At 71.2% G+C, this 56,919-nt stretch carries 52 protein-coding genes and 2 pseudogenes (2 of these 54 cut by a window edge); 34 read left to right on the forward strand and 20 right to left on the reverse strand.

Annotated features, from left to right (window positions below; genetic code table 11):
* Together AB0J74_RS16600 and AB0J74_RS16605 are read right to left on the reverse strand one after the other, a co-directional pair.
* Positions 1-837, reverse strand: partial view of an amino acid transporter gene (locus tag AB0J74_RS16600; RefSeq protein WP_363448614.1) — the start only. 1,137 nt of this gene lie to the left of the window's left edge; 837 of the gene's 1,974 nt are visible here — the first part of the coding sequence; the start codon lies at positions 835-837; the stop codon falls past the left edge of the window.
* A 162-nt stretch (positions 838-999) separates the two neighbouring features.
* A complete protein-coding gene (locus AB0J74_RS16605; protein ID WP_363448615.1) occupies positions 1,000-1,542 on the reverse strand; it encodes a DinB family protein in 543 nt (180 codons plus the stop codon).
* 42 nt (positions 1,543-1,584) lie between these two features.
* Here AB0J74_RS16605 and AB0J74_RS16610 point away from each other — a divergent pair, with 42 nt between their 5' ends.
* Both AB0J74_RS16610 and AB0J74_RS16615 read left to right on the forward strand, forming a co-directional pair.
* Positions 1,585-2,595, forward strand: a complete 1,011-nt coding sequence (locus AB0J74_RS16610; protein ID WP_363448616.1) for a WYL domain-containing protein — start codon at positions 1,585-1,587, stop codon at positions 2,593-2,595.
* A complete protein-coding gene (locus tag AB0J74_RS16615; protein WP_363448617.1) occupies positions 2,595-3,458 on the forward strand; it encodes a YhjD/YihY/BrkB family envelope integrity protein in 864 nt (287 codons plus the stop codon). Before AB0J74_RS16610 ends, AB0J74_RS16615 begins: the two co-directional genes overlap by 1 nt.
* An 18-nt stretch (positions 3,459-3,476) precedes the next feature.
* On the opposite strand, the gene AB0J74_RS16620 is transcribed toward AB0J74_RS16615, so the two are convergent.
* A complete protein-coding gene (locus AB0J74_RS16620) occupies positions 3,477-5,870 on the reverse strand; it encodes a glycoside hydrolase family 44 protein (RefSeq protein ID WP_363448618.1) in 2,394 nt (797 codons plus the stop codon).
* A 167-nt stretch (positions 5,871-6,037) separates the two neighbouring features.
* Here AB0J74_RS16620 and AB0J74_RS16625 point away from each other — a divergent pair, with 167 nt between their 5' ends.
* Genes AB0J74_RS16625 through AB0J74_RS16635 form a run of 3 tightly spaced genes read left to right on the forward strand, consistent with a single transcriptional unit; the run spans position 6,038 to position 7,735 of the window.
* On the forward strand, positions 6,038-6,973 hold the full coding sequence (locus AB0J74_RS16625) for an AraC family transcriptional regulator (RefSeq protein ID WP_363448619.1): 936 nt from the start codon (positions 6,038-6,040) through the stop codon (positions 6,971-6,973).
* A gap of 7 nt (positions 6,974-6,980) precedes the next feature.
* Complete coding sequence (locus AB0J74_RS16630; protein ID WP_363448620.1) at positions 6,981-7,436, forward strand: Rrf2 family transcriptional regulator; 456 nt, start codon at positions 6,981-6,983, stop codon at positions 7,434-7,436.
* Positions 7,436-7,735, forward strand: a complete 300-nt coding sequence (locus AB0J74_RS16635) for a thiamine-binding protein (protein ID WP_363448621.1) — start codon at positions 7,436-7,438, stop codon at positions 7,733-7,735. Before AB0J74_RS16630 ends, AB0J74_RS16635 begins: the two co-directional genes overlap by 1 nt.
* Here AB0J74_RS16635 and AB0J74_RS16640 read toward each other — a convergent pair.
* Together AB0J74_RS16640 and AB0J74_RS16645 are read right to left on the reverse strand one after the other, a co-directional pair.
* Positions 7,732-8,391, reverse strand: a complete 660-nt coding sequence (locus AB0J74_RS16640; protein WP_363448622.1) for a methyltransferase domain-containing protein — start codon at positions 8,389-8,391, stop codon at positions 7,732-7,734. The two genes, AB0J74_RS16635 and AB0J74_RS16640, sit on opposite strands and share 4 nt — an antisense overlap.
* Positions 8,388-8,672, reverse strand: a complete 285-nt coding sequence (locus tag AB0J74_RS16645) for a hypothetical protein (RefSeq protein ID WP_363448623.1) — start codon at positions 8,670-8,672, stop codon at positions 8,388-8,390. The genes AB0J74_RS16640 and AB0J74_RS16645 overlap by 4 nt, the downstream gene beginning before the upstream one ends.
* A gap of 58 nt (positions 8,673-8,730) precedes the next feature.
* Here AB0J74_RS16645 and AB0J74_RS16650 point away from each other — a divergent pair, with 58 nt between their 5' ends.
* A complete protein-coding gene (locus tag AB0J74_RS16650) occupies positions 8,731-9,366 on the forward strand; it encodes a helix-turn-helix domain-containing protein (protein WP_363448624.1) in 636 nt (211 codons plus the stop codon).
* Positions 9,367-9,387: 21 nt separating this feature from the next.
* Positions 9,388-9,999 (forward strand): nitroreductase family protein, encoded by a 612-nt coding sequence (locus AB0J74_RS16655; RefSeq protein ID WP_363448625.1) that lies wholly within the window; start codon positions 9,388-9,390, stop codon positions 9,997-9,999.
* Here AB0J74_RS16655 and AB0J74_RS16660 read toward each other — a convergent pair.
* On the reverse strand, positions 9,988-11,550 hold the full coding sequence (locus AB0J74_RS16660) for a family 10 glycosylhydrolase (RefSeq protein ID WP_363448626.1): 1,563 nt from the start codon (positions 11,548-11,550) through the stop codon (positions 9,988-9,990). The genes AB0J74_RS16655 and AB0J74_RS16660 overlap by 12 nt on opposite strands.
* A 109-nt stretch (positions 11,551-11,659) precedes the next feature.
* Here AB0J74_RS16660 and AB0J74_RS16665 point away from each other — a divergent pair, with 109 nt between their 5' ends.
* From AB0J74_RS16665 to AB0J74_RS16675, 3 genes are read left to right on the forward strand one after another with little or no spacing between them, the layout of a single operon-like run.
* Positions 11,660-12,178, forward strand: a complete 519-nt coding sequence (locus AB0J74_RS16665) for a GNAT family protein (RefSeq protein WP_363448627.1) — start codon at positions 11,660-11,662, stop codon at positions 12,176-12,178.
* On the forward strand, positions 12,175-12,555 hold the full coding sequence (locus AB0J74_RS16670; protein WP_363448628.1) for a RidA family protein: 381 nt from the start codon (positions 12,175-12,177) through the stop codon (positions 12,553-12,555). The genes AB0J74_RS16665 and AB0J74_RS16670 overlap by 4 nt, the downstream gene beginning before the upstream one ends.
* 7 nt (positions 12,556-12,562) lie before the next feature.
* Positions 12,563-13,669, forward strand: a complete 1,107-nt coding sequence (locus AB0J74_RS16675) for a damage-control phosphatase ARMT1 family protein (RefSeq protein WP_363448629.1) — start codon at positions 12,563-12,565, stop codon at positions 13,667-13,669.
* On the opposite strand, the gene AB0J74_RS16680 is transcribed toward AB0J74_RS16675, so the two are convergent.
* Positions 13,635-14,543 (reverse strand): transglutaminase-like domain-containing protein, encoded by a 909-nt coding sequence (locus tag AB0J74_RS16680; protein ID WP_363448630.1) that lies wholly within the window; start codon positions 14,541-14,543, stop codon positions 13,635-13,637. The genes AB0J74_RS16675 and AB0J74_RS16680 overlap by 35 nt on opposite strands.
* A complete protein-coding gene (locus AB0J74_RS16685; protein WP_363448631.1) occupies positions 14,540-15,385 on the reverse strand; it encodes a MerR family transcriptional regulator in 846 nt (281 codons plus the stop codon). The genes AB0J74_RS16680 and AB0J74_RS16685 overlap by 4 nt, the downstream gene beginning before the upstream one ends.
* Before the next feature lie 94 nt (positions 15,386-15,479).
* On the opposite strand from AB0J74_RS16685, the gene AB0J74_RS16690 reads away from it, so the two are divergent.
* Positions 15,480-16,610 carry an LCP family protein gene (locus AB0J74_RS16690; protein WP_363448632.1) on the forward strand — a complete coding sequence of 377 codons (1,131 nt, stop codon included), beginning with the start codon at positions 15,480-15,482 and terminating at the stop codon, positions 16,608-16,610.
* Between the two features lie 9 nt (positions 16,611-16,619).
* Positions 16,620-17,267, forward strand: a complete 648-nt coding sequence (locus AB0J74_RS16695) for a class I SAM-dependent methyltransferase (protein ID WP_363448633.1) — start codon at positions 16,620-16,622, stop codon at positions 17,265-17,267.
* Here the strand turns inward: AB0J74_RS16695 and AB0J74_RS16700 are convergent.
* Positions 17,244-18,401 carry a cytochrome P450 gene (locus AB0J74_RS16700; protein ID WP_363448634.1) on the reverse strand — a complete coding sequence of 386 codons (1,158 nt, stop codon included), beginning with the start codon at positions 18,399-18,401 and terminating at the stop codon, positions 17,244-17,246. The two genes, AB0J74_RS16695 and AB0J74_RS16700, sit on opposite strands and share 24 nt — an antisense overlap.
* A gap of 117 nt (positions 18,402-18,518) precedes the next feature.
* Between AB0J74_RS16700 and AB0J74_RS16705 the strand changes: the two genes are divergently transcribed.
* Entirely contained in the window at positions 18,519-19,568 is a 1,050-nt protein-coding gene (locus AB0J74_RS16705) for a helix-turn-helix domain-containing protein (protein WP_363448635.1), read from the forward strand.
* Here the strand turns inward: AB0J74_RS16705 and AB0J74_RS16710 are convergent.
* Complete coding sequence (locus tag AB0J74_RS16710; RefSeq protein ID WP_363448636.1) at positions 19,558-20,556, reverse strand: zinc-binding alcohol dehydrogenase family protein; 999 nt, start codon at positions 20,554-20,556, stop codon at positions 19,558-19,560. The genes AB0J74_RS16705 and AB0J74_RS16710 overlap by 11 nt on opposite strands.
* Positions 20,557-20,692: 136 nt before the next feature.
* On the opposite strand from AB0J74_RS16710, the gene AB0J74_RS16715 reads away from it, so the two are divergent.
* Positions 20,693-20,959, forward strand: a complete 267-nt coding sequence (locus tag AB0J74_RS16715; protein ID WP_363448637.1) for a hypothetical protein — start codon at positions 20,693-20,695, stop codon at positions 20,957-20,959.
* A gap of 604 nt (positions 20,960-21,563) precedes the next feature.
* On the opposite strand, the gene AB0J74_RS16720 is transcribed toward AB0J74_RS16715, so the two are convergent.
* Positions 21,564-21,965: a nuclear transport factor 2 family protein gene (locus AB0J74_RS16720; RefSeq protein ID WP_363448638.1), complete on the reverse strand. Its 402-nt coding sequence runs from the start codon at positions 21,963-21,965 to the stop codon at positions 21,564-21,566.
* A gap of 201 nt (positions 21,966-22,166) precedes the next feature.
* Positions 22,167-23,984 (reverse strand): annotated as a pseudogene (recQ, locus tag AB0J74_RS16725) (DNA helicase RecQ); the annotation flags it as partial.
* A gap of 138 nt (positions 23,985-24,122) precedes the next feature.
* On the opposite strand from recQ, the gene AB0J74_RS16730 reads away from it, so the two are divergent.
* The 4 genes from AB0J74_RS16730 to AB0J74_RS16745 all read left to right on the forward strand — a co-directional run bounded on the left by AB0J74_RS16730 (position 24,123) and on the right by AB0J74_RS16745 (position 28,511).
* Positions 24,123-24,578, forward strand: coding sequence for a MarR family transcriptional regulator (locus AB0J74_RS16730; RefSeq protein WP_363448639.1), 456 nt, complete (start codon positions 24,123-24,125; stop codon positions 24,576-24,578).
* Between the two features lie 110 nt (positions 24,579-24,688).
* Positions 24,689-26,494 (forward strand): ABC transporter ATP-binding protein, encoded by a 1,806-nt coding sequence (locus AB0J74_RS16735; protein ID WP_363448640.1) that lies wholly within the window; start codon positions 24,689-24,691, stop codon positions 26,492-26,494.
* A complete protein-coding gene (locus tag AB0J74_RS16740; RefSeq protein WP_363448641.1) occupies positions 26,439-27,290 on the forward strand; it encodes a Rieske 2Fe-2S domain-containing protein in 852 nt (283 codons plus the stop codon). The genes AB0J74_RS16735 and AB0J74_RS16740 overlap by 56 nt, the downstream gene beginning before the upstream one ends.
* 36 nt (positions 27,291-27,326) lie before the next feature.
* The gene (locus AB0J74_RS16745) at positions 27,327-28,511 is read left to right on the forward strand and encodes a metallophosphoesterase (RefSeq protein ID WP_363448642.1); all 1,185 of its coding nucleotides are present in this window, start codon (positions 27,327-27,329) and stop codon (positions 28,509-28,511) included.
* Here AB0J74_RS16745 and AB0J74_RS16750 read toward each other — a convergent pair.
* The gene (locus tag AB0J74_RS16750; RefSeq protein WP_363448643.1) at positions 28,489-28,737 is read right to left on the reverse strand and encodes a DUF1932 domain-containing protein; all 249 of its coding nucleotides are present in this window, start codon (positions 28,735-28,737) and stop codon (positions 28,489-28,491) included. The two genes, AB0J74_RS16745 and AB0J74_RS16750, sit on opposite strands and share 23 nt — an antisense overlap.
* A gap of 99 nt (positions 28,738-28,836) precedes the next feature.
* On the reverse strand, positions 28,837-29,187 hold the full coding sequence (locus AB0J74_RS16755; RefSeq protein ID WP_363448933.1) for a DoxX family protein: 351 nt from the start codon (positions 29,185-29,187) through the stop codon (positions 28,837-28,839).
* A gap of 48 nt (positions 29,188-29,235) precedes the next feature.
* Between AB0J74_RS16755 and AB0J74_RS16760 the strand changes: the two genes are divergently transcribed.
* Complete coding sequence (locus tag AB0J74_RS16760; protein WP_363448644.1) at positions 29,236-30,210, forward strand: 2-dehydropantoate 2-reductase; 975 nt, start codon at positions 29,236-29,238, stop codon at positions 30,208-30,210.
* A gap of 227 nt (positions 30,211-30,437) precedes the next feature.
* Here the strand turns inward: AB0J74_RS16760 and AB0J74_RS16765 are convergent, their stop codons facing one another.
* Positions 30,438-30,986: a dihydrofolate reductase family protein gene (locus AB0J74_RS16765; protein WP_363448645.1), complete on the reverse strand. Its 549-nt coding sequence runs from the start codon at positions 30,984-30,986 to the stop codon at positions 30,438-30,440.
* A 45-nt stretch (positions 30,987-31,031) separates the two neighbouring features.
* Positions 31,032-31,559 (reverse strand): GNAT family protein, encoded by a 528-nt coding sequence (locus tag AB0J74_RS16770; protein ID WP_363448646.1) that lies wholly within the window; start codon positions 31,557-31,559, stop codon positions 31,032-31,034.
* Between the two features lie 46 nt (positions 31,560-31,605).
* Here AB0J74_RS16770 and AB0J74_RS16775 point away from each other — a divergent pair, with 46 nt between their 5' ends.
* Positions 31,606-32,355, forward strand: a complete 750-nt coding sequence (locus tag AB0J74_RS16775; protein WP_363448647.1) for a 2-phosphosulfolactate phosphatase — start codon at positions 31,606-31,608, stop codon at positions 32,353-32,355.
* Here AB0J74_RS16775 and def read toward each other — a convergent pair.
* Entirely contained in the window at positions 32,321-32,854 is a 534-nt protein-coding gene (gene def / locus AB0J74_RS16780) for a peptide deformylase (protein ID WP_363448648.1), read from the reverse strand. The two genes, AB0J74_RS16775 and def, sit on opposite strands and share 35 nt — an antisense overlap.
* 54 nt (positions 32,855-32,908) lie before the next feature.
* Here def and AB0J74_RS16785 point away from each other — a divergent pair, with 54 nt between their 5' ends.
* The 3 genes from AB0J74_RS16785 (at position 32,909) to AB0J74_RS16795 (ending at position 34,886) form a co-directional block, all read left to right on the forward strand.
* Complete coding sequence (locus tag AB0J74_RS16785; protein ID WP_363448649.1) at positions 32,909-33,409, forward strand: helix-turn-helix domain-containing protein; 501 nt, start codon at positions 32,909-32,911, stop codon at positions 33,407-33,409.
* On the forward strand, positions 33,406-33,933 hold the full coding sequence (locus AB0J74_RS16790) for a GNAT family N-acetyltransferase (protein WP_363448650.1): 528 nt from the start codon (positions 33,406-33,408) through the stop codon (positions 33,931-33,933). The genes AB0J74_RS16785 and AB0J74_RS16790 overlap by 4 nt, the downstream gene beginning before the upstream one ends.
* A gap of 140 nt (positions 33,934-34,073) precedes the next feature.
* Entirely contained in the window at positions 34,074-34,886 is an 813-nt protein-coding gene (locus tag AB0J74_RS16795; RefSeq protein WP_363448651.1) for an SMP-30/gluconolactonase/LRE family protein, read from the forward strand.
* On the opposite strand, the gene AB0J74_RS16800 is transcribed toward AB0J74_RS16795, so the two are convergent.
* Positions 34,875-36,212: a PLP-dependent aminotransferase family protein gene (locus AB0J74_RS16800; RefSeq protein ID WP_363448652.1), complete on the reverse strand. Its 1,338-nt coding sequence runs from the start codon at positions 36,210-36,212 to the stop codon at positions 34,875-34,877. The genes AB0J74_RS16795 and AB0J74_RS16800 overlap by 12 nt on opposite strands.
* A gap of 92 nt (positions 36,213-36,304) precedes the next feature.
* On the opposite strand from AB0J74_RS16800, the gene AB0J74_RS16805 reads away from it, so the two are divergent.
* From AB0J74_RS16805 to AB0J74_RS16820, 4 genes are all read left to right on the forward strand, one after another.
* Positions 36,305-36,754 (forward strand): carboxymuconolactone decarboxylase family protein, encoded by a 450-nt coding sequence (locus AB0J74_RS16805; RefSeq protein ID WP_363448653.1) that lies wholly within the window; start codon positions 36,305-36,307, stop codon positions 36,752-36,754.
* Positions 36,739-37,527, forward strand: coding sequence for an isocitrate lyase/phosphoenolpyruvate mutase family protein (locus AB0J74_RS16810; RefSeq protein ID WP_363448654.1), 789 nt, complete (start codon positions 36,739-36,741; stop codon positions 37,525-37,527). The genes AB0J74_RS16805 and AB0J74_RS16810 overlap by 16 nt, the downstream gene beginning before the upstream one ends.
* A gap of 16 nt (positions 37,528-37,543) precedes the next feature.
* Entirely contained in the window at positions 37,544-38,056 is a 513-nt protein-coding gene (locus AB0J74_RS16815) for a DinB family protein (protein WP_363448655.1), read from the forward strand.
* 67 nt (positions 38,057-38,123) lie between these two features.
* A complete protein-coding gene (locus AB0J74_RS16820; RefSeq protein WP_363448656.1) occupies positions 38,124-39,314 on the forward strand; it encodes an endonuclease/exonuclease/phosphatase family protein in 1,191 nt (396 codons plus the stop codon).
* Between the two features lie 46 nt (positions 39,315-39,360).
* Here AB0J74_RS16820 and AB0J74_RS16825 read toward each other — a convergent pair whose 3' ends face one another.
* On the reverse strand, positions 39,361-40,275 hold the full coding sequence (locus AB0J74_RS16825; protein WP_363448657.1) for a sulfite exporter TauE/SafE family protein: 915 nt from the start codon (positions 40,273-40,275) through the stop codon (positions 39,361-39,363).
* A 106-nt stretch (positions 40,276-40,381) separates the two neighbouring features.
* Here AB0J74_RS16825 and AB0J74_RS16830 point away from each other — a divergent pair, with 106 nt between their 5' ends.
* Positions 40,382-42,256, forward strand: coding sequence for a propionyl-CoA synthetase (locus AB0J74_RS16830; protein WP_363448658.1), 1,875 nt, complete (start codon positions 40,382-40,384; stop codon positions 42,254-42,256).
* Here AB0J74_RS16830 and AB0J74_RS16835 read toward each other — a convergent pair.
* Positions 42,253-43,566 (reverse strand): NAD(P)/FAD-dependent oxidoreductase, encoded by a 1,314-nt coding sequence (locus tag AB0J74_RS16835; protein ID WP_363448659.1) that lies wholly within the window; start codon positions 43,564-43,566, stop codon positions 42,253-42,255. The genes AB0J74_RS16830 and AB0J74_RS16835 overlap by 4 nt on opposite strands.
* A 324-nt stretch (positions 43,567-43,890) precedes the next feature.
* Between AB0J74_RS16835 and AB0J74_RS16840 the strand changes: the two genes are divergently transcribed.
* The 6 genes and pseudogenes from AB0J74_RS16840 to AB0J74_RS16865 form a co-directional block, all read left to right on the forward strand.
* Positions 43,891-47,013 carry a glycoside hydrolase family 95-like protein gene (locus AB0J74_RS16840; RefSeq protein WP_363448660.1) on the forward strand — a complete coding sequence of 1,041 codons (3,123 nt, stop codon included), beginning with the start codon at positions 43,891-43,893 and terminating at the stop codon, positions 47,011-47,013.
* A gap of 139 nt (positions 47,014-47,152) precedes the next feature.
* Positions 47,153-47,869 (forward strand): annotated as a pseudogene (locus AB0J74_RS16845) (ThuA domain-containing protein); the annotation flags it as partial.
* Between the two features lie 529 nt (positions 47,870-48,398).
* Positions 48,399-51,269: a ricin-type beta-trefoil lectin domain protein gene (locus AB0J74_RS16850; protein WP_363448661.1), complete on the forward strand. Its 2,871-nt coding sequence runs from the start codon at positions 48,399-48,401 to the stop codon at positions 51,267-51,269.
* A gap of 82 nt (positions 51,270-51,351) precedes the next feature.
* Positions 51,352-53,631 (forward strand): ThuA domain-containing protein, encoded by a 2,280-nt coding sequence (locus AB0J74_RS16855; protein WP_363448662.1) that lies wholly within the window; start codon positions 51,352-51,354, stop codon positions 53,629-53,631.
* A 23-nt stretch (positions 53,632-53,654) separates the two neighbouring features.
* Entirely contained in the window at positions 53,655-56,486 is a 2,832-nt protein-coding gene (locus AB0J74_RS16860) for a PQQ-dependent sugar dehydrogenase (protein ID WP_363448663.1), read from the forward strand.
* A 132-nt stretch (positions 56,487-56,618) separates the two neighbouring features.
* On the forward strand, positions 56,619-56,919 hold the 5' end (the start) of the coding sequence (locus AB0J74_RS16865; protein WP_363448664.1) for an L-fuconate dehydratase. The gene runs 1,007 nt beyond the window's last position; 301 of the gene's 1,308 nt are visible here — the first part of the coding sequence; the start codon lies at positions 56,619-56,621; the stop codon falls past the right edge of the window.

A 56,919-nucleotide genomic window follows, 5' to 3' on the forward strand; every position in this document is an offset into this window, starting at 1 on the left:
CATCGTGTCGGGACCCGCGGCGGCGACCAGTGGCATCATGCTGACCCCCGTCTCGAACCCGGACAGGCCGAGCACGAGGAGCGGGAACGCGATGACCGCCGGCCCGACGATGTCGCCGAAACCGGTGCCGCCCGCGGTGAGCGCGTCGGTCCACGACGACAGCGCGCCGGCGGTGGTGAACACGTCGACCAGCCCGACCACCACGATGACGGCGTTGAGGGCCAGGAACACACCGACGAGCGGGATGGCGACGCCGACGGCCTCGCTGAAACCGAGCAGGAACACCCCACCGAGAATCAGCAGGAGTACGACGGTGATGAGCACCTCGTGGCCCGCGAACGCGCCCGGCGTGTAGGGGTTCTCGACCAGGTGCACCGAAGCGTCGGCGGCGGACAGGGTGATCGTGATGATCCAGGACGTCGCGACGAAGCCGAGCAGCCCGAGCACGAACAGCTTGCCCCACCAGAATGGCAGCAGGTTCTCCAGCATCGCCACCGAGCCCTGGCCGTGTGGGCTCTCCTTGGCGACCTTGCGATACATGGGCAGCATGCCGAGCAACGTCAGCGCGACGATGAGCAGGGTCGCCAGCGGGGACAGCGCCCCGGCCGCGAGCGCGGCGATGGCCGGCAGGTAGGCCAGCGTCGAGAAGTAGTCGACGCCGGTCAGGCACATCACCTTCCACCACGCGTGCGGGGTGGTGTGTGCCTCCTCGGCCTCCGGGCCGACCGGCTGCACGCGGTGCCGGAGCAACCAGCCGGCCAGACCCCGCGACGGCACGGCCGTCCGGCCGGGCCGGTCCACCTGCGCCGGGATCGCCAACTCGGGCAGGACGCTCATCACACCTCCAGATGCGCTCGTCGGGCGCGGTGCCCGGCCGACAGCATGCCGGGTTTTCCTGATGCCTCTTATACAGGCCCACCGAGGTAACCGTAGGTGATGAATTCGATCCGTTCGGTTACTCCTCGATGTGCGTCCAACCACATCGGACAGTCACGTCGGTCAAGACCCGTCCATCGGGTCCTCGCCGACCAGGCCGTCGACCGACTCGCGGATCAGGTCGGCGTGGCCGACGTGCCGGGCGTACTCCTCGATCATGTCGATCAGGTGGCGGCGCAGGCTGGCCCGGCGGCCGTCGGGCCAGGCGGCGACGCCGAGATAGTCCAGGCCCCCGGCGGCCAGGGCCTCCGCCACCAGGGCTCTCGACCGTGCCACCGACGCCTCCCAGAGCGCCATCAGGTCCGCGGGTGGGTCGGAGGTCGCGGAGTGCCACTCCCAGTCCGGGTCGCCGTCCCAGTCGACGGTGTCGAACGGTGCTGCCATGTCGCGCCCGAAGAGCTTCACCGCGAACGTGTGCTCCTCGACCACGGCCAGGTGTTTGAGCAGGCCGCCCAGGGTGACGGTGGACGGGCCCAGGGTGGCCCGCAGCCCGGCGGCGTCGAGGCCGCCGCATTTCCAGGCGATGTAGCGGCGCTGCCGTTCGAGGGCGCCGAGCAGGGTGTCGAGGTCGTTGCCCGCCGCCGGCGGTTCCGTGAGATCGAACATGTGGGGGAGGCTAGCGGCGATCCCGGACGGGATACTTCCGGGATGCGAGACGACCTCAGCCCGACCGCGCGGGCCCTGTTGACGCTGGAGGCGATCCAGAACAATCCGGGCATCACCGCGCAGCGGCTCGGTGACCGGCTGGGTGTCAGCGAGCGGGCCGCCCGGCGCTATGTCGGGATCCTCCGCGAAGCGGACGTGCCGATCGAGTCGACGACCGGCCCGCACGGCGGCTACCAGGTCGGCCGCGGCCTGCGCCTGCCGCCGCTGATGCTGACCGCCGCCGAGGCGATGGGGTTGGCCATGGCCGTCGTCGAGGGCCATCCGGGCGCCGCCGACCCGGCCGACCTGGTGGGCGCCGCGCTGGCGAAGATCCTCCGGGTGCTGCCGCGCCGGGTGGCCGAGCCCGTCCGCGAGACGGCGAGCGAACGGTCGGGCCGGGCCTCGCCGGTGCGCCAGGAACTCGTCGCCGACCTGCTCGCCGCGTGTTCCGGCGCTCGCCGCGTCAGGATCGGCTACCGGGCCCGCGAGACCGAGCGGGAGATGGAGGTCGACCCCTGGTCGGTGGTCCTGCGGCACAGCCGCTGGTATCTGCTGGCCTGGTCGCACACCCGCGACGCGTTCCGGGTGTTCCGGGTCGACCGGATCACCGCGGTCGCACCGACCGCACACACCTTCACGCCGCCGGCCGACCTCGACGCGCTGCGTACCCTCGAAGATCATCTGTCCCGGACCTGGACCCACCCGGTCGAGGTCGTGATCGACGCGCCGCCGGCCGAGGTGTCCCGCTGGATCCCGCGCAGCCTCGGCACGCTGCTGGAAGACGGCCCGGACCGCAGCCGGTTGCGGGCCACGACCGACAATCCACACTGGTACGCCCGCCAGCTCGCCGCCCTGCCGATGACCTTCGACGTCGTGGCCGGGCCACAGCTCCGCGCCGCCGTCGCGGCACTGGGCGAGCGCCTCGCCAAAGCGGCCCTTGATGTCGATCAAGCCGCCACGCCCGTCCGGCGTGGCGAGGGCGGCAGCGGGGTAGTGGTCCCCGCGTGTCGGTGATGGAGTTGCGGAAGCGCGCGGTGGCGGGGTGGACGGGCGCCCGCCGCCGCCACGGCTGGCTGGATCACCTGGCCCGGGCGGTGCTGCGCTACGACCAGGCCGACGGTGGCCGGCTCGCCGCCGCCGTCACCTACTACGCGTTCTTCGCCACGTTCGCCATGGCGCTGTTCGGCTTCGCGGTCTTCGCGTTCGTCCTCGACGACCCCGTGGTGCTCCAACCGGTGCAGGCCTATCTCGAGGCGAACCTGCCGCGCATCGACGTGCAGTCGGTCCGCGACGCCCGCGGCACCGTCGGGGTGATCGCGTTCATCGGCCTGCCGATCTCCGGCTGGTTCTGGGTCGACGCGCTGCGCTCGTCGATCAGGGCCGTCTGGCGGCTGCCGGAATATCCGGGCGCGTTCGTCGTCCGCGTTTTGATCGACCTGGCGGTGCTGCTCGGGCTGGGCGTGCTCCTCGTCGTGTCGCTGACGGCCGTGTTCGTCACCGCCACCGGAGTGGGCTGGCTGTTCACCGCCGCGGGCGCCCGGTGGCTGGTCGGTCCGCTCGGTTTCGTGCTGGGCGTCGGCGTCAACACCCTGCTGGCGATGGCCGTGCTCACCGCACTGCCCCGGCTGCGCATGCCGCTGCGCCGCGTCCTCGGACCGGCGTTGTTCGTCGCCGGTGGGCTGGAGCTGCTCAAGACCCTCGGCCGGCTCTACGTGCACGGCACCGAGACCAACCCCACCTATCTGGTCGTCGCCGGCGCCGTCGGGCTGCTGGTCTTCCTCAACGCCGTCAACCAGCTCATCCTCTTCGCCGCGACGCTCGCGGCGACCAGCACCGCCGGCCAGGTCACCGACCTCGCGGCCCCGCGCGGTCGGTGACCCGGCGACGGCTGACCGCTACGGCTCGGTGCCGCTGACCCGGACGCCGTCGACGTAGACGGTGATGCGGGCGTTGGTCGCGTAGCCCGGCGCGTTCGGGCGGAAGCTGTGGTCGTTGCTCTCGTCGAACGCCGACCAGTCGGGCTTGGCCATCCGCAGTTGGATCTGACCCGTCGAGGAACTGGGCGCCAGCGAACCAGAACCGAAACCCACCTCCAGGTACGCGTCCGCGCCCGGCCGGGCCGCCGGCAGGGTGACCACCCGGCGGGTGACCGTCCCGCAGCCGACGGCCGCCCAGTCGCACCAGACGTTGACCGTCGGCGCGCCGCCGTCACGGGTGAACCAGTAGCGCGCCGCCACCCGGCTCAGCGGCACAGCCGTCGTCCCGCTGTTGTCGAGCTGGATGCCGGGCTTGATCTGGTTGTCGCCGGGCGCCCAGTCCAGGTTGAGATAGCGCGCCGTCAGTGACGGTGCGCCGGGGCGGGGAGCGGTCAGCACGGTCAGGCCCGGCGAGGCGACGGATTCGTTGCCGGCCGCGTCGCGGGCGCGGACCGTGAAACGGTATTCCGACGAGGGTTGCAGGCCGGTCACCGTGACGCCGGGAGTTGCCGACGTGGCCGCCTTGTAGACGTAGTCGGTGTGCTGGGCCCAGACGTCGTAACCGACCACGCCGGTGTTGTCGGTGGACGGTGGCCAGGCCAGCGTCACCGAGTCCGGGCCGATCGCCGACGCCACCGGGGTGCCGGGTGCGCTCGGCGCCGCGCCGTCGACGACCGGGCGGCCGAGCACGAACAGGGTGATGCTGTCGGCCGGGAACGTCGCGTCGAACCCGCCGCCGGTGACCGGTTGGTCGGCCGCCCGCACGATCGCGCCTGGGTTGGCCGCGCCGTAGCGGTAGACCTGGGCGCTGGAGGCCGGGTGACCGGCGATCGACACCGGCGCCGTCCGCTCAGCGCCGCTCTTGTTCACCACGACCATGGTCAGCGCGCCGTCACTGGACCGTGTCGCCGCGTACACCGAGAGCAGTCCCTGGTCCTCGCTGGTGGCCCGGACGCCGACGTCACCGAACCGACCGCCGGCGCCGTCGTAGTTGCGGTAGATCCGGAACGCGAACGCGCCCGGGTCGGTGGCCGCCGGCGGCGACCACAGGGTGGCCAGGTCGAGCCGTTCGCGGCCGAAGATGCCGAGGATGTCGGCCTGGGCCAGCGCGCCGTTGACGCTGTCGAGCGCGCCCCAGTTGTATTCGGTGATCGCCGTCTTCGTGCCGGGATAGGTGGCCGCCACCAGGTCGCGCATCCGCGGCACCAGCCGCACCTGGGTGTTGATCCAGCTTTCGTCCACATAGGTGGGATCCCAGAGCGCTCGGGTCGAGCGCAGCCGCAGGGCGTTGGTGGCCGGGTCGGTGCCGTTGCCGAACGCGACGCCGTTGGCCTGCGGGTAGAAGTGCATGTCGAAGTAGTCGAGCACCCGGGTGCCGTGCGCCTGCTCGTACGCCTTCATCTGTTGCAGGTACCAGGTGGTGAACGGCAACCCGCCGCGGGCCGCGCGGTCCGGCGGGTCGGCCCAGCAACCGGTGCGGCCGCAGGTCTCCTGGTCCAGCCCGGAATAGTCCCAACTGGTCCAGCCCCAGCCGACCGGGCCGAGGGTCGCGGCGCTCGGGTCGGCGCTCTTCACCGCGGCGCCGATCTCGTAGGCCCGGTCGCGCAACTCGAGGGACCCGGCGCCGAGCGGGTGCACGTCGCGGTGGGTGCTGTGCCAGATGTCGGGTTCGTTGTCGAGGTTGTAGAACTGGACCCCACCCTCGGCGGCGGTGCCGTACTTGCCGGTCAGGTGGTCGACCCAGCCCTCGACGTAGTCGGCGCCGACCGGTGCGCTGGTGTCCCGCGGGTCGTTGCCGGTGATCGGCGTGCCGTCGGGCCGGATGCCGTTGCCGCAGTCCGGCCGCCACTCGTCGGTGCGCTGCTGCGGCCCGTATTTGGCGACGGAGAAGCCGCACGAGGCGTCGCGGGCCTTCGGCGCCCAGCCGATCAGCGGCACGGTCAGGATCGTGTCGGTGCCGGTGGCGCGGTCCTGCTCGACGAACTCGTCGGTCGACGAACCGTCCGGCAGCGCGGCCGGGTCGGCGTTCTCCTCGGCGATGTTCTCGAAGAACCAGTCGCTGGCCCGGTTGGTCGTGTCGTTGCGGTAGTCGTATCGGGTGGTGGCGTTCCCGCCCCAGCGGCGCACCGGCAGGTCGAGTTCGTCGGCGAGCGCGGCGTCGGCGAAGTTCATGCCGTAGACGTAGGGGCTGATCGGGTGCCGGTCCTGGGTCGTGTCGACGGTCAACGCCGGGCCGTCGGCGGCGAACGCGACCGGCGCGGCGGCGGGGGAGGCGGCCAGCAGGGCGGCGGCCAGGAAGGTGATCGGGCGCATGCGGGAATCCAAGAGGTGTCGGGCGCGCCCGTCGCCGGGCGGCAGCGTGAGATGCCCAGCCCGGACGACCCGAGATTAACCGACGTCCATCGATATCGCTACCGCTAAAGCGGGATCCACCCCGCTCGTGGGATGCGCGCGGGCGCGTCCCCGGCTACCGTCGGGCGATGGCCCTAATCGGTCAACCGGCCGGCGACAACTCCGGGCCGGCGCCCGCACCGGGTTGGGCGGGGGTCGGCACGGTCACTCTGCGCGAACTGTCCGGCCAGCCCAACCTGACGGCGGCCCGGCGCAGTGACCACCACGTCCTCGTGCTGGTCACGGTCGGCCATGGGCAGCACGAGATCGACTTCCGGCCCTACCCGTGCCGGCCCGGCACGCTGCTCTGGGTGCGCCCGGGCCAGGTGATCCGGTTCGGTGGCGGGGCCGGCCTCGACGCGATCGTGGTCTGCTGGGAGCCGGCGGCCGTCGCCGAGGTCGCCGACGACCCCGGCCTGCTCGACGGCGCGCTCGGCCCGGCCTTCTGGCAACTGGCCGGCGAAGACGAAGACGCGGTCATCAACGAGGTGAGCCAACTCGTCGTCGACTGCCAGCGGCACCGCTCCGGCACCCTCGCCGCCGGCCTGCTGCGCCACCAACTGGCGGTGCTGCTGCTGCGCATCGCGCTGCTGCCCGGGCGGGGGCCGGCGGAGCGCAACGACGCCTACGTGCGCTTCCGCCTGGAGGTCGACAAGGACTTCACCCGCACGAGACGGGTCGAGGAGTACGCGGAGCGGATGGGCTACTCGGTCCGCACGGTCACCCGGGCCTGTCTGGCCGCCACCGGCCGCAGCGCCAAGCAGGTCATCGACGACCGGGTCACGCTCGAGGCGATGCGGTTGCTGGCAGTGACCGACGACCCGATCGCCGACATCGGGCGGCGGCTGGGTTTCCCGGAGCCGACCAACTTCGGCCGTTTCTTCCACCGCGAGGCCGGCATCAGCCCGGGCGCGTTCCGCATCGCACAGCGCGGTGTTCCGAGGGGCCTGCTGCCGGCACAGCGGCGGGCTCCCGTGGCCGATCTCCATGGGCGCCCGGCACCGCGGGCCGGTGGCGAGGCATGATGGTCCCGTGCAGATATCGGCGCGCGGCGACTACGCGGTGCGGGCGGCGCTGAGCCTCGCCGCGGTGCATCCGTCGGTGATGTCGGCCCAGGCGCTGGCGGCCGACCAGGACATGCCCCGCAAGTTTCTCGAAGCGGTGCTGGCCGACCTGCGGCGGGCCGGCATCGTCCGGGCGCAACGCGGTGCCGAGGGCGGTTATGTGCTGACCCAGCCGCCGAAGGAGGTCACCATCGGCGCGATCCTCAGGGCGGTCGACGGGCCGCTCGCCGGGGTCCGTGGCATGCGGCCGGAGGAGACCGAATACGCCGGCTCCGCCGAGAACCTGCCCCGGGTCTGGGTCGCCGTGCGGGCCGCCGTCCGTGAGGTGGTCGACGAGACCACGCTGGCCGACGTGCTCAGCGGCAAGTTGCCCGCACACATCAAGAAGCTGACCACGCTTCCCGACGCCTGGCAGCCGCGCTGATGTCGGTGCTGGTGGCGTTCAGCGTGACCCCGCTGGGCGTCGGCGAAGGGGTCGCGGACCTGGTCGCGGAGGCCGTCCGGGTGGTTCGCGCCTCGGGCCTGCCGCACCGCACCGACGCCATGTTCACCACGGTCGAGGGCCAGACCTGGGACGAGGCGATGGCGGTCGTCCGGGACGCTGTCGCCGCCGTCCAGGCCCGCGCACCCCGCACCTCCACGGTCATCAAGGTCGACTGGCGGGAGGGCGTGACCGGCGCCCTGGACAGCAAGGTCGCCGCCATCGACCGCCTGCTCGGCTAGCCGACCGCTCCCACGTAGCGCACCCCGGTGAGCGCGACCCCGGCGGCCCGCTCGGCGGACTCGTCGATGGCGAGGTCGGCGAAGAAATAGGGTGCGGCCGCCAGCGAACGGGTCTGGAATCGCCGGCCCAGCGCCGCGACGATGGCGTCGGCGCGGTGCAGCCGCTCGGCTTCCGCCCACCCGTCGAAGTAGGCCGGCCAGGGTAGGCCCGACTGGTGCCAGCGCTGCGTGTGGTGGTGCAGCCAACCGTCTTCCTCGCCGGTCGGCAGCCGGTCGAAGCACCACGTGGCGGTGCGCTCGTCGAAGCGTTCGCGAGCCCACTCCACCATCACCAGCACCCCGCCCGGACGCAGGGCGGCAGCCATCCGGTCGACCATCAGGTCGAGGTCGTCGACGTGGTGCAGGGCGGTGCAGGTGACCAGCGCGTCCACCGGTTCGGGCGGCGCGTAGTGCTCGAACCGCAGTCGCCGGAACCGCTCGCCCGCGGGCCCCTCCGGGTCGACGCCGACCGCGTCGTATCCGGCGGAGTCGAGGAACGGCACGAAGCCGCCGGCCGGCCCGCAGCCGATCTCGATCACCCGGGCCGGCGCGGGTGGCAGCGCGGCGCTGACGAAGCGCCAGCCCGCGTCGAGCCACCGCCGGTCGGCCTCGGTCATCGCGCGTCGACGAGTTCGACCGTCGCCGTGCCGGTGACCGTGACCAGCGCGAACGCCTCGGCGGCGAGCGGCAGCCGGGCAGCGGCCGCCGCGTCGGCATCCGCGTCCGAGTCCCAGGTCCAGGCGTCCGTCCACGAGCCGTCGGCGGTGCGGGTCAGGGTGGTCGCGGTCGGGCCCGGGAACGCGGCCCGCACGGTGGCGATCAGTTCGGCGCGCTTGGCCAGCATGCCGTCGGTGTCCGGGGTGTTGGCGGTGAACCGGGTGATCCGTACGATCGACATTTCGATCTCCTCGCTAGAGTCGCTCACTAGTGACTGACTCTAGAGTTACACTAGGTCCGTGACGACAGTCAAGGGCAAGGCGCCGAACCGGCGCGCCGAGAAGGCCCGGGAGACCCGCACCCGGATGCTCGACGCGGCCCGGGAGCTGTTCGTCGCGCAGGGCTACGGCGCGACGACGCTCGCCGACGTGGCGAAGGCCGCCGGCGTCGCCGTGCAGACCATCTACTTCACCTTCAACAACAAGCGGTCGTTGCTCAAGGAACTTGTCGACGTCACCATTGCCGGCGACGACGAGCCCGTGGCGACGATGGACCGGCAATGGTTCCGCGACGCGGTCGCCGCACCGACCGCCGTCGAGCACCTGCGCGGCCAGGTCGCGGGCTCGCGGGCGGTGCTCGACCGGATCGCTCCGATCATGAGCATGGTCGGCGTCGCCGCCGCGTCGGATCCGGAGGTCGCGGCGATCTGGCCACGCGACGTCGACCCGCGCTTCACCGTGCTGTCGACCTCGGCCCTGTCCCTGGTGGACAAGCCCGGCGCCCGCTCCGGCGTCAGCGCGGCCGAGGCCGCCGACCGGCTCTACGGCATCCTCTCGCCGGAGCTCTATCTCGTCTTCGTGCGGGATCGCGGCTGGTCACCGGAGCGCTACGAGCAGTGGGCCTTCGAGACACTTCGGCAGCAGCTCTGCGCCTGACACCGGCGGTACGGTGATGCGATGGAGTTTCAGGATGTCGTCCGCAAGCGCCGGATGGTGCGCGCCTACGATCCCGACCGCCCGGTGCCGCCCGACGTCGTCGAGCGCATCGTCCGCAACGGCCTGCGCGCACCGTCGGCGGGCTTCTCGCAGGGCTGGGGCTTTCTGGTCCTGGACGCGCCCGACGACCACGACCGGTTCCGGGCGGCCATGCGGCGGTCCGCCGAGCCGGAGAAATGGTTCGCCGCCAGCTACGCGGCGCCGCTGTTGATCGTCCCGTGTTCGCACAAGGACGCTTACCTCGACCGCTACGCCCAGGCCGACAAGGGCCACGACGACCGCTCCGACGCCTGGTGGCCGGCGCCCTACTGGGACATCGACACCGGCATGGCCTCGCTGATGATGCTGCTGACCGCCGTCGACGCCGGGCTCGGCGCGTGCTTCTTCGGCCTGCCGATCGACGCGATCGAGCCGTTCAAGAAAGAGTTCGGGGTGCCCGCCGGCTTCGCACCGATCGGTGCGATCTCGGTCGGCTACAGCGACGAGCCGCCCCGCGACCTGCGTCACCGCCGTCGCCCGACCGGCGACGTGGTCTTCCGCGGCAACTGGGGCCAACCCGCGTCAGGCGACTAGCACCGGCTCGCTCTCGTTGTTGTTGCGGTCGAGCGCGGTCACGCAGTAGCTGCCGAGCGGCCCGATCCAGCTGGGCAGGTCGGTCGCGCGGACCGTGGCCACGAGGTCGGCCTTGCCGGTCTCGGGTTCGGCGCGGTAGATCGCGTACCCCGTCACGCCCTCGGCCGGCCGCCAGGTCAGCACCGTGCGGTCGCCGTCGCGCCGGGCCCCGGTCGGGCTCGGCGCCGGCGGCCGGGCGTCGACCAGCCGGCTGACCACCGGCACCAGGGCCGGCTGGGCATAGTGCGCGTCGCGATAGCGGGACACCGCACCGAGCCGGTCGGCCTTCACCTGCTTGGCGCTGAAGTGGATGCTGCCCGCGACGCCGTAGCGGTCGTTGAGGGCGAGCTGCCGGTCGAGTTCGGCCGGCTTGCTCCACGGGCCTTCCTCGCCGATGCGGTAGTCGGCCTGTCCGATGTAGAGCTGGGTCCCGGTGCCCTTGACCGTCTCCGCCCACCACGGCAGCAGCTTGGCGTAGTCGGCCTTGTCGAACCCGATGTTCCAGTAGAGCTGCGGCACGATGTAGTCGAGCCATCGCTCCTTGACCCACTTGCGGGTGTCGGCGTAGATGGCGTCGTAGCTCTCCAGGCCGTGGGTCGGCGAGCCGGCCGGGTCGGTAGCCTGGTTGCGCCAGATCCCGAACGGGCTCAGGCCGAAGCGTACCCACGGTTTGAGCTGGCGGATCCGGGCACTGATCTCCTGGATGAAGGTGTCCACATTGGCCCGCCGCCAGTCGGCCCGCGGCCGGCCCTCGCCGTAGCGCGCGTAGCTGCGGTCGTCGTTGAACTCGTGCCCCTCCGGATAGGGGTAGAAGAAGTCGTCGAAGTGGACGCCGTCGATGTCGTAGCTGTTGACCGCTTCGAGGATGGTGTCTTCCACGTAGCGGCGGGCGGCGGGGACGCCCGGGTCGAAGTAGAAGCGGCTGTTCTTCTCACCCTCGGGAAACGCCACCGCCCAGTCCGGGTGCTTGCGCAGCGGGTGGTCGGGCGCCAGCTTCGCGAAGTCGGCGCCGGCACCGCCGGAGGTCGCCGGCTGGCTGCCCCGGTAGGGGTTGAACCAGGCGTGGAACTCGAGGTTGCGGGCGTGGGTCTCGGCGATCATCCAGGCCATCGGGTCCCAGCCCGGGTCTTTGCCGCGCACCCCGGTGAGCCACTCCGACCAGGGCGCGTAGGCCGACGGCCAGAACGCGTCGCCGCTGGGCCGGACGTGGACGAACACCGCGTTGTGGTTCATCTTCTGGGCCAGGTCGAGCCACCCGAGGTATTCGGCCTTGACGGTGGCCTCCGGCAGCCCGGGCTTGCTCGGCCAGTCGATGTTGCTGACCGTGGTGAGCCACATCCCGCGCAGTTCGCGCTTGGCGACCAGCGACTGTGGGTCACAGCTGACCGTGGCGGCACCGGCCGCGCCCGGGTCGGGATCCGATTGGGAGGCGCGCCCGAGCAGCGTGGCGCCGGCCGGCACCGTCACGGCGAGCGCGACGACCACCAGCCCGATGAGCAACCGACGCTGCACGGCACAGACGGTAGGGCTCGACCATGCGGAGGGTCAACCGAGCAAAGGCGTCCATAAGGTTCCGACGGCCACCGGCCACCGTACGGGTCAGGGCTGGTTGAATCGGCTCATGATTCACATCCGACCGACCGAGCTCGGCGACGCGCCGGTGCTCGCCGCCGCCTACACCGCCAACTGGCCGTTCCTGGCGCCCTGGGATCCGGTGCGCGACGAGGTCTTCTTCACCCCGGCCGGGCAGCGGGCGCGCATCGAGGGCATGCTCGCCGACCGGGGCGCGTACCCCTGCGTCATCGAACTCGACGGCGAGGTGGTCGGCACCGTCACGCTCACCCAGATGGAGTACGGCCCGGCCCAGTCGGCCAACCTGGGCTACTGGGTCGCGCAGGCGGTCAACGGCCGCGGCATCGCGTCACGCGCCGTCGAGCTGATCGTCGAACGCGCGTTCGGCGAGCTGGGCCTGCACCGGCTCCAGGCCGGCACGCTGGAGCACAATTTCGGCTCCCAGAAGGTGCTCGCCAACAACGGGTTCGAGCGGATCGGCATCGCCCGGGACTTCCTGCGCATCCAGGGCCGGTGGCAGGACCACATCCTCTTCCAGCGGGTCAACGAGGGCTGGGAACCGGCGTGACCGGGCGGCAGACGATCACCAGCGGTTCGACCTTCGAAGAGCGCATCGGGTACGCCCGCGCGGTGGTCGACGGCGACCACGTCTACGTCTCCGGCACCACCGGGTACGACTACGCGACGATGACGATCGCCGACGGCGTCGTCGAGCAGTGCGCGCAGGTCATCCGCAACATCGAGGCGGCGCTGGCCGAGGCCGGCTGCACGCTCGCCGACGTGGTCCGGGTCCGCTACCTGCTGCCCGAACGCGCCGACTTCGAGCCCTGCTGGCCGACCCTGCGGGCGGCGTTCGGCGGGGTCCGGCCGGCCGCCACGATGATGGTCTGCGGCCTGGCCGACCCGGCGATGCGGATCGAGATCGAGGTCGACGCCAGGCGATGATGGTGGGGTGCGCACACCCCCAGAGCTGCTCGTCGGAACGCCGGGACGGTATGCCCGGGAGGTCTTCCACCAGCGCCATCCGACCCTGATCGACCGGGTGGCCGCCGCGCACCCCTACTCCGCGGCGCAGCGGGCGGCCCTGGGCGCACTGCTCGACGAGTCGCTGACCGGGGAGATCCGGCCGCTGCCCGACGACGCGCCCGACCTGCCCGACTGGGCCGCCTGGGACCGCGGCCACGTCGGTCGCCCCTGGGCCGACGCGCCGTTCCTCTGGGCGGAAAGCTACTTCTACCGCCGGATCCTGGACGCCGTCGACTACTTCCGCCCGGGTCCGTGGCTCGGCGTCGACCCGTTCCGCCCGATGAAGGACGCCGAGTTCGCCGACCCCGGGCTGGACGGCGACTTCGCCTGGGTCGCGGCGCTGGGCCGGGAGCCCGACGCGGCCGGGCTCGCCACCGTGGTGAAAGCCGCCGTGTTCGGCAACCGGGCCGACATCAGCTTCCGGTTGCAGGAGCCGGACGGGGGCGACGCCAATGCCGAGTTGCTGGTCGACGACACGGCGCGGCTGCTGACCGAGTTGGCCGGCGGGCCCGGCGCGGTCTGCCTGATCGCCGACAACGGCGGCCGCGAGGTGATGGCCGACCTGGTGCTGGCCAACTGGCTGCTCGACACCGGCCTGGCCGACCGGATCACCCTGCACGTCAAACCCGTGCCCTACTACGTGTCCGACGCGACGGCATCCGATGTGGACGCCGCTGCCGCGCGGCTGGGCCGGCCGCTGGACTCGCGCGTGGCCGTGCGTACACACGCATTCTGGTGTGCACCGCTCGACTTCGGCGCCATGCCCGCGGACCTGCGCGCCGACCTGGCCGGGCACCGGGTGGTCGTCGCCAAGGGTGACCTCAACTACCGCCGGTTGGTCGGCGACCGCGACTGGGACCCGACGACGCCGATCCGCGCCGCGGCCACCGACCTGGGCGTGCCGGTCGTCGCGCTACGGACCTGCAAGTCGGAGGTGGTGGTCGGGCTCGACCCGGCTACCGTCGCCGGCCTCGACGCCGCGGAGCCGCGCTGGCGGGTCAGTGGCCGGCACGGGATGGTGCAGGCGCGCTGACCCGGGTGGCCAGGTCGACCAGGAGCACCTCGCCGGTCGGCGACAGGCAGGTGACCCGGCCGCGGGGGTTGAGCCGGTCGTCGGCCGCGTAGCGCCGGGCCAGCTCGTCCGACGCACCGTCGTCGCCGTCGTCGGCGGCCAGCAGCAGGGCGGCGATCTCGTCGGCGAGTGCCGCGCCGGCCTCGTCGAAGGTCTCGGTCATGTCGCCCCAGACGTCCCAGAGCAGCACCTCGTCACCCTGGAGGGCGGCGAGTTCGGCGATCACGTAGCTGCGGATGAACGAGGCGCCGCGGATCGGCATCGACGGGTCGACGCCGTAGGTCTCGGGGTCGATCTCGCCCCGCCGGTAGGCGGTCCACACCGCCGCGGCGGTCGCGAACGGGGTGCCGGCGCCGTCGGGCCGGGGCATGTCGTCGGGGTCGAACGGCCAGTCGCCGGGGCCGATCTGCGGGTCGGCGAGCACCCAGCGGCTGCCGTTCCAGTAGTCGGCGACGACGTGGTCGTGGTGCCAGCCGGGCACGAAGAAATAGTCGGCGAAGCCGATCCGGACCCGGGCCGGCACGCCCTGGTGGCGCAGTGCCGAGACGGCGAGCAGCGAGAAGTCGCGGCAGCAACCGCCGACCCGCTCGGCGGCGGCACGGGGCGCTTCCAGCGGTGCGTCGTGTCGCTCCTGGTCGGTCGCCAGCAGCCGGTCGATCCAGCGGTGGTTGATGTCGTCGGCGTGCTCGGGCGGCAGCGTGACGTTGGGGTCGCGGTAGTGCGTGACCACGTTGCGCACCACGGCCATCAGCTCGCGCGGGTCGGTGGGCAGCTTGTCGAACAGGGTCGCGTAGCCGCCGGGGTCACTGAACGCGGTCTGCCGCGTGTGGTTCATCGGTCCTCACTCTCCATTGTGGTCTCGACTGGGATCGCCACGTGCATGAACGGGTCGGTGTCGGTGATGTCGCGCCACTCGGCGAAATAGATCTCCCGGGGCGCGCCGGTCGTCACCAGCCCGGTGTCGCGCAGATGGTCCTCGACGTCGTCGTACGCCAGCATGATCTTGGGGTAGAAGCAGTCGCCGCGGGTCACCGTGGCCGCCGCGAGGGTCTGCGCCGGCTCGATCCGGATGAGGATGTCGTCGGTCGGCTCGACGCTGCCGGTGAACGGCAGGCCGATCTCGACCGTGGCCTCGCTGTCGGGCGTGACGTGGCCGTGGAACAGGATCCACCGCTCGCCGACCGGTTCGGCGCCGGCTGCCCGCAGGTAGGTGTCGATCTCCGCAGCGCGGGCCAGCGTCGTCGGCACCAGCGACTGCTGGTCACACTCGCTGGTGATCGCGGCGACCTTCAGCCTGGGGCGGTCGATCAACCTGATCGGGTACGGCGTCCGCGGCGGACCCGACCGGGTGAGCTGGGCCCGCAGGTAATCGGCGCTCGCCCGGTGCGACCGCACCTGCGCCTCCCGGGCCTGCCACCAACGGTCGAGCCGGATCGCCGCCTCGGTGTCGGAGCCGGCGAGCACCTCGGCCACCACGGCGAGCGGCATGTCGATCTGGCGCAGCAGGCTGATCCGGCGGGCCCGCTCCACCTGTTCCACGCTGTAGCGGCGGTAGCCGGTGGCGGGGTCGACGCTGGCCGGTCGGAGGAGGCCGGAGACCTCGTACAGGCGAAGCGCTTTTGCCGACAAACCGGTCCGCCGGCCGAACTCGCCGATGGTCAGGTCGCGCACGTCCATGACCGCCAGTCTTCACCTTGCCCAAGGGTCAAGGTAAAGAGCGCAACGAAGTGGGTATCCGGATGCGTCTCTTTAATGAGGCGGGGAGGCCGCGATGCCGGAGGAGATCGAGAAGCCCGAACCGAAACGCAAGCCGTCGACCGTCCCGCGCTGGGCGCGGGTCTGCGTGATCGCCGGCGCCATCCTGATGGTCGTCAGCGGCGGCCTGATCGTCACCTCGCAGGCGCTGCTGGCCCGCTACGAGGGCGCGGTCACCACCGAGGACCTGTTCGGCGAGGGCACCGAGGTCGAGGCCAAGAGCGACATCAAGGGCCCACTCAACATCCTGCTGGTCGGCATCGACCCGCGGGAGGAGACGCAGCAGCCGCTGGCCGACTCGATCATGATCATGCACATCCCGGCCGGGCTCGACCGGGGCTATCTGTTCTCGCTGCCGCGCGACCTGCTGGTCGACATCCCGCCGTTCCCGAAGACCGGCTTCGACGGTCGCCGCGACAAGCTCAACGCGGCCATGGCCTTCGGCAGCAAGGTGCCCTCCGGCAAGGTGCCCGACCGGGCGAAGGGCTTCGAGTTGCTGTCCAACACGGTCAGCGGTTACACCGGCATCAAGCGGTTCGACGCCGGCGCGATCGTCAACTTCAACGGCTTCAAGAAGATCGTCGACGCGATGGGCGGCGTCACGATGACGGTCGACCAGGATGTCGTCTATTCCGAGCACCTCAAGCCCGACGGCACCCATCGCCCCAACGACGGCTCCGGCGACGAACACCCCTACTACGGGCCGCAGGCCAAATACACCAAGGGCACCCATAAGTTCAAAGGCTGGCAGGCGCTCGATTACGTACGGCAGCGCTACAGCGTCAAGGGTGGCGACTACGGCCGGCAGCGGCACCAGCAGCAGTTCGTCAAGGCGATGGCACAGCAGGCGCTGAGCAAGGACGTGATCACCGACCTGCCCAAGCTCGACCGGGTGATCCGGGCGGCGGGGGAGTCGCTGGTGTTCAACGGGCGCGGGCACAGCGTGACCGAGTTCGCCTTCGCGCTCAAGGGCATGCGGCAAGACTCGATCACGATGGTCAAGCTGACCGGGCGCACGATCTACAAGTCCGGCGGTGGTTACGCCGGCGAGGAGCTGAACGCCGACGCGAAGCAGTTCTTCGCGGCGGTGCGGGGCGACACCGTCGACGCGTTCATGGCTGGCCATCCGGAATTCGTCAACAAGTAGCATCCGGGAATGACGGAAAGCCGGATCCGTGCCACGTACGACGCGGTGGCCGCCGCCTACGACGCGGCGTTGCGCGACGAACTGACCGGCAAGCCGGTCGACCGCGCGCTGCTCGACGTGCTCCTCGAGCTGAGCCCCGGGATCGTGGCCGACGTCGGCTGCGGCCCGGGGCACGTCACCCGCTACCTGGCCGCCCGGCACCGTGCGGTGGTCGGCGTCGACCTGTCGCCGGCGATGGTGGAGATCGCCCGCGGCGCGGCGCCGGGGCTCAGCTTCGAGGTCGGCTCGATGCTCGACCTGCCGGTCGCCGACGACGCCTGGTCCGGCATCGTGGCGTTCTACTCGATCATCCACTTGACGCCGGCGGAGCGGGCCTCGGCCTTTCGCTCGTTCGCCCGGGTGTTGGCGCCGGGCGGGTGGGTGCTGGTCTCCTTCCACGTCTCGGCCGACGGCAAGCCGGCCGGCTCCGTGCAGCACCTCGACTCGTGGTTCGGGGCCGCCGTGGATCTTGACTCGTTCTACCTCGATCCTGCCGACGTGGTCGCCGACCTGGTGGCGGCCGGTTTCGTCGTGTCGGCCACGACGGAGCGCTCGCCACTGCCCGATGTGGAGTATCCGAGCCGGCGGTGCTATCTACTCGCCCAGCTGCACGCGTAGTCCGTTCAGGCGCCAGGTGGCCGGGTCGGGGATGCGGCCGGCTTCTGACGTGACGGCCAGCCGCGGGTAGCGGTGGAACAGAGTGGTCAGCGCCACCTCGGTCTGGAGCCGGGCCAGCGGTGCGCCCAGGCACAAGTGCGGTCCGTGTGCGAAGCCGAGGTGGTTGTTGGGCGCGCGGTGCACGTCGAAGCGCTCCGGGTCGGCGAAGGCGCGCGGGTCCCGGTTGGCCGCGGCGAGCAGTGCGGTCACCGGCTCGCCCTTCTTGACCGGCTCGCCGCACAGCTCGACGTCTTCCTGGGCCCGGCGGGGGATGGCCAGCAGCTGCGGGCCGCACCAGCGGATCAGCTCGTCGACCGCACCCGGCGCTCGGCCGCCGGTCATGGCCGTTCGCTGGTCAGGGTGGTCGAGCAGCACCGGCACGGCGTTGGCGATCAGGTTGGTCGGCGTCTGGCCGGCGAGCACCAGGTGCCAGACGAAGGTGACCAGTTCCGTGTCGGTGAGCTGATGGCCGGTTCCCTGTAGGCGGCTGATCAGGTCGTCGGCCGGCTGCTTGCGGTCGACGGCGTTCCGCGCCGCCTCGATGATGGCGGGGATCGCTTCGGTGAAGGCCTTGCCGTGTCCCGCGGCGATCGCCTGCCCGTGCGTGCGCCACTGTGGACGGTCGTGGTCGGGCACACCGACCAGCTCGCAGATCACCTCCATCGGCAGCGGGGTCGCGAAGTCGCGCAGGAGGTCGACGGTGCCGTCCGGGTCGGCGGCCCGGGCGAGGTCGTCGAGCAGGGTATCGACGATGCGCTGCACGGTGGGGCGGAACTCGGCGGCGCGGCGCGCGGAGAACTCGGGCGTCACCAGCCGCCGGAGGCGGGCATGCTCGTCGCCCTCGAGGTGCTGCATCGTGCGCAGGTGGGGGCGGCAGTGCGCGGGCACGTCGAGGCGCTGGAAGCTGTCGTCGCCGAGCGCGAACCGCGGATCGGCCAGCATGGCCCGGGCCTCGGCGTGCCGGGTCACCGCCCACATCCGGGGCAGGCCCGATGCCACCAGCGCGGCGATCGGGGCCTGGTCGCGGGCCCGTCCGTACCCCTTGACGGGGTCGCGCGTCAGTTCCGGATCGGCGAGTTGGATCGTGGCGGTCATCGGATCCTCGGATGTTAGGGTCAGATGTTCTCATCATCTGAATGGTGGCGATATCTTGACACGGACATCCGCGGCGGCGCCAGCCCTGGTGCCGCCCGAGCGTGCGACGGGAGTGGGATGGCGAGGCTCAGCCGGGCCGAGGCGCAGGAGCACAACCGTTCGAAGGTGCTGGCCGCGGCGCGCGCCGAGTTCATCGAACGCGGCTTCCGGGCGGCCAAGATCGACGCGATCGCCGAGCGGGCCGAACTCACCCGGGGCGCGGTCTACTCCAACTTCCCCGGCAAGCGCGCCCTCTACTTCGCTGTGCTGGCGGAGGCAGCGGTGACGGAGCCGGATTCCGCACCGTCCGCGACAACGCCCGGCGAGGCGCTGGCGGCGTTCGCCCGCACCTGGGTCGCCCGGCTGCCCTTGTCCACCGACGACGAGCGTTCGCCCGCGCGGCTGGGCGCCGACGTGCTGCCGGAGATCATGGCCGACGAGCAGATCCGGTTGCCGTACGCCCAACTTCTGAAGCTCAACGCCCTGCTGCTCGGCCTGGCCCTGGAGAACCTGGCGTTCGCCGACCTGCGCACCCGCACCGGCCGCCGGGTCCGGGTGGCCGAGACGGCACTGACCACATTGCACGGTGCCAGCCAACTCGCGGCGGCTGCGCCGGGCTTCCTGGAGCCGTTCGACGTGGTCCGGGCCTGCGCCCGGCTGGCCGACCTCGACCTCGACGACGCCTGGCTGCCGCCGCACCTTCCCTACGCCGTCAAGGCCCGCCCCGTCGACGAGCGCTGGTCACCCCCGGCGGGCGCGCCGACCGGCGGCGTGGTGGCGATCCTCGGCCTGCACCGGTTGGCGTCGGTCGAGGAGGCGGTCCGCGCGGCACCGGCGGGCGTCCCGGTCACGGTCGCGCTGGTGACCAGCTCGCCGGACGAACTCGCTCCATTGGCCCGGCTGGCCCTGGCCGAGGTCGCGGGTTGCCTGCGGGAGGCGTTCCCACCGGCGGCGCTGCCGCGCCTGCGGGTGCTGCACGACGACGCGGGTGCGCTGGCCGCGGCGGCGGGCCTGCCCGCGGTGAGCGACACGACCCAGGCGGCGGTCCTGGTCCGCGACGGCCGCGTGGTCGCCCGCGCCGAGGGCTACGGCGCCTGCCACGCGGCGGCCGAGGCGGCTACCGGGTGACCACCACCTTGCCGATCGTGGCGGAACTCTCCACCCGGGCGTGCGCGTCCCGCAGCGTCTCGGCGTTGAGCGGCCCGAGGCGGGTGGTCGCCGTGCTGCGAACCTTGCCGGCGTTGACCAGCTTCGCCGTCTTCTCCAGCAGCTCGTGCTGGTAGGGATCCTCGGGCAGCAGGATCGGCCGGGTGAACATCAGCTCCCAGTGCCAGGCGACGCTCTTCGGCTTGAGCGGGAGCAGGTCGAGCCCGGTGGGCTCGTCGATCGCCGCGATGTGCCCGAACGGCCGGATCACCGCCGCGTAGTTGTCGATGTTGCCACGGGAGAACGGGCTCACGATGTAGTCGACGCCGTCGGGCGCCACGGCGTGCACCGAGTCCACAAGGTCGTGCCGGTCGACGATGTGGTGCGCACCCATCTCGGTGGCCCACTTCTGTGACTCGCCCCGCCCGGCGGTGCCGAGCACGGTGAGGCGGGTGCGGGCCCGGGCGAGCTGCAGCACCATCGATCCGACGCCACCGGCCGCCCCGATCACCAACAACGTGCCGGCGTCACCCGGTTGGAGTCCAAAGTGGTCGAACAGGATCTCCCACGCAGTGATGGTGGTCAACGGCAGCGCGGCCGCGTCGCCGAAGTCGATACTGGCCGGCTTGTGCCCGACAATGTTCTCGTTGACCACCTGATACCCGGCCGCGCTGCCCGGCCGGTCGATCCGCCCCGCGTAGTAGACCTCGTCACCGACCACGAACCGGCTCACGTTGGGTCCGTTGGCGACGACCACCCCGGCGGCGTCGTTGCCGAGAATCCGAAAGCCGTGCGGGTCGGCCTGCCTGCGGGTCTTGACGTCGGCCGGGTTGACCGAGATCGCCTCCACCCGCACGAGCAGTTCGTGCGCCGCCGGCGTGGGCACCGGTACCTCGGCGTCGACCAGGCTCTCCGGATCGTCGACGGGCAACGGCTTGCGGTAACCGACCGCGTGCATGAGATCACCCATCAATTCACCGTAGCTCTGCTTCCGTGCCGTCCTGCGCTCCACTGCGTAGGCCGAATGCCGCTCGGCGGACGACGCCGCGCGGGCGCGGCCGCGGGACCGTCGGAACGTACCGGTTCCCTAAGAGGAGGAGCTCACGATGTTGGCACAGGTCACGACCTACGCCGCCGACCCCGCATGGCACAACGGACCCTGGAACCACGGTGGCCCCGGCTGGTGGATCGTCTTCCCGATCCTGTTCTGGGTGCTGGTCCTCTCGACGATCGGCTACGTCATCTGGCGCCGCTCGCCGATGCAGAGCGCCCGCCACGCCGGCGAACAAACCCTGGCCGAACGCTACGCCCGAGGCGAGATCGACGAGACGGAACTCCGCGAACGCAGCGCGGCCCTCCGCAACAAACACTGACCCCGCCGCGTTTTCGTGAGGCCTGAGGCACGTCGCCACCGCGAGCACCGCGCGGCGCTGAGCACTACGTAGCTGGCGGCCGCGCGGGCTTGCGGCGTGAGGAGCCGCACGGCCCTCAGCAACAAACACTTACCCGCCGCGTCTCCGTGCGGCCTGAGGCACGTCGCCACCGCGAGCGCCGCGCGGCCCTGAGCACTACGTAGCTGGCGGCTGTGCGGGGCATGCGGCGTGGGGAGCCGCGCGGCCCTGGGCCCAATTTCCAGGCGGCCTTGCGGTCTGAAAGCGGCGCGCCGCCCGGCTCCCCGTATTGCTTGCAAGCCGGGCGGCGGACGGGCCCGCTGCTGTGTTGCAGGGCCGCCGAGGAGACAGGCGGCTCCCGGACGTTGGGTGTCGTTTGAGCCGTACATGTTCTGGCATGTAGCCACATGCAAGAACATGTACGCGCCGAGAGCACCCACGGGTCGGAGTCGCCCCGGGTGGCGGTGGCGGCGGCGGACCTGGCCATGGCGGCGGACCTGGCAGCGGCGGCGGACCTGGCAGCGCAGCGCTTTATCGCTCGGGCACGGCCGTGGTCAGCGTTAACCCGGGCCGAGCAGCCGATGGTTCAGGCGAGCGCCTGCTGGATGGCCAAGGTGTTCTGGTATTCGCGCCAGCGAGCGATCTTGCCGTTGCGGGCCGTGAGGACCGCGATGAAGGCCGCCGTCGCCTGCCGGGCGGTGGTGGTCGACGTTCCGGTGAGTTCGTATTCGACGATGATCGTGTCGGGGTCGGTGGTGTCGTGGATGGCCGTCGTGTGGCAGGCGTCGAAGCGGACGGGGAAGGCCGCGCGCTGGGGGTTGGCGAAGTCGAGGAACTGCTGGCGGCCCTCGATCCGGTGTGGACCGCCCGCCGCGAAGGGTGTCTCGATGACCACGTCTTCGGCCAGTAGGTCGCCGGTCAGCGGTGCGACGCCGCCGAACCAGTGCTGGCGCATCTGCTCGAACAGGTCGCGTGGGGTGGTGGGCACGGTCCGACCTCCACAAGGTGAGTGACGACTCAGGAAACCGACGATAGTGAGTCGAGACTCATTTTGTCTACGGCGAGCTGCCTACTCGAACTCGGCGGGCTCGGTCAGGTCGTCGCCGCCCCACAGGTCGTCGTCGGCCGCCGCAGAAGCGACGGGGGCACGGGCAGCGGCGGGGGCGGGGACGGCGGCGGGCAGGGACTCGGCCAGGACGTCGAGCACCTGCTGGCCGTATTTGGCGAGTTTGTTCTCGCCCACGCCGCTGACCTTGCCCAGCTCGGCCAAGGTGCGCGGGCCGTCGTTGGCGAACTGGCGCAGCGTGGCGTCGTGGAAGATGACGTACGCCGGGACGCCCTGCTCCTTGGCCGTCGCGGCGCGCCACGCACGGAGGCGCTCGAAGGTGCCGACCGCGTCGCCGGACAGCGTCGCCGCGGCGGCCGCGGCCTTCGGGGTTGCCGCGCGCGCTGACTGCCGAGGGGTCTTGGGTGGATCGCGGCGCAGCATGACCTGGCGTTCCTTGCTGAGCACGGACCGGCTCGCGTCTGTCAGCAGCAGCGTGCCGTAGTCGCCCTCGACCGCGAGCAGGCCCTGGGCCAGCAGTTGGCGGACCGCACCGCGCCACTCGGCCTCGGACAACTCGGTGCCGATGCCGAAGACGCTGAGTTGGTCGTGGCGGAAGCGGGTGACCTTGTCGGTCTGGCGGCCGAGCAGGATGTCGATCACCTGGCCGGCGCCGAAGCGTTGGTTGCGTTCGCGGTCGAGGCGGAGCACCGCGGACAGCAACTTCTGCGCGGCGATCGTGCCGTCGAAAGACGACGGTGGGGTCAGACAGGTGTCGCAGTTGCCGCACTGGGACTCGCCGGGCTCGCCGAAATAGGCCAGCATCTGCGCCCGCCGGCACGAGACCGTCTCGCACAGGGCGAGCATCGCGTCGAGATGGGCGGCCAGCGCGCGGCGGCGGGTGCGGTCGGCGTCGGACGTTTCGATCATCTTGCGTTGCTGGACCACGTCTTGCAGGCCGTAGGCCAGCCACGCCGTCGACGGCAACCCGTCGCGGCCGGCGCGGCCCGTCTCCTGGTAGTAACCCTCCACCGACTTGGGCAGGTCGAGGTGGGCGACGAAGCGCACGTCGGGCTTGTCGATGCCCATGCCGAACGCGATCGTCGCGACCATCACCAGGCCGTCTTCGCGCAGGAAGCGCGACTGGTTGCCCGCGCGGGTCACCGCGTCGAGGCCCGCGTGGTAGGGCAGGGCCTGGATGCCGTTGGCGACGAGCAATTCCGCCGTGCGCTCGACCGACGCGCGGGACAGGCAGTAGACGATGCCGGCGTCGCCCTTGTGCTCGGTGCGCAGGAAATCGAGCAACTGGGTGGTCGGGCTCTTCTTCGGCACGATGCGGTATTGGATGTTGGGCCGGTCGAAGCTGGCCACGAACCGCTGTGCGTCGGTCAGGTTGAGCCGGGTGGCGATCTCGTCGCGGGTCGCCGTGGTCGCCGTCGCGGTGAGCGCGATCCGGGGGACGTCGGGCCAGCGTTCATGTAGGACCGACAGGCCCAGGTAGTCAGGGCGGAAGTCGTGGCCCCACTGGGCCACGCAGTGTGCCTCGTCGATCGCGAACAGGGCTATCCGCCCGCGCTCGAGCAGGCGCATCGTGTTGGGCGAGCCGAGCGCCTCGGGCGCCAGGTAGAGCAGGTCGAGGTCGCCGCCGACGAACGCGGCCTCCATCTCGCGCCGCTCGCTCCACTCCTGGGTCGAGTTGATGAACCCGGCCCGCACGCCGAGCGCCCGCAGCGCGTCGACCTGGTCCTGCATCAGCGCGATCAGCGGCGAGATCACCACCCCGACACCGGGACGGACGATCGCCGGAATCTGGTAGCACAGCGACTTGCCGCCGCCGGTCGGCATCAGGACCAGCGCATCGCCCCCGCTCACGAGCCGGTCGATGATCTCGGCCTGCTGGTTGCGGAACGTGTCGTAGCCGAAGAGCCGCCGGAGCACCTCAACCGGCGCGGCCCCCACCATCTCCGCTGACGTCGCCACCCGGCGATTCTATGGGGCCGGCGGCCCGGCGCATTTCTGCCTGTGGATAAATCAATCGATACGCATGAGCGTACAAAATCGGGGCCTTGACCGCTCGTCCAGGAGGGATATCGTAAGCAGGTGCGTACGGACTTTGAGGTGGACATCGCGCGCCGGATCAACGCCGGCGTCGCGGCCTACACCGAACGGGTCCGGTCCAAGCGCGCCGGCCTGCTGACCTTGACCCAGACGGCGGTGCTCGGTCAGCTCTACCGGCACGGCGCGATGACGCCCGGTGAGATCGCCGAGCGCCTGCGCGCCAAGCCGCAAACGCTCACCCGGGTGCTCGCCGCACTGCAGGAACGCGGCCGGATCGCCCGCACGCCCGACCCGAGCGACGGCCGCCAGTCACTCATCACCATCACCGTCGGTGGCCGCGCCGCCCTGGGCGAGGAGATGCGCCCGCGCCACCTCTTCGCCGCCGAGCTCATCGCGAGCGAGCTCACCGATGCCGAACGTGACCTGCTGACGATCGCCGCCGGCCTGCTGGAGCGGCTGGCCGCCGCCGGTGACCCACCGGTCCGAGCCGAGCCATGACCCAGACACGAACACCACCAGCAGGGGATACGCGCGGCCGTGCGCGACCCGCTCGAAGGAGCGCACAGGGCCGGGCCGAAGAGCCCGACGTCCGCCCTCCCTTGCGGAGGGTGACCGCACTTTTCCGCGCCCACCGCTGGTGGGTCGTCGCCCTGGTCGTCTCCGCGTGCCTGGTCGGCGCGGTCAACGTCGTCTCACCGTTCCTGCTCCGCGCGATCATCGACCGCGGCCTGCCGGAGAAGAACGCGACGCTGATCTCCTACCTCGCCGCCGGCATGATCGTCGCGGCTCTGGTCGGTGCCGGGCTCGGCGTGCTGACCACCTGGCTGGCCAACCTGATCGGCCAGCGGGTCATGCACGAGTTGCGGGTCCGGGTCTTCACGCATCTGCAGCGGATGTCGCTGCTCTACTACGTGCGCACCCGCCCGGGCGAGCTCCAGTCGCGGATCGCCAACGACGTCGGCGGCGTGGAGAACGTGGTCGCCAACACCGCGGCCACCGCCGTGCAGAACGCGACGAGCGCGGCCGCCGTCGCCGTCGCAGCCCTGATCATGAGTTGGAAGCTGGCGCTGATCTGCCTGCTGGTCGTCCCGCTGTTTCTGCTGGCCGCGATCCGGCTCGGTGGCCAGCGGCGCCGGATCGCCCGCCGCCGGCAGGGTCAGCTGGCCAACCTGACCTCGATCGTCGAAGAAGGACTCTCGGTGGCCGGCATGATGCTCGCCACCACGATGGGGCGGCGGGCCGCGCTGGCCGAGCGGTTCACCGCCGAGTCCAAAGCGGTGGCCGACAGCGAGATGCGCGCGGCGATGAGCGGCAAATGGCTGCTGTCGACCCGGCGGGCCAGCCTGACCATGGTGCCGGCTGTCGTCTACTGGGTGGCCGGGCTCGCCTTCGCACACGGCGCGGTGATCATCTCGATCGGCACCGCGGTCGCGTTCACCAGCATGCTCAACCGCCTGGTCGGCCCGGCCAGCGCGCTGCAGGGTCTTGGCCTGCAGGTGTCGACCTCGATGGCGTTGTTCGGCCGGATCTTCGAGGTGCTCGACGAACCCGTCGACATCACCGAGAAGCCCGACGCCCGCGCGCTGCCGACGGTGGCCGGCGAGGTGCGGTTCGAGGGCGTCGCGTTCCGTTACGCCGACGACCAGGCGTGGACGCTCGACGGCATCGACCTGCACGTGCCGGCCGGCACCACGACCGCGCTGGTCGGTGAGACCGGCTCCGGCAAGACGACGCTCGGTTACCTGGCTGCCCGGCTCGTCGACCCCGGCCGCGGCGCGATCCGGATCGACGGCGTCGACCTGCGCGACCTGCGCCTCGACGCGATCGCCGGCGCGGTCGGGCTGGTCTCCCAGGACACCTACCTGTTCCACGACACGGTGCGGGCCAACCTGCTGTTCGCCGCGCCCGACGCGAGCCAGGAGCAGATCGAGGCGGCCTGCCGGGCAGCCAGGATCCACGATCTGGTCGAGTCGCTGCCCGAGGGATACGACACCGTGGTCGGTGCCCGCGGCCACCGCTTCTCCGGTGGCGAGCGGCAACGTCTGGCGATCGCCCGGATGCTGCTGCGTGACCCGCCGGTGCTGGTGCTCGACGAGGCGACCAGCGCGCTCGACAACGAGACCGAGCGGGCGGTGCAAGCGGCCCTCGACGAGCTGTCCAAAGGCCGCACGACGATCGCGATCGCACACCGGCTGTCCACCGTCCGGCACGCCGACCAGATCGTGGTGCTCGACCGCGGCCGGATCGTCGAGCGCGGCCGGCACGATGAGTTGATCAAGCTGGGCGGCCGCTACGCCCGCTTGGCAGCGGCGCCCGGGCCGGGCGTTTGGGCCGCCGGGGCCGGGGAATCCCCAGTTGATGAGGCAGTTGCTGACCAGACTCGAACAGGCGTCCGGTCTCGACCGGATCAGTGATCCACTTCAGCGTGGCCTGCAGGCGGTGCTCAAACCCCGCTTCCTGCGCGACGCCCTGCACGGCGTGCAACTCGGCCACCCGCTCCACCCAGCGCTGGCGATGTTCACCGTCGGTTCGTACACCAGTGCCAGCATCCTTGATCTGATTCGCGGCCAGGAAGTGGCCGCGACCACTATGGTCGGCCTGGGTGTCGCCAGCTCGCCGCTGACCGCCCTGGCCGGCGCCAACGACTGGGCCGAACTCGACAAGGAGCAGCGCCGGGTCGGCCTGGTGCACCTGGCGTCCAACGCGGTCGCGGCCGGGCTCTACGCCGCATCGCTCGTCTCCCGGCTCAACGGCAACCACCAACGCGGGCGGTGGCTCGGGTTCGCCGGGTTCGGGGCGGTCAACCTGGGTGCCTTCCTCGGCGGCCACCTCGCCTACGCCCAGGGCGCACAGGTCAACACGGCCGCGGCCGAACTGCACCGGATCAGCGACGGCTGGCACCCGGTCGCCGACCTCAGCGCGCTGCCGCACGGAATGCCGGTCGCCCGCAGCATCGGCGAGGTGCCGGTGCTGGTCTACCGCGACGGCGACCGGGTCTCGGTGCTGCTGGAGCGCTGCGGCCACGAGACCGGTCCGCTCGGCGAGGGCCGGGTGGTCGACATCGACGGCGACGCGTGCGTCGAATGTCCCTGGCACGGCAGCACGTTCCGGCTCAACGACGGCCTGGTCATGCACGGTCCGGCCGGCAGCGATCAGCCGGTGCTGCGTACCCGCGTGGTCAACGACGTGGTCGAGGCCAACCTGCCGTAACCGCGGTCGGCTCGCCGGCCATGGAATGCTGGACCGGTGACCGCCGCCTCGGAGACCGTGCCCGAACCGCCCCGCCAGCCTCGCCGGCGGTGGCGGTTCGTGCTGACCATCGTCACCATGCTGGTCCTGCTCTTCGGGGTGCCCTGGTGGTTGCTCGTCTTCTCCGGGCAGGACTGGCCGACCTGGGTGCAAGCGCTGGCGAGCGGCATCTTCGCGGTCGTGCTGTTGTCCTTCCCGCGGCTGATGATGCTCGGCCACGGCCGCCGGCACCAGGACTGGGCGGCCCGCATCGCCGACACCACGCTCGGCGTCATCTGGGTGCTGTTCACCTGCTCGATCCTCGGCAACCTGGTGCGGCTCGGCCTCTTCCTCGGCGGGGTCGACGATCCCGCCCGCTCCCGGATTATGGACGCGGCGGTCGTCGGTGTCGCCCTGGTCGCGCTGCTGTGGGGCAACCACGAGGCGATGAAGGTTTCCCGGGTACGCCGCGTCGACGTCACCATTCCCCGCCTGGGCGCGGGCCTCGACGGCCTGCGGGTGGTGCTGCTGACCGACACGCACTACGGGCCGATCGACCGGGCCCGCTGGTCGGCCGGCGTCGTCGACGTGGTCAACGGGCTCGACGCCGACCTGGTCTGCCACACCGGCGACATCGCCGACGGCACGGTCGCCGAGCGGCTCGCCCAGGCCGCGCCGTTGGGTCAGGTCAAGGCCAAACTCGGGCGGGCGTACGTGACGGGGAACCACGAATACTTCAGCGAGGCGCAGGGGTGGCTTGACCACATGCGCGAACTCGGTTGGGACGACCTGCACAACCGACACATCGTGATCAGCCGGGACGGCGCGAGCCTGGTGGTGGCCGGTGTCGACGACCGCACCGCCGCGTCGTCCGGCACCCCCGGCCACCACACCGACCACGCCGCAGCGCTGGCCGGCGCCGACCCTGACCTGCCCGTGCTGCTGCTGGCGCACCAGCCCCGCCAGATCGACGGCGCCGTGGCACACGGCATCGACCTGCAGATCTCGGGCCACACCCACGGCGGCCAGATGTGGCCGTTCCACTACCTGGTGCTCACCGACCAGCCCGTGCTGCAGGGCTTGAGCCGCCATGGTGCGCGGACCCAGCTCTACACCAGCCGGGGCACGGGCTTCTGGGGCCCACCCTTCCGCATCTTCGCGCCGAGCGAGATCACGCTGCTCACGTTGCGCTCAGGTCGTTGAACCGGTCGCGGCTCGCCCGCGCGATCCGGGCCGGCACGCCGAGGTCGTCGAGCAACGCGGCCGCCGCGGCCATCTCGTCGGCCCGGCGCTTGGCGTGCGTCACGCCCGGCGGTGCGGAGACCCGCGGGTCGAACCCGCTGACGGTCGCACCGGCGCCGACCAGGTCGACCGCGAATCGACCGCCGGCCTCGCCCAGCCCGAGAACCGCGACAGCGCGCTGTGCCATGGCGCGACGGTAGGGCCGCGCCCCGCCAACCGAACAAGATGGACGCGCCAGCCCGGGCGCCCGCGAGGCGCCGATCTCGCCGCGGCCGCGCATAGGTCATTACAGGTAGCAGATGCTGACCAGGCCGGATGCGATGCCCAGCGAGAGCGCGTTGCGGAAGTTGCCACCGAGGTCGCGGGCGCGGATGTGCATGGTGACCGCGATCGCGAAGTAGGCCGCCAGCGCCGCGCAGGTCAGCACGCCCAGGTAGGGGACGACCAATCCGGCCAGGAGGCCGGTCGCCGCGGCCAGCTTGATCGGCGTCAGGAGGCGGCGGACCGGCGGCGGGGCGTGCACGTCGTCGAGGCAGCGCTGGACCGCGGCGATCGGGCGCCAGCAGATGGCCGCGTCGACGCCTTGGACGGCGGCCAGCACCACGACCGGCCAGACGGGGTCGGCGAGGATGGGCATGGTCACAGGACGAGATCGCCCGGTGGAATGTGACATAGATTCGTCAGGGTGCGATGGGTGATCGTGGGTGGGGGCGCCGTCGGTGGCGTGGTCGGTGGACGGCTGGCCGCGAGCGGCCACGATGTGGTGCTGGTCGCGCGCGGCGCGCATCTCGACGCCATCCGCGCCGGCGGGCTGCGGCTGCACTCGCCGGAGGGGCGGCAGACGCTGCGCCTGCCGGCGGTGGGTGCGGTGACCGAGCACGAGTGGCGTCCCGGCGACATCGCCGTGCTCGCGGTCAAGGGCATGGACACCCCGGACGTGCTGCGGCCGCTGGCTGCGGTCGCTCCACCTCAGACTCCCGTCGTCTGCCTGCAGAACGGCGTGGCCAACGAGCGCGCGGCGTTGCGGTCGTTCGCCAACGTCTACGGCGTACACGTGATGCTCCCGGCCAGTCATCTCGCGCCCGGTGTGGTCGTCGCGCACAGCGCGCCCACGCCCGGCGGCCTCGACCTCGGGCGCTATCCGGGTGGCCTCGACGACACCGCCGAGCGACTGGCGGCGGGCCTGCGTGCCGCCGGCTTCGCCTCGGACGCGCGCGGCGACATCATGCGGTGGAAGCACGCCAAGCTGCTGTTGAACCTCGGCAACGCGATCCAGGCCCTGTGCGGCCCCGGCGCCGACGGCATCGACAAGATCGACGAGTTGCTGCGGGAAGAGGGCACCGCCGTGCTGCGGGCCGCCGGCATCGACGTGGCCACGCCGGAGGAGGACGCGGCCCGCCGCAAGGGGTTGCTGCACATCCAGCCCGTCGAAGGCACGCCGCGCGGTGGTGGCTCCAGCTGGCAGAGCCTGGAGCGCGGCACCGGCACGGTCGAGGCCGACTATCTCAACGGCGAGATCGTGTTGCAGGCCCGCCTGCACGGCATGGAAGCTCCGGTCAACGAGCTGGCCCGGCAGCTGGTCAACCGTGCCGCTCGTGCGGGTGCGCGCCCCGGTTCCCTTACACCTGACGAGTTCATGGCCATGTTGTCGCGCTTCTGAGTCGGCTTCCCTTCAGCCAGCCCCAGGCCCTCGTCACCACGACCGCCGACAGCCTCGCGGTCGCCGAGACCTCCGGCGGCACGCCCGGTCGCGCCAGCGCCAGCGCCAGCGCCAGCAAGGCGGCGGCGATGGACTCGCTGGATCTGTCGGCGGCGAACGGCTGGACGTTTTGGCATCTGACCCGCACCGGCCAGCGGATGGACGCCGTGCGGGCCCGCTTCCTGGGGTCATGACACGCGGTAGGTGAGGTATGCGAACGGACCCGCCTGCTCGGCCGCGGTCAGCGTCAGGCGCGAGGAGGTCAGCCGGCGGGGGAGCAGCGGTGCGCCGGCGCCCAGCGTGGCCGGTGCGATGCCGATGATGATCTCGTCGAGGAGGCCCGCGTCGGCGAATGCGCCGACCAACTCGCCGCCGCCGACCAGCCAGAGGTTGCGGCCGCCGGCGGCCGCCGTCATCGCCGCGTGCACCGGGCGCACGTCGCCCGAGACGAACGTCAGGTCGGCGCCGGGGATCACGGGCAGGTCGCGGTGGGTGAAGACCCAGGACGGGCGGTCGCCATACCACTGCTGCCATTTTTCGGGTTGGTCGAGCAGTTTCTCCTGTTGAAGCACCCACTCGTAGGTGGTGGCGCCCATCGCGAACGCGCCGACCCCGGCCAGGAACGGGCCGAAGCGGTCGTCGCGCTCGGTGACCTCGAAGAGCCAGTCGAGCGAGTTGTGCTCGTCGGCGATGAAGCCGTCGATCGACGTCGCGGTGTAGTACTGCGTCAGTGCCATGCCAGCTAGCCCATCACGGGCGTACGACAGAAATCGCGGCTGAGATCAGAGCGGCGACGGGTCGGACCGCAACCGGCTGTAGAGGTGGCCGTCGCGCCAGGCGCCGTCGCGGAACTCGCAGGAGCGGATGATGCCCTCGAGCTGGAAACCGGCCTTCACCAGCGAGCGCTGCTCGGCCAGGTTCTCCGCGTGGGTGCCGGCCTGGATCCGCTGCGCCGGCGAGTGCGCGAACAGGTAGTCACAGAGCATCGCCTGCGCCCGCCAGCCGATGCCGCGGCCCCGCGAGTCGGGCAACAGCGCGATGCCGATCTCCCAGAAGCGGCCGCGGCCCGCGTACACCCCCTCGGTGTAGCTCACGAAACCCGCCGTGCGCCCCGCCGCCTCGACGATCAGCCGCCCGTCGGCCTCACCGAGGAAGCCGTCGTCGGCGTAGCGCTTGGTCACCACCTGGGCATCCTGGAAGCCGTTCCAGTCGAGCCCGATCAGGCCCGGCTCGGTGACGAATCGGCGGAGCATGTCGAGGTCGTCGTCGCCGACCGGCCGCAGCTTGATCGGGATCTCGGTCACCACCATGCGGCCATCCTGCCGGGCCGGCCGTCGACCGTGCGACCCTGCCCCCATGGAGGCATGGCTGCAGCGGGGTTTCGGCGTGCGGTTCGACTGGGGACCCGAGGGCGCGCGGCGACTGGCACCGGATAGCGCGTACGCCGTCGTGGTCGATGTCCTGTCCTTCACCACCTCGGTGTCGGTGCTGGTGGACGGCGGCACCCGGGTGCGGCCGCGGGCCTGGCACGCCCAGCCGGTGGAAGGCGACATCCCGGTCGCGGTCGGGCGCCGGGCGACGACCGCCGAGCGGCCCTGGTCGCTGTCGCCGGCCGCCCTGCGCCGCGCGCCGCGGCTTGCGGAACTCGTGCTGCCGTCGCCGAACGGCTCGGCCATCTCGGCGGCGATCCAGCAGCACTGCGGGCTCGTCGCCGGCAGCCTCCGCAATGCCGGCGCGGTCGGTCGGTGGTTGCGCGGCGCCGGCGTGGGTACGCCAGAGCGCCCGCTGACCGTGATCGCCGCGGGGGAGCGGTGGCCGGACGGTAGCCTGCGCCCCGCCCTGGAGGACCTGCTCGGAGCCGGCGCGGTCATCGCCGCCCTCGGCGCCGCCGCGCTCTCGCCCGAAGCCGCGACCGCCGCGCGGGCCTTCCACACCTGCACCGACCTGCGAGCCACCATCATGGACAGTGCCTCGGGCCGCGAACTGGTCGAGAGCGGCTTTGGCGACGACGTCGAGATCGCGCTGGAACGCGACACGTCACACGCGGTGCCGGTGCTGCGCGATGGCGCGTTCAGCGCAGCAGACCCCGGATCGGGTGTGGGCTGAGCTTCACCCGGCCCCATTCCGCGAGCCGGATGTCGCGCAGCGCGGTGCGCCGGGTCGCCGGGTCGAGCCGGTCGAGGAACAGCACCCCGTCGAGGTGGTCGGTCTCGTGCTGGAGGCAGCGGGCCAGTTCGGCGGTGCCGACCACCTGCAGCGGGCGCCCGTGCTCGTCGACACCGCGGGCGACCGTGTGCGCCCGCCGCCGGGTGTCGTAGTAGAGGCCCGGCATCGACAGGCAACCCTCCGGCCCGAACTGCTCCTCGTCGTCGGGGAAGTCGAGGACCGGGTTGACCAGATGGCCGCGTTGGCCGTCGACGTCGAAGACGAACACCCGCAGTGGCACGCCGATCTGGGGTCCTGCGAGGCCCGAGCCGTGTTGGTCGCGCAGCGTCTCGGTGAGGTCGCGCACCAGCGTGCGCAGTTCCTTGTCGAACGTGGTCACCGGGTCGGCGGCGCTGGTCAGCACCGGGTCGCCGAAGAGCCGCACGGGCCGGATCGTCACCGCCGCCTCCAAACCTTTGCAAAACTTTGCAAAGGTGAGGGTACGATGCCTGGCGTGGTCCGGCAAGAGACGGCTATGGCGATGCGGCATCCGTTGCGGGTGGCGCTGCTCGACCTGCTCGAGGGCTTTCGCGCGGTGACCGCCAACGAGGCCGCCCGGCGGCTGGGTGAGAGTTCCGGCGCCTGCTCCTTCCACCTGCGACAGCTTCAGCGCTACGGCTTTGTCGAGCCGGTCCCCGGCACGCACGGCCGGGCCCGCCCCTGGCGACTGGTTCCCGCCGTGGCGAACCCGCCCGACTTCGGCCCGCTGGCCCGCGAGCTGGAGGACGAGGGTTATCACCGTTGGCTGTCCCGGCGCGCCAACGCACCGGAGCACTGGCGCCGCGACGAGGCGTTCAGCGAGGTGCTGCACCTGACCCCGGCCGAGTTGGCGACGGTGGCCGCCCAGATCCGCGAGGTGCTCGTCCCCTACGCGCGGCGCGAGCACCCCCGGGGCAGCGGCCCGGTCGGGGTGGTCGCCCGGGTCTTCCCCCTGCTCCCCGAGGACGACGGGTGATCGACCTGGTGCACACCTCGGCGGCCGGCCCGGCGGCGCTCGCGGCGGCGTACGGGTTGCTGGAGGAGGTCTTCGAGGGCGACTTCGGTGCCGACGACTGGGAGCACTCGCTGGGCGGCATGCACGCCTTCGCCTGGGCCGGCGACACCCTGGTCGCACACGGCAGCGTCGTGCAACGGCGGCTGGTACACAACGGACGCGCGTTGCGCTGCGGCTACGTCGAGGGCGTCGGCGTCCGCGCCGACCAACGGCGGCGCGGCCACGGCGGCGCGGTGATGGCGGCGCTGGAGTCGGTCATCCGCTCGGCCTACGACCTGGGCGCCCTCGGCACGACGGACATGGGCGAGCCGTTCTACCGTTCCCGCGGCTGGCTGCCCTGGGCCGGCCCGCTGTCCGCCCTGACACCTACCGGCGTCCGCGACACCCCTGAGGAGCAGGGCGCCGTCTACGTCTTCCCGGGCGTCCTCCCGCTCGACCGGTCGGCCCCTCTGACCTGCGACTGGCGCGACGGCGACGTCTGGTAGCCGTCCTCCAGAGAGCCGGCGCACGCGGGGCCGGTGCCGCCAGGTCGAAGGTGGCGCGGAAATTCTTACCGTGGTGATGTCGAGAATCCGGCGCCGGTCGCTACGTCCCTGGTGAGGGGTGACCAGACGAGGAGAGTGAGATGTCCGAGCTTCGTACGCTGATGTCCGGTATCGCGATGGGCGAGTCCCCCAGGTGGCGGGACGGCCGGCTGTATTTCTGTGACTGGGGCCTGGGCCGGATCGTGCGGGTCGAGGACGACGGCGCCGGCACCGTGCTGGCCGACGTCGGCGACATGCCGATCTGCATCGACTGGCTGCCCGACGGGCGGCTGCTCGCCGTGTCCGGGAAGCAGGGCCGGCTGCTGGAGGTCGGCGACCGAACGGTCGAGCAGCACGCCGTCCTGGGTGACGGCCGATGGAACGAGATCGCCGTTGACCGCCGGGGCAACGCGTTCGTCAACGACATCGGCTTCGACTTTCCCGGCGGCGACTACCGGCCCGGCCGGGTCTGCGTGCTCACCCCCGGCGCCGGCGCGCCGCGCGAGGTCGCCGACGGGCTGGCATTCCCCAACGGGATGGCGGTGCGCGGCGACACGCTGATCGTCGCCGAGTCCTACGCGGGGCGGCTGACCGCATTCGATATCGCCGCCGACGGCGGGCTGGGCGATCGGCGGGAGTTCGCGGCCGTCGAGGGGTCGGCCCCGGACGGGATCTGTGTCGACGCCGAGGGCGCGGTCTGGTTCGCCGACGTGCCCAACCGGCGCTGCGTCCGGGTCGCCGAGGGCGGCACGATCCTGGCCACGGTGGACGCCGACCGGGGCTGTTTCTCCTGCGCCCTCGGCGGTCCCGACGGCCGCACGCTGTTCATCACCGCCAACCAATGGGGTGAACAGGGCGCGGCCGATGGCGTCGTCTACGCGACCGAGGTCGCGGTGCCGGCCCTAGGACACTGACCGCAGGGTACGCGCGAACACGTCCAGCGCGGCCGGATAGCCGCTCTCGCCGGGTGTGCCGTAGCCGACGATCACCCCTTGTGGATGGTCGTCGGCCGGCGCGTGCCAGTGGCTGGCCAGGTCGCCCAGCGCGAGCCCGCGGCGGCCGGCCTCGGCCAGCACGTCGGCCTCGCGCGGGCCCCCGGGCGGCAGACTGACCAGCGCGTGCAGGCCCGCGGCGATGCCGTCAACCGGCGCGTCGCGCAGCCGGGCCAGCAGCAGGTCGCGGCGGGACCGGTAGCGGGCGCGGGCGGCCCGGACGTGCCGGTCGTACGCGTGACTGGTGATCATCTCGGCGAGGGTGAGCTGGCCGATCACCTCGGTGTGCACGTCGATGTGGCGCTTGGCCTCGACCACCGGCTCGACCAGCCGCTCCGGCAGCACCACCCAGCCCAGCCGCAGCCCGGGGCCGAGCGTCTTGGCCGCCGTGCCCACGTAGGCGACATGGTCGGGCGCCATCCCCTGCACCGCCCCGACGGGCTGCCGGTCGTAGCGGAACTCGCCGTCGTAGTCGTCTTCGACCACGAGCGCGTCCCGGGCCCACGCCGCGACCGCCCGACGGCGCTCGGGCGCCAGCGTGACACCCGTCGGGAACTGGTGCGCCGGCGTCAACACGACCGCATCCACAGTGGACGGAAGCAGGTCCGTCCGGGCACCCTGCGCGTCGACCGCCAGCGGCACCACCCGGGCGCCCGCCCGGAGCGCCACCGAACGGTGGAACGCCAGCCCCGGATCCTCCATCGCCACCACCCGGTGCAGGCCGGCCAGCAACGCCAGCGCCTGCACGTAGCCCGACGTCACGACGATCCGGTCGGGGTGGGCCAGCACGCCGCGGGCCCGGCCGAGATACTCCGCCAGCGCGGCCCGCAACTCGGGCCGGCCGCGCGGGTCGCCGTAGTCGTAGGCCGCCGCCGGCGTGCGGGCCAACGCCCGGCGCATCGCCCGCAACCAGGCCGCCGTCGGGAACGCGTGCACGTCGGGGCTACCGGGCCGCAGGTCGAAGCGGGGCACCGGCACAGCGGAGGACGCGGCCGGGGCCGGCGCGGCCGGCGGCACCCGCGCCACGGTGGTGCCCGACCCGGTCCGCGCGGTCAGGTAGCCCTCGGCGACGAGTTGGTCGTAGGCGGCGGCCACCGTGCCGCGGGCCACACCCAGCGAGGCCGCGAGGGTCCGGGTGGCCGGCAGCCGGCTGCCGGGCGCCAACCGCCCGGATCGCACCGCCGCCCGCAACGCCCGCTCGATGCCGGCCCGCCGGCCGCCCGCCGGCAGGTCCAGGTGGAGGTCCACCCCGCCGGCTTGGTTCGACGACCAATCGGCCCAATCAACTGCCACGATATTGGACCTTAGCGCGAGGCCAATCCGCGCCTAGCGTGGTGGGCATGACGACCTCCACGGTCCGCCTCGCGGCGGACAAGCTCGCACCGCACATGAACCGCGCCATGAACGCCTTCGACGCCGCCTCCCGCCAGACCACCCTGGAGGCGCCGCTGCTCGAACTGGTCCGCGCCCGTGCCTCGCAACTGAACGGCTGCGCCTACTGCGTCGACACGCACAACGCCGACGCCCGCAAGGGCGGCGAGACCGAGCGCCGGCTCTACGCGCTACCGGTCTGGTCGCAGACCCCGTTCTTCACCGAGCGCGAGCGCGCCGCCCTGGCACTGACCGAGGCGATGACCCGGCTGACCGACGGCCCGGTGCCCGACCCGGTCTTCGCCGCGGCCCAGGAGCAGTTCGACGAGAAGGAACTCGCCGAGCTGGTCTGGTCGATCACGGTGATCAACGCGTGGAACCGGGTCGCCGTCACCACGCACGCGTGGCCCCTGTCGTGACACCGCCGATGGGTGAGTGGCGGCCCGGCCCACCGGCGCACACCGGGCAGGCGCTGCGGGCTCTGCACCGCCCCGGCAAGCCGTTGGTGCTGGCCAACGCCTGGGACGCGGCGTCCGCGCGGGCGGTGCAGGAGGCCGGCTTCGGCGCCGTCGCCACCACCAGCGCCGGTGTCGCGCTCAGCCTCGGCTACGCCGACAACGAGGCCACGCCGGTCGGCGAGATGCTCGACGCGGTCGCCCGGATCGTCCGCGCGGTCGACGTCCCGGTCACGGCCGACATCGAGCGAGGGTACGGCCTGCCGCCCGCGCAACTGGTCGAGCGACTGGCCGCCACCGGGGCTGTGGGCTGCAACCTGGAGGACTCGGATCCGCGTACCCGGGAAATGGTCGATGTGGACCGGCACGCCGACTTCCTGGCTGCGATCCGCGCGGCCGCCGGCCCCGACCTGGTCGTCAACGCCCGGGTCGACGCCTTCATCCGCGGCGTCGACGATCCGCTGGCCACCGCGGTCGACCGGAGCCGGCGGTTCCTGGCCGCCGGCGCCGACTGCGCCTACCCGATCGGTGCCAGCGCGCGCGCCGACATCGCGGCGCTGGTCGCGGTGGGCCCGGTCAACATCCTGTTCACCGACGACACGCCGGCGCTGCCCGACCTGGCAGCGCTCGGCGTGGCCCGGGTCAGCTTCGGGGAGGGCATCCACGCGGCGCTCGCGCGGACGCACGCCCGGATGCTCGCCGCGATCGCCGCGGGGACGTCGCCCTACCGGGCGTGAGCGTTACGGTTGCGGGGTGACCGACGTGCACGAGCCGCCGAAGGACCTGACGGACCCGAAGACGCTGCTGCTCGACTATCTCGACTACTACCGGGTGGTCGTCGGGCGCAAGGTGGTCGGCCTGGCGCCCGACGAGCTCGGCCGCAGCCGGCTGCCGTCGGGCTGGACCCCGCTCGAGTTGGTCAAGCACCTGGTCTACATGGAGGAGCGCTGGGTCCGCTGGGGGTTCGCGGCCGAGCCGGTCCCGCACCCGTGGGGCGACCAGGACGACGACGGGCGCTGGCTGGTCCATCCGGAGGAGACGGTCGACGCGCTGCTGGCCGCGATGGACCTGGCCGGCGCCCGCACGCGGGAGATCGCCTCGCGGTCGGCTCTCGACGACCGGGCCGCGGTAGGCGGGCGCTTCACGACGGCGGCGCAGTGTCCGACGCTGGGCTGGATCCTGTTCCACGTCCTTCAGGAGTACGCCCGGCACGCCGGCCATCTCGACATCGCGCGCGAGCTGGTCGACGGCGCTGTCGGCGAATAGGGCACCTTTCGGGTCCCGCGTCGGGCGCCCGACACCACCGCGCTCCCGGCGGTCGTAGCCTGCGGGCGTGACCCTCCGGCTGGCGAGCTTCAACGTCGAAAACCTGTTCGCGCGCGCCAAGGCGCTCGACACCGACGAGCGCGAGGTGGGCGAGCCCGCCCTGGCCGCGTTCGAGACCTTCAACCGCGTCGCGGCCCGGCCGGTCTACTCCGACCAGGACAAGGCCGACATGATCGTGGCGCTGACCACCCTGCGGGTGCTGGTCGAGACGCCGCAGGGGCTGCGGCTCAACAAGAACCAGTTCGACGACGCGTGGGCGCTGCTCCGCGAGAACCGGGGCGACTTCCTGGCCGCGCCCGACGACGCGCCGCCGCGGATCGTCGCGAAGGGCCGCGGCGACTGGCTCGGCTGGGTCGAGTTGACCATCGAGCCGGTCGACGAGACCTCGACCCGGATGACCGCCAAGGTGATCGACGAGTTGGCGCCCGACATGCTCTGCGTGGTCGAGGCGGAGAACCGCCCGGCCCTGGCCCGGTTCAACGACGAGTTGCTCGGCGGCCGGTTCGCGCACTGCATGCTGGTCGACGGCAACGATCCGCGCGGCATCGACGTGGGGCTGTTCTGCACCGACGCCGTCAAGGTGCGCTGGGTGCGCAGCAACGTCGACGTCCCGGACCCCATGCGCAAGGGCAAGCGGCTGTTCAGCCGCGACTGCCCGGTCTACCAGCTCCGGCTGCCCGGCGGCGAAGACCTGTTCCTGCTGCTCAACCACCTCAAGAGCCAGTCGTTCAGCAGCGGCGACCCCGATCCGCTGCGCACCCGGCAGGCGCAGGAGGTGCGCGCGCTCTACGACGGCCTGCGCGCCGAGGGCGCGACGCTGGTGGCGGTGCTCGGAGACCTCAACAAGGGGCCCGACGGCGACCGCCACCCGACCCTGGAGGCGTTGCTCGGCCCGGGCACGCCGCTGGTCGACGCCTACGGGCACGCCAACTTCAAACAGCTCTTCGGCGACAAGGACGTCCACCACGAGCGGCCGGGCAGCTTCCAGACCTGCTCGCTGAAGAACCGGCTGGACTACATCCTGATGTCACCGGAACTCGCCGGGACGGTGGTCGACGGCGGCGTGTTCCGCAAGGGGCTGTGGGGTGGGCCGGGCAACGTCAACCCGCCCAGGCAGTGGTCGATCTTCCCCGAGATCACCGCCGCCCGGCAGGGCGCCTCCGACCACGGCGCCGTCTGGGTCGACCTGGACCTCTGACAACGCGAGTGCCCGCGCCCGGACCGCGGCGCGGGCTTCGAAAGCGTCAGACGCGGGCGGGCTCGACCGCGGGCTCGACGGCGGCGGCCGCCGTGCGGTTGGCGGCCAGGTGCTGGCGGACCGAGTAGGCCACCGCCGCCGCCCAGGCCACGTAGATGACCGCGTAGCAGGCCCACCGGACGCCGTCGGACGCGTCGATCCAGTCGCTGCGCAGCAGGGTGCGCACGTTGGTCAGGATGATCACGCCGCCGACCGCGGAGCCGAGCACCCGCGGCGGGACGTGCCGCACCAGCCAGGCGGCGATCGGCGCGGCGATCACGCCGCCGAGCAGCAGCGCCGCGACCCAGGCGAAGTTGATTTCCTCGGAGCCGATGCCGACGAAGAAGCCGACGCTGGCGGCGATGGCGACCAGGAACTCGCTGGTGTCGATCGAGCCGATCGTCTTGCGCGGCTCGAGCCGGCCGCTGGCGAGGATCGCCGGGGTGCCGACCGGGCCCCAGCCACCGCCGCCGGTCGCGTCGACGAAGCCGGCGACCAGGCCGAGCGGGGTGAGGAAGCGCTTGCGCAGCGGCTGGCCGAGGTTGCCCGTCGGCAGGCCGGACGCGGTGAAGCGGATCAGGATGTAGAGACCGAGGGCCAGCAGGATCAGCGACATCACCGGTGCGGCGGTCTCGGTCGACAGCCGGGACAGGAACGTCGCGCCGGCGAACGCGCCCAGCGCACCCGGGATGCCGATCTTAAGGACGACCTTCCAGTCGACGTTGCCGAACCGCCAGTGCGACGCGCCGGAGACCAGCGTCGTGCCGATCTCGGCCAGGTGGACGGTGGCCGACGCCGCGGCCGGGTTGGTGCCGATCGCGAGCAGCAGCGTCGTGGAGGTGACCCCGTAGGCCATGCCCAGACTGCCGTCGACGAGCTGGGCGCCGAGACCCACCAGCGCCAGGAGGACCAGCTTGCGCACCGCGGCCACCACCCTTCCCTAGTTTGTTGGTAGAGAATACGTAAACGATCGGGATGGTGGCAAGACGCTTCCCACGAAACGGGCCCAGAGGGTTGATGATGGTTGGATGGGTGCCTACGCCGACGCATACCGGACGAGCCTCACCGACCCGAGCGCCTTCTGGGGCGCCGCCGCCCGCGAGATCGAGTGGGTCCGGCCGCCGGCCACCGTGCTCGACGACGGCGCGCCGCCGTTCTACCGCTGGTTCCCCGACGGGGTGCTCAACACCTGCTTCAACGCCGTCGACCGGCACGTCCGCGACGGGCGGGGCGAACAGGCCGCCGTCGATTACGACAGCCCGGTCACCGACACCCGGCGCACCCTGACCTACCGGGAGTTGCTGGACCAGACCGCGCGCTTCGCCGGCGTACTCCGGCATCTCGGTGTCGGCAAGGGCGACCGCGTGGTGATCTACATGCCGATGGTGCCCGAGGCGGTCGTGGCCATGCTCGCCTGCGCCCGGCTGGGCGCCGTGCACTCGGTGGTGTTCGGCGGTTTCGCGCCGCGCGAGCTGGCCGCCCGGATCGACCACGCCCGGCCCACCGTGCTGGTCACCGCCTCGTGTGGCATCGAGGCCAAGCGGATCGTCGAATACCAACCGATCGTCGAGCAGGCCCTCGCGCAGGCCACCCACCGGCCGCGCAGTGTGGTGCTGCTGCAGCGGCCGCAGGCGCCGGCCACCCCGCGGCCCGGGCGCGACCTCGACTGGCACGACGCGCTGGGCGAGGCCGAACCGGTCGACTGCGTGCCGGTCGCCGCGACCGACCCGCTCTACATCCTCTACACCTCCGGCACGACCGCCCGCCCGAAGGGCGTCGTGCGCGACAACGGCGGCCACGCGGTGGCGCTCCGGTGGAGCATGAGGCACGTCTACGACACCCACCCGGGCGAGACGATGTGGACCGCCTCAGACATCGGATGGGTCGTCGGGCACTCCTACATCGTGTACGCGCCCCTGCTCACCGGCTGCACCTCGGTGCTCTACGAGGGCAAGCCGGTCGGCACTCCCGACGCCGGCGCCTTCTGGCGGGTCGCCGCCCAACACGGGGTCAAGACGATGTTCACCGCCCCGACCGCCTTCCGGGCGATCCGCCGCGACGACCCGGCCGGCGCCCACCTCGACCGCTACGACCTGAGCGCGCTGCGCTACCTGTTCCTCGCGGGGGAGCGGCTCGACCCGGAGACCTACGCCTGGGCCCGCGACCGGCTCGGCATCCCGGTGGTCGACCACTGGTGGCAGACCGAGACCGGCTGGCCGATCGCCGCCAACCCGATGGGCCTGGAGCCGCACGGGCCGCGCCCCGGCTCGGCGACCGTGCCGATGCCCGGCTACGACGTCCAGGTGGTCGACGAGGCCGGCGAGCGGGTCAAGGAGGGCCAGATCGTCATCAAGCTGCCGCTGCCGCCGGGCACCCTGCCCACCCTCTGGGAAGACGACGAGCGTTACATCGCCTCCTACCTGAGCGCCCACCCCGGCTACTACCTGACCGGCGACGGCGGCTACCTCGACGACGACGGCTACCTGTTCGTCATGGGCCGCACCGACGACGTGATCAACGTGGCCGGCCACCGGCTCTCCACCGGCGCGATCGAGCAGGTCCTGGCCGCGCACGAGGCCGTCGCCGAGTGCGCCGTGATCGGCGTCGCCGACGAGCTCAAGGGCCAGCTGCCGCGGGCGTTCGTGGTGCTCAAGGCCGGCACCGAGATCGATCCCGGCACGCTCGACGCCGAGCTCAAGGCCCTGGTCCGCGAGCGGATCGGCGGCATCGCGGCGCTGCGGCGGGTCGACGTCGTCGCCGGCCTGCCGAAGACCCGCTCCGGCAAGATCCTTCGCCGGACCATGCGCGGCATCGCCGCCGGCGCCGACGAGCCGGTGCCCTCGACGATCGAAGACCCGGCGGTGCTCGATGCTCTGCGACCACTCCTGGCGGAACGGGGCTAAGGGCGCGCCGGCGCGGGCGGGCGGACCGGCAGCTCCGGTGCGGCGTTGTTGAGCGGCACCTCCGGCCCGCGGATCAGGCCCAGCTGCACCGCGTGCCGGGGCATGAACGCGTTCAGCAGCCAGTCGCCGACCACCCTGATCCGGTTCCTGGGCAACGACAGGAGGTGGTAGCCGCGGGTCGCGATCATGGCCGGAATGCCGGACAGGTGGATGCCGATCGGGTTGGCGGTCGCGGCCAGCCCGCCGAGGTCGACCACGAAGCCCAGGTCCCGGTGCCGGTATGGCTTGCGCCTGCCCGTCCCGTACTCCGCGGCGATGTTGCTGGCCGCCTGCTTGCCGTGCCGCACCGCGTGCTGGGCGGTCATCGGCGTCGGCCGGCCCGGGTGTTCCGGGTCGGGCACCGCCGCCGCGTCGCCGACCGCGTAGACCCGCGGGTGGCCGGGCACGTTGAGGTATTCGTCGACCACGATGCGGCCGTGGTCGGTGGGCAGGCCGAGGTCTTCGACGACCGGGTCGGGGCGCACGCCGACACACCAGACCAGTGTGCGGGTCGGGATGTAGCGACCATTGGTCAGGCGTACGCCGTCGAAGAGCGCTTCCTGCACCGAGGTGCCGAGCAGCACCTCGACGCCGCGCTCGCGGAGCACCCGGTCGGCGTCTTTCGACATCTCCTCGTCCAGCTCGGGCAGCACCCGCTTGGCCAGGTCGATCAGGATCCAGGTGGGCTTTATCGGCGCACCCTTCTGCTTGGCCAACTGGTCGGTGAACTGCACACCGTGCGCGGCCACCTCGGTGCCGGTGTAGCCGGCGCCGACCACCACGAACGTGCAGCGCGCGGTGCACTCGCCCGGGTCGGGCTCGACCAGCGCCATCTCGATCTGGCGGACCATGTGGTCGTGCAGGAAGAGCGCCTCGGGCACACCGCGGAAGCCGTGCGCGTGGTCGGCCACGCCCGGGATGGGCAGCAGCTTGTTGACGCTGCCCAGGGCTATCACCAGCCGGTCGTATGGGATGTAGCCGTCGCCGCCCTCGGGGTCGACGTAGTGCACCCTGTTCTGCTTGAGGTCGAGCGCGTTGGCCTCGCCGAGGACCAGCCGGACACCGGGCAGCGCGGAGGTGAGCGAGACCGCGATCTGGCGCGGCTCCAGGACCCCGACCGCGACCTCCGGCAGCAGGGGCACGTAGAGCAGATAGTCGGTCGGGTTGATCAGCGTGATGTCTGCCCGGCCGCGCGCGAGGCGGCTCAGTTTGTGCGCTGTGTGGAACCCGGCGAAGCCGCCTCCGACGATGACCACCCTTGGACGAGCCATGCCATCCACGGTAGTGCCAGGTGGGGTGACCGGCACCCTATGTGCCGGATTCAGCCCAAGGCCGGTTTGGAGCCGAACACCTCCGATGTATCGCGACCTCGGAGGGAAGAACGTTCGGGACAGGCATCGACGTTCGGGGATTGACGCGCGAAGACATCCAATGTTAACTACACGTCACAGATGTGGGTCGATGCATCACCGGCCCACACCTCACCCCCGCTGCGGCTGCCCATTTCGGCGGATGGACAGCGCGGTGACGCCCGGCAGGCGTCGCCGTTGGCGGGGCACATCTACAGACGAACGATCACGAAGGGATCGTGTCGAATGAAGGTGCGTACGCCGATCCGCGCCGCGGTGCTCCTCCTGCTGGCCGGCGGCCTCGTCGCCACCGGCCCGGCACCGGCCGGCGCGGCGCCCACGGATGCCGCGTACAACGCGGGCACGGGCGCCCTCGACGTCAACTACGGCAGCTACCTGTCCAAGCACGACATCGTCTACAACCGGCCCAACACCAACCCGCTGCACGGCCTGACCGTCGGCAACGGCAGGACCGGCGCCATGGTGTGGAACCAGAACGGCACGACGATGCAGGTCTCCGGTGTCGACCTGGCCGAGCAGTCGACCTACGCGGCCGGCAACCTCAACCTCTTCACCTCGCCGCAGCTCGACTCCGGCTACAGCACGTTCCAGCAGCGGCTCTCGCTCTACGACGGCACGCTGACCACCAGATACGACACCAACCGCACGGTGACGGTGTTCGGCGCGCCCAACTCCGAGGTGATGGGCATCCACGTCGACGACAGCCGGCCCGGCGTGAGCAGCATCGGGCTCGACCTGTCGCTGTGGGACATGAACACCGTGCAGAACATCGCCGACGTGCCCAACCTGACGACCTGGCGCACGGTCAGCACGTTCGCCGACAGCACCGGCGTCGGGCTCTCCCGCGGCCAGGCCGACCCCAACAACTTCGGCTACACGTTCGCCGCGACCGTCGAGGGCGCCAGCTACACCTCGCAGACCGTCAACGGGACCCGGGTGCGGCTCACCATCACGCCCAGCTCGAGCTACACGATCTGGTTCACCGCGGCCAGCCGGATCAACTCGCCCGGCCAGAACTCGGTGCAACAGGCGAAGAACCAGCTCGCCGCGGCCAGGTCGACCGGTTACACCAGCACGCTCAACGCGTACAAGAACTGGTGGCACTCCTTCTGGGCCAAGTCGTTCGTGCAGTACGGCGGCAGCGCCGACAACGACTACCTGGAGAACGCCTACTACCTGTTCACCTACATGATCGCGGCGGGTGGATACGGCAACTATCCGCTGCACTTCATCAACGGCAACTTCCGCGCCACGCAGGACAACTCGAAGTGGAGCAACGGCTACTGGTACTGGAACCAACGGGACGTCTACAACTCGTTCTACGGCTCCAACCATCCGGAGCTGATGCGCACCTTCAACAACCTCTACGCGCGAAATCTCCCGGCGTTGAAGAGCTACACCCAGACGCGCTACGGGACCGACTCGCTCTGGGTGCCGGAGACGATGGGCTGGGACGGCAACGCCCGCGGCACCATCAACAGCGACTACGTCAACGACATCTACTCGACCGGCACCGAAGCCGCCTACAACATGTATCTCTACTACCGTTACACCAACGACGCCACCTACCTGCGTGACGTCGCCTACCCGTTCATCCGGGAGTCGGTGCGGTTCTACCAGAACCGGTTGTCACGCAACGGCAGCCAGTACTTCATGGCCAGCTCCAACGCGCACGAGACCTACTGGGACGTGCGCAACGCGATCACCGACCTGGCCGCCGTGCGGCTGCTGTTCCCGCTGGCCATCCAGGTCTCCACCCAGCTCGGGCTCGACAGTGGACTGCGGTCCGGTTGGCAGGACGTGCTCAACAACCTGGCGCCCTACCAGATCCAGAACGGCGCCTATCTGCCGCACGACCCGCCGATCTCGCAGACCCGCAACGGCGAGAACGTGGCCCTGGAACTGGTCTGGCCCTACGACCAGACCGGGATCGGCTACCCCGACACGCAGACGGCCATCAACACGTGGAACGTGCGGCCATTCCCGTACGGCAACGTCTGGGCCAACGACCACGTGCACGCCGCCCGGCTCGGGCTCGGGCCGCAGGCACAGGCAGGCATGAAGACGATGCTGCAGAAATACCAGAACTACCCCAACGGCATGACCAACAACACCAACGGGGTGTACGAGTACGTCGGCATCCACCTGGCCGCGATGAACGAGTCGTTGATGCAGTCGTACAACGACAGGATCCGGGTGTTCCCGGCCATCCCGTCCGACTCGAACTTCGTCGGCAAGTTCACGTTGCTGGCTAAGGACGGGTTCCTGGTCAGCTCCGAGCGCGAGGCGCAGGAGACGAAATACGTCGGCATCCGCAGCCTGCACGGCAAGCAGGCCCGGGTGGTCAACCCCTGGGGCACCCAGCAGATCCGGGTCCGCCGCACCAGTGACAACGCGATCATCACCACGGTCTCGGCGGCCGAGGTGACGTTCGCGACGGCGGCCAACACCACCTACGTGGTAGAGCGGGTGGCCAAGCCGCTGACGTCCTACTCGGCCACCACCCTCACTGGCACGGCCAACCAGGGCGCGAAGTCGCTGTCCGGCACCGCGTCGACCCTCGGCCTCGGGCCGGCGGGGCAGGGCGGGCTGGTCAACGACACGGAACTGACCTACGGCGCCAACTGGTACCAGACGACGGCGCGCGGCTACGGCGACTACAACGACGACACCCACCACACCAACACGGTGGGCGCCGAGGCGTCCTACACGTTCACCGGCACGGGCGTGGAGTACCTCTCGGAGCGGTTCAGCGACATGGGCAACGTCGACGTCTACGTCGACAACGTCTTCCAGACCAACGTCAACCTCAACGTCGGTGGCGCCCGGCAGGCACAGCAGGTGGTCTACAGCAAGACCGGGCTGGCCAGCGGGCAACACACGATCCGGATCGTCAACAAGTCGACCTCGGTGGGCATGGTCGACGCGCTGCGGATCCTCACCGGCGGTGGCAGCAACCCGACGGGTGGCACCGCGTTGCGGGCGATGGTCAACAACCAGTACGTGACGGCGGGCGCCAGCCCGCTGATCGCAAGCGCGACGGCGGTCGGCGGGTCCGAGCGCTTCGACCTGGTCGACCTCGGCGGCGGCAACGTGGCGTTGCGGGCCCAGGTCAACAACATGTTCGTCTGCGCGGAGAACGCCGGCGCCAACCCGCTGATCGCCAACCGGGCGTCGGCGGGGTCCTGGGAGACATTCGCCCGGGTCAACAACTCCGACGGCACGATCAGCCTGCGGGCCACCGTCAACAACAAGTACGTCGTCGCGGAGAACGGCGGGGCGGCAGCCCTGATCGCCAACCGCGACGCCATCGGACCGTGGGAGAAGTTCACGCTCGTCGCGAGCTGATCCCACCAAAGGGGGGCCAGGGGAATGGCACACCCTGGCCCCACACCTTCCGTCCTACCCGCACCAGCCGAGCGTCGGCGGCCCGGCTCCTAGCCAACCCCCACATGAGCGGAGGAGGAGCACAGTGTTGAGACGTTTGATGTCGGCCTTGGCCGGGCTCGCCATCGTGCTGGTGGCCGCGTTGTACGCGGCACCCGCGACGGCGGCCCCGGTGACCAAGGTCCTGGTGTTCTCCAAGACGGCCGGTTTCCGGCACTCGTCGATCCCCAACGGCATCGCCGCGATCCAGCAACTCGGATCGCAGAACGGCTTCACGGTGACGGCCACCGAGGACGCCAACCAGTTCACCACCGCCAACCTGGCGCAGTACCAGGCGGTGGTGTTCCTCTCGACGACCGGTGACGTGCTCAACGCGACGCAGCAGAGCGCGTTCGAGTCCTACATCGCGAGCGGCAAGGGCTATGTCGGCGTGCACGCGGCCGCCGACACCGAGTACGACTGGGCCTGGTACGGCGGCCTGGTCGGTGCCTACTTCCTGTCGCACCCGGCGATCCAGCAGGCCACCGTGCGGGTCGAGGACCGCAGCAACGTGATGACCTCGCACCTGCCGGCCGACTGGACCCGCACCGACGAGTGGTACAACTACCGGACCAACCCGCGGGCCAACGTACGCGTGCTGGCGCGCCTCGACGAGGCCACCTACACCGGCGGCTCGATGGGCGACCACCCGATCACCTGGTGCCAGAACTACGGCGGCGGCCGGGCCTTCTACACCGGGCTCGGGCACACCGAGGCCTCCTACACCGAGTCCAACTTCACCCGGATGCTGCTCGGCGCGATCCAGTGGGCCGGCGGGGCGCAGACCGCGACGTGCACGCCGGCGACCACCCCGCCGGTGTCCGGCACGGCGTGGAAGGCGCTGGCCAACAACAAGTTCGTCACCACCAGCGCCGGCAACCTGATCGCCAGCGCCACCGCGGCGTCGACCAACGCCGAGCGGTTCGACGTGGTCGACCTCGGTGGCGGCAACGTCGCGCTGCGGTCGAAGGCCAACGGGATGTATGTCTGCGCGGAGAACGCCGGCGCCAACCCGCTGGTCGCCAACCGGGCTGCCGTCGGTGCCTGGGAGACGTTCGCGCGAATCAGCAACTCCGACGGCAGCGTCAGCTTCCGGGCCCAGGCCAACGGCCGCTACGTGGTCGCGGAGAACGCCGGCGCCGCCGCCCTGATCGCCAACCGCACGGCCATCGGCGCATGGGAGAAGTTCACCCTCACCAGTTAGGTCTTCCGCTCCACGGACCCTTGGTCCCGCACGGCCGTGCACCGGCCGTGCGGGCCTCGGTCCGGTGCTGCTCCGTACCCCTACCCACCACTGGAGCATCCACATGCGACGTACGTCCCTGCGCCGCAGACCGCGCTTGCTCAGCGCGCTCGGCGTCACCCTGCTCGCCCTGGTGAGCCTCTCGGCGGTGGTCACCGCCGCTCCCGCGCCCGCGTCGGCGGCGCCGCCCGCGACGAACCTCTTCGAGAAGGTCAAGCTCGACGGCGGCACCTCGATGGGTGAGCCGATCGAGTTGGCCGTGGCGCCCGACCAGAAGGTCTTCTACATCAACCGCGGCACGTCGTCCGGCGGCGGCCAGGTCCGGCTCTACAACCCGACGACGCGCACGACGACCGTCGCGCTGACCCTGGCGCTGGAGGCCCGGTTCGAGGACGGCCTGATCGGCATCACGCTCGACCCGGCCTTCGCCACCAACCGCTGGCTCTATCTCTTCTACTCGCCGGCCCAGGCGACGCTGGTCAACCGGATCTCCCGGTTCACCTTCAACGCGACCACCAACGTGGTCGACCCGGCGTCGGAAGACATGATCATCGAATGGCCGACCGAGCGCCGGCTGTGTTGCCACTCCGCCGGCTCGATGACCTGGGACACCGCCGGCAACCTCTACTTCGCGGTCGGCGACAACACCAACTCCGGCGGCGACTCGGCCGGGATGGCCCCGATCGACGAGCGGACCAACCGCGACGCGCAGTACGACGCCCAGCGCACGGCCGGCAACACGAACGACCTGCGCGGCAAGATCAACCGGATCAAGCCGACCGCCAACGGCACGTACACGATCCCGGCCGGCAACCTCTTCGCGCCAGGCACCGCGAGCACGCGCCCCGAGATCTACATCATGGGCAACCGGAACCCCTACCGGATCTGGGTCGACAAGAAGGCGAACAACACCCTCTACTGGGGCGAGGTCGGCCCCGACGCGGGTGCCACGATCGCCAACCGCGGGCCGGCCGCCTACGACGAGTTCAACCGGGCCACCGGCCCCGGCAACTACGGCTGGCCCTACTGCGGCGGCCCCAACGTCGCCTACAACGACTGGGACTTCGCCGCCAACGCGCCCCGCGGCTGGTTCCCGTGCGGCGGCAGCACCGGCCCGGTCAACAACTCGCCCCGCAACACCGGCCTGCAGCAGCTTCCGCCGACCAAGCCGGCACTGGTGTGGGAGCAGCACGGCGGCAGCCGCGAGTGGCCGGCCCTCGACAACCCGGGCGGCTGCGGCTCGCCCAACCACACCGAGGTCTACCACTACGACCCCAACCTGGTCTCCGACGTGAAGTGGCCGGCCTACTACGACAACAAGTGGCTGATCTCCGAGTACTGCCGCAACTGGATCAAGGAGGTCCAGTTCAGTGGTGGCCCGGTGACCGGCACGCCGACGGTGATCGAGCCGGCGCTGGCCGGGATGCAACTCGTGCACCCGATCGACATGGAGTTCGGCCCGGACGGATCGCTGTACCTGCTCGAATACGGCAACGGCTACTTCTCCGGTGACGTCGCCGCCGGCCTCTACAAGATCAACTATGTCGCCGGGGGCCGCGCGCCGATCGCCGTCGCCACCGCCAACCGCGACAACGGGCTCGCCCCGCTGGCCGTCACCTTCTCCAGCGCGGGCAGCACCGACCCCGACGGCGACCCGCTGACCTACCAATGGGACTTCGACAACAACGGCACCGTCGACTCGACTGCCGCCAACCCGTCGTACACCTACACCACCAACGGCGACAAGCGGGCCCGGCTGACCGTCAACGACGGCACCGGCCGCAGCGGCACCACGTTGTTGCCGATCGTCGTCGGCAACAACCGGCCCACCGTCACGCTGGGCGGCCTGCCAGCCGGGGGCATGATCTCGTGGGCGGAGAACGTCACGGCGACCGCGACCGCCACCGACCCGCAGGACGGCACCATCCCCTGCGCCAACGTGGTCATCCGGGCCGCCCTCGGCCACCAGGAGCACGCGCACGAAGAGGGCCAGGGCACCGGTTGCGGGTTCACCGTCAACACCGGCCCGGTGCACGCCGGCCCCGACTCGACGCTGTTCTTCGTGCTGCGGTCCAGCTACACCGACAAGGGCGCGACCGGCACCGTGCCGCTGACCGGCGAGAAGGAGATCACCCTCTGGCCCAAGCAGTGGCAGGCCGAGCACTACGTGACGCTCAACGGCCCGCAGGTGATCACCGCATCCGGGGCCGAGGGTGGCAAGCGGCTCGGTGACATCCAGAACGGCGAGTACGTGCGGCACCACGCGGTCAGCCTCAAGGGCATCACCCAGGTCCGCGCCCGGGTGTCGTCCGGCGGCGCCGGCGGCACGGTCTCGTTCCGCTACGACTCCACCACCGGCACCGAGGTGGCCCGGGTCGCGGTGCCGGGCACCGGAAGCTGGGACACCTACACCGACATCACCGTCCCGGTGACCAAGCCCGACGACAACACCCACGACCTCTACATCGTCTTCACCGGTGGCAGCGGGGCGTTCCTCGACCTCGACAGCTACACCTTCCTCGGTGCGGGTGTCTCGACGCCCGGCAGCGGCGGGCCGCGGACCGGCGCGATCAAGGCGCTCGGCAAGTGCGCCGACGTCAACGGCGGCGCCACCGCCGACGGCACGAAGATCCAGATCTGGGACTGCAACGGCGCCGCCAACCAGACCTGGACCGTCGGCACCGACGGCACCATCCGGGCCCTCGGCAAGTGCATGGACGTCCAGTCCAGCGGCACCGCCAACGGCACGAAGATCCACCTCTGGACGTGCAACGGCACCGGCGCACAGCAGTGGGTCACGGCGGCCAACGGCGGGTTGCGTAACCCGCAGGCCAACAAGTGCCTCGACATCCCGGCGTCCAACGTCACCAACGGAAACCAGCTGCAGATCTACGACTGCAACGGCACCGGCGCCCAGAACTGGACGCTGCCGTGACGCCCGTTCGCTGAGCCGCGCGGGGCCCGTTCGCGCCGACGACCGGGTCCCGCGCCCCCATCCTCGCCAAGGAGTCACAAGCATGCGCATCCGCGCCCTCATCCCCAGGGTCCTCAGGTGTCGCGAGGCTGGCGCCTCGCCACGCCTTCCGGTCGCCATCCCCGGGGTCCTCAGGCGTCGCGAGGCTGGCGCCTCGCCGCGCCTTCCGGTCGCCATCCCCGAGGTCCTCAGGCGTCGCGAGGCGCTCGCCTCGCCACGCCTTCCGGTCGCCGCCGCGACCGCGGCGCTCGCCCTGGTGGCGGGCCTCGCGGTCGCGGCGCCGGCCCAGGCCGCCCCGCTCACCAAGGTTCTGGTGTTCTCCAAGACGGCCGGCTTCCGGCACTCGTCGATACCCAACGGCATCGCCGCGATCCAGCTCCTCGGGTCGCAGAACGGCTTCTCCGTCACCGCCACCGAGGACGCGAACCAGTTCACCACCGCCAACCTGGCGCAGTACCAGGCCGTCGTCTTCCTCTCCACGACCGGCGACGTGCTCAACGCCACCCAGCAGACCGCGTTCCAGTCGTACGTCACCGGCGGCGGTGGTTTCGTCGGCGTGCACGCGGCCGCCGACACCGAGTACGACTGGCCGTTCTACGGCGAGCTGGTCGGTGCCTGGTTCGCGTCGCATCCGGCCAACCAGACCGCTACGGTGCGGGTCGAAGACCGCGGCAACGCGTCCACCGCCCACCTTCCGGCCACCTGGTCCCGGCTCGACGAGTGGTACAACTACCGGACCAACCCCCGGTCCACCGCCAAGGTGCTGGCCAGCCTCGACGAGTCGTCCTACAGCGGCGGCACGATGGCCGGCGACCACCCGATCACCTGGTGCAAGAACGTCGGGAGTGGACGGTCCTGGTACACCGGGCTCGGCCACGTCGAAGAGGCCTACGCCGACGCCAACTTCACCAGAATGTTGCTCGGCGGCATCCAGATCGCGGCCAACAACCGGCCCGCCGACTGCCGGCCGGAGACCGGCTACACCGCGCTGTTCGACGGCACCCAGGCCAGCCTCAACAACTGGCAGCAGATCGGGCCGGGCGGCTTCACCCTGGCCGACGGCACGCTCAGCTCGGTCGGCGGGATGGGCCTGCTCTGGTATCCGCTGCGCACGTTCGCCAACTATTCGCTCAAGGTCGACTGGATGATGCCGGGCGACGACAACGGCGGCGTCTTCGTCGGCTTCCCGCACCCGGGCACCGACCCGTGGAACCCGGTCAACCAGGGCCACGAGATCCAGATCGACGCGACCGACGCCGACCCGTCGCGCACCACCGGCAGCGTCTACAGCTTCTCCGGGCCCAACTTCGCCCTGCGCGACGCCGCGCTCAACCCGCCGGGCTCGTGGAACACCTACGAGATCGGCGTGCACGGCCAGCGGGTGGAGATCTGGCTCAACGGCGTCAAGATCAACGATTATCAGAGTACGCGGGCCATCGCCAACGGCTACATCGGCGTGCAGAACGACGGCGCCGGCGCCGACATCAACTACCGCAACATCCGGATCAAGGCCGACGGCGGCACCCAACCCGCCACCGACATCGCACAGGGCAGGCCGGTCACCGTGTCGAGTGTGGAGGGTGGCAATCTCGCCGCGTACGCCACCGACGGCAACTCGGCGACCCGCTGGGGCAGCGCCTACAGCGATCCGCAGTCGATCACCGTCGACCTGGGGCAGTCCTACAACCTGTCCCGGGTGCGGCTCAACTGGGAGACCGCGTACGGGCGGGCGTATCAGATCCAGACCTCGCCCGACAACTCGACCTGGACGACGGTCTACTCGACCACCACCGGCGACGGCGGGGTCGACGACCTCACCCTCACCGGCACGGGTCGCTACGTGCGGATGAACGGCACGCAGCGGGCCACCCAGTGGGGCTATTCGCTGTGGGACCTCAACGTCTACGGCACACCCGGCGGCGGCTCCTCGTTGCTGTCCCGCAACCGGCCGGTGACCGTGTCCAGTGTGGAACCCGGCTCGCCGCACGCCGGCGCCAACGCCGTCGACGGCAACACCACCACCCGCTGGGGCTCGGCCTACAGCGACCCGCAGTGGATCACCGTCGACCTGGGCTCGGCGCGGACCGTCAACCGCGTCCGGCTCCAGTGGGAGGCGGCCTACGCCCGGTCCTACCAGATCCAGACCTCGAGCAACGGCTCGACCTGGACGAACGCCTACTCCACCACCACGGGTGACGGGGGTGTCGACGACGTCACCCTCAGCGCCGCGCCCACGGCTCGCTATGTCCGCGTCAACGGCACGCAGCGCGCCCTCACCCAGTACGGCTACTCCCTTTGGGAGTTCGAGGTCTACGGCTCCTGACCCCCGGCACGAAAGGAACACCCATGCGCTCGTCCCCTCGGCGCTGGTCGCGGCTGTTCGCCGTCGGCCTGCTCAGCGTCGCCAGCTCCACGCTGGCGGTCACCTCGGCCGCGGCACCCGCCGCCGCGGCCGACATCCCGGCCGCCGACTACCAGCAGGTCCAGCTGGCGGTCGGCTCCGCCGAACTCGGCGAGGCCATGTCCCTGGCCGTGCTGCCGGACCGCACGGTCATCCACACCGCCCGCAACGGCGTGGTCCGGGTGACCGACGCGGCCGGCAACACCAAGGTCGCCGGCACCATCCCCGTCTACACCCACGACGAGGAGGGCCTGCAGGGCGTCGCGGTCGACCCGGGCTTCGCCAGCAACCGCTACGTCTGGCTCTACTACTCGCCGCCGCTGTCGACGCCGGCCGGCGACGCGCCGACCACCGGCACGGCGGCCGACTTCACCGCGTGGAAGGGCCACCTGAACCTGTCGCGCTTCACCCTCAACGCCGACAACACGCTCAACATGGGCAGCCAGGTGGTCGTGATGACCGTCGACAACGACCGCGGCCAGTGCTGCCACGTCGGCGGCGACATCGACTTCGACGCGGCCGGCAACCTCTACCTGACCACCGGCGACGACACCAACCCGTTCGAGAGCAACGCCTACACGCCGATCGACGAGCGGACCAACCGCAACCCGCAGTTCGACGCCCAGCGCTCCGCGGGCAACACCAACGACCTGCGCGGCAAGCTGCTGCGGATCAAGCCGCAGGCCAACGGCACCTACACCATCCCGTCCGGCAACATGTTCGCACCGGGCACGGCCAACACCCGGCCGGAGATCTACGCGATGGGCTTCCGGAACCCCTTCCGGATGAGCGTCGACAAGCCGACCGGCATCGTCTACCTCGGCGACTACGGCCCGGACGCGGGCGCCGCCGACCCCAACCGCGGTCCCGGCGGCCAGGTCGAGTTCAACCGGGTCACGGCACCGGGCAACTACGGCTGGCCGTACTGCACCGGCAGCAACTCGACCAACGAGACCTACAACGACTTCACCTTCCCGAGCGGGCCGTCGGGCGCCAAGTTCAACTGCGCCGGCGGGCCGACCAACAACTCGTTCCGCAACACCGGCCTGCAGACCCTGCCGGCGGCCAAGCCGGCCTGGATCCGCTACGGCTTCGACTCGAGCCCACCGGAGTTCGGTGGCGGCTCCGAGTCGCCCATGGGCGGCCCGGTGTACCGCTACAACGCGTCGCTGAACTCGGCGGTCAAGTTCCCGCAGTCGCTCGACGGCCGCTTCTTCGCCGGCGAGTACGGCCGGCAGTGGATCAAGGCGATCGCGGTGAACAGCAACGGCACCCCCGGGGAGATCTCCGACTTCCCGTGGGACGGCACCCAGGTGATGGACATGGCCTTCGGGCCCGACGGCGCCCTATACGTGCTCGACTACGGCACCGGCTCCAACAACCAGGCGCTCTACCGGGTCGAATACATCGGCGGCGGCAACCGCAGCCCGGTGGCGGTCGCCTCGGCCAACAAGACCTCCGGTCCGGCCCCGCTGGCCATCACCTTCTCCTCGGCGGGTTCGTCGGACCCGGAGGGCGGGGCGCTGTCCTACCTCTGGACATTCGGCGACGGCACCACGTCGACGGCGGCCAACCCGACGAAGACCTACACCACCAACGGCACCTACACGCCGACCCTGCGAGTGACCGACCCGACCGGATTGTCCGGCACGGCGAGCCTGGTCGTCACGGTCGGCAACTCGGCACCGACGGTCAACCTCAGCGCCCCGGCCGACGGGACGCTGTTCAACTTCGGTGACACCATCCCGTACACGGTGAGCGTCTCCGATCCTGAGGACGGCACCGTCAACTGCGCGCGCGTGTCGGTGACCTATTTCCTGGGCCACGACAACCACTCGCACCAGATCACCTCGAAGACCGGTTGCTCCGGCACGCTGACCGTGCCCACCGACGGCGAGCACGACGCGGCGGCCAACATCTTCGGCATCTTCGTCGCCTCCTACACCGACAACGGCGGGCTGACCACGACCAGCCAGAAGACGTTGCAGCCGCGGCACCGCCAGGGCGAGCATTTCGGCACGCAGTCCGGTGGTGTGCAACTGGCCAGCCACGCGGCCGCCGAGGGCGGCGCGACCGTGGGCTTCATCGACAACAACGACTGGGTCTCGTTCCGGCCCTACAACCTGTCCACGGCGACCAGCGTCACCGCACGGGTCTCCTCCGCCGGTGCCGGTGGCACCATCGAGGTCCGCAGTGGCTCGCAGACCGGCCCGCTGCACGCGACGCTGACGGTCACCCCGACCGGAAGTTGGGAGACCTTCGCCAACGTCACCGCCAACCTGACCGGCGTGCCGTCGGGGCCGACCCAGCTGTACCTCGTGTTCAAGGGCGGCGCCGGCAATCTGTTCGACCTCGACGCGTTCACCTTCAACTCGACCGGGACGCCGCCGACCGGCGGGTCCACCCTCAAGGCGCTGGTCAACAACCAGTTCGTCAGCGCCGCCAACAGCACCACGCCGCTGATCGCCAACAAGGCGACCGCCGGCACCACCGAGCGGTTCGACGTGGTCGACCTGGGCGGCGGCAACGTCGCGCTGCGCTCGCGGGCCAACAACATGTTCGTCTGCGCCGAGAACGCCGGTGCGGAGGCGCTGGTGGCCAACCGGGCCACCGCCGGCTCCTGGGAGACCTTCACCCTGATCCGCAACTCCGACGGCAGCGAGAGCCTGCGGGCGACCGTCAACAACATGTACGTGGTCGCGGAGAACAGCGGTGCCGCGGCGCTGATCGCCAACCGGACGTCGATCGGACCCTGGGAGAAGTTCGACCTCGTCTAGCCGACGCTGGCCAGTCATTGGATGAATCGCCCCGGCAACGGGGCGATTCTTCCGTTGTGGAGATTGGAGGTCTTGCCATACATCCGACCACCTGGTAAACATCGGACCTATGAATGCGCGTGAGGGTCATCGATGACCGCCCGGTTCGTGTCGCTCGACACCTATGACGTGCGGTTCCCGACCTCGCGCGAGCTCGACGGCTCCGACGCGATGAACCCGGATCCGGATTATTCGGCCGCCTACGTGGTGCTGCGCACAGACGAGGTCGACGGCCACGAGGGGCACGGGTTCGCGTTCACCATCGGGCGGGGCAACGAGGTGCAGACCGCCGCGATCGCCGCGCTGCGGCCCTACCTGGCCGGGCGCCTGGTCAAGAACGTGCTCGACGACCTCGGCGGGTTCTGGCGCGAGTTGGTGCACGACTCGCAACTGC

Source organism: Asanoa sp. NPDC049573 (genome assembly GCF_040676615.1).
Lineage (GTDB): Bacteria > Actinomycetota > Actinomycetes > Mycobacteriales > Micromonosporaceae > Asanoa.

Bases quoted from the DNA above. Each gene is read 5' to 3' on its own strand.
- AB0J74_RS16610 (WP_363448616.1), top strand. From the start codon at position 1,585: ATGCGAGACGACCTCAGCCCGACCGCGCGGGCCCTGTTGACGCTGGAG.
- AB0J74_RS16690 (WP_363448632.1), top strand. From the start codon at position 15,480: ATGCCGGAGGAGATCGAGAAGCCCGAACCGAAACGCAAGCCGTCGACC.
- AB0J74_RS16715 (WP_363448637.1), top strand. From the start codon at position 20,693: ATGTTGGCACAGGTCACGACCTACGCCGCCGACCCCGCATGGCACAAC.
- AB0J74_RS16695 (WP_363448633.1), top strand. From the start codon at position 16,620: ATGACGGAAAGCCGGATCCGTGCCACGTACGACGCGGTGGCCGCCGCC.
- AB0J74_RS16750 (WP_363448643.1), bottom strand. From the start codon at position 28,737: ATGGCACAGCGCGCTGTCGCGGTTCTCGGGCTGGGCGAGGCCGGCGGT.
- AB0J74_RS16615 (WP_363448617.1), top strand. From the start codon at position 2,595: ATGGAGTTGCGGAAGCGCGCGGTGGCGGGGTGGACGGGCGCCCGCCGC.
- AB0J74_RS16700 (WP_363448634.1), bottom strand. From the start codon at position 18,401: ATGACCGCCACGATCCAACTCGCCGATCCGGAACTGACGCGCGACCCC.
- AB0J74_RS16680 (WP_363448630.1), bottom strand. From the start codon at position 14,543: ATGAACCACACGCGGCAGACCGCGTTCAGTGACCCCGGCGGCTACGCG.
- AB0J74_RS16850 (WP_363448661.1), top strand. From the start codon at position 48,399: ATGCGACGTACGTCCCTGCGCCGCAGACCGCGCTTGCTCAGCGCGCTC.
- AB0J74_RS16805 (WP_363448653.1), top strand. From the start codon at position 36,305: ATGACGACCTCCACGGTCCGCCTCGCGGCGGACAAGCTCGCACCGCAC.
- AB0J74_RS16855 (WP_363448662.1), top strand. From the start codon at position 51,352: ATGCGCATCCGCGCCCTCATCCCCAGGGTCCTCAGGTGTCGCGAGGCT.
- AB0J74_RS16755 (WP_363448933.1), bottom strand. From the start codon at position 29,187: ATGCCCATCCTCGCCGACCCCGTCTGGCCGGTCGTGGTGCTGGCCGCC.
- AB0J74_RS16840 (WP_363448660.1), top strand. From the start codon at position 43,891: ATGAAGGTGCGTACGCCGATCCGCGCCGCGGTGCTCCTCCTGCTGGCC.
- AB0J74_RS16655 (WP_363448625.1), top strand. From the start codon at position 9,388: ATGGAGTTTCAGGATGTCGTCCGCAAGCGCCGGATGGTGCGCGCCTAC.
- AB0J74_RS16685 (WP_363448631.1), bottom strand. From the start codon at position 15,385: ATGGACGTGCGCGACCTGACCATCGGCGAGTTCGGCCGGCGGACCGGT.
- AB0J74_RS16620 (WP_363448618.1), bottom strand. From the start codon at position 5,870: ATGCGCCCGATCACCTTCCTGGCCGCCGCCCTGCTGGCCGCCTCCCCC.
- AB0J74_RS16765 (WP_363448645.1), bottom strand. From the start codon at position 30,986: ATGGCACTGACGCAGTACTACACCGCGACGTCGATCGACGGCTTCATC.
- AB0J74_RS16860 (WP_363448663.1), top strand. From the start codon at position 53,655: ATGCGCTCGTCCCCTCGGCGCTGGTCGCGGCTGTTCGCCGTCGGCCTG.
- AB0J74_RS16740 (WP_363448641.1), top strand. From the start codon at position 26,439: ATGAGGCAGTTGCTGACCAGACTCGAACAGGCGTCCGGTCTCGACCGG.
- AB0J74_RS16835 (WP_363448659.1), bottom strand. From the start codon at position 43,566: ATGGCTCGTCCAAGGGTGGTCATCGTCGGAGGCGGCTTCGCCGGGTTC.
- AB0J74_RS16605 (WP_363448615.1), bottom strand. From the start codon at position 1,542: ATGTTCGATCTCACGGAACCGCCGGCGGCGGGCAACGACCTCGACACC.
- AB0J74_RS16705 (WP_363448635.1), top strand. From the start codon at position 18,519: ATGGCGAGGCTCAGCCGGGCCGAGGCGCAGGAGCACAACCGTTCGAAG.
- AB0J74_RS16625 (WP_363448619.1), top strand. From the start codon at position 6,038: ATGGCCCTAATCGGTCAACCGGCCGGCGACAACTCCGGGCCGGCGCCC.
- AB0J74_RS16665 (WP_363448627.1), top strand. From the start codon at position 11,660: ATGATTCACATCCGACCGACCGAGCTCGGCGACGCGCCGGTGCTCGCC.
- AB0J74_RS16645 (WP_363448623.1), bottom strand. From the start codon at position 8,672: ATGTCGATCGTACGGATCACCCGGTTCACCGCCAACACCCCGGACACC.
- AB0J74_RS16830 (WP_363448658.1), top strand. From the start codon at position 40,382: ATGGGTGCCTACGCCGACGCATACCGGACGAGCCTCACCGACCCGAGC.
- AB0J74_RS16635 (WP_363448621.1), top strand. From the start codon at position 7,436: ATGTCGGTGCTGGTGGCGTTCAGCGTGACCCCGCTGGGCGTCGGCGAA.
- AB0J74_RS16640 (WP_363448622.1), bottom strand. From the start codon at position 8,391: ATGACCGAGGCCGACCGGCGGTGGCTCGACGCGGGCTGGCGCTTCGTC.
- AB0J74_RS16770 (WP_363448646.1), bottom strand. From the start codon at position 31,559: ATGGTGGTGACCGAGATCCCGATCAAGCTGCGGCCGGTCGGCGACGAC.
- AB0J74_RS16795 (WP_363448651.1), top strand. From the start codon at position 34,074: ATGTCCGAGCTTCGTACGCTGATGTCCGGTATCGCGATGGGCGAGTCC.
- AB0J74_RS16775 (WP_363448647.1), top strand. From the start codon at position 31,606: ATGGAGGCATGGCTGCAGCGGGGTTTCGGCGTGCGGTTCGACTGGGGA.
- AB0J74_RS16710 (WP_363448636.1), bottom strand. From the start codon at position 20,556: ATGGGTGATCTCATGCACGCGGTCGGTTACCGCAAGCCGTTGCCCGTC.